Annotated in this window: 38 protein-coding genes (1 of these 38 running past the window's edge); 18 read left to right on the plus strand and 20 right to left on the minus strand. The window is 40.8% G+C overall.

Features of this window, described 5'->3' with window-relative positions; all coding sequences use genetic code 11:
* The 4 genes from Q0779_RS09660 to nadE form a co-directional block, all read right to left on the minus strand.
* Window positions 1–1,733: hypothetical protein (locus tag Q0779_RS09660; protein ID WP_298772047.1), on the minus strand; the 1,733-nt coding region annotated here is incomplete at its 3' end.
* Window positions 1,734–2,217: 484 nt separating this feature from the next.
* Window positions 2,218–2,853: an NTP transferase domain-containing protein gene (locus Q0779_RS09665; protein WP_298772051.1), complete on the minus strand. Its 636-nt coding sequence runs from the start codon at window positions 2,851–2,853 to the stop codon at window positions 2,218–2,220.
* Window positions 2,854–3,133: 280 nt separating this feature from the next.
* Entirely contained in the window at window positions 3,134–3,535 is a 402-nt protein-coding gene (locus tag Q0779_RS09670; protein ID WP_298772053.1) for a hypothetical protein, read from the minus strand.
* A 276-nt stretch (window positions 3,536–3,811) separates the two neighbouring features.
* Window positions 3,812–4,651, minus strand: coding sequence for an ammonia-dependent NAD(+) synthetase (gene nadE, locus Q0779_RS09675; protein ID WP_298772055.1), 840 nt, complete (start codon window positions 4,649–4,651; stop codon window positions 3,812–3,814).
* 249 nt (window positions 4,652–4,900) lie between these two features.
* Here nadE and Q0779_RS09680 point away from each other — a divergent pair, with 249 nt between their 5' ends.
* The 3 genes from Q0779_RS09680 to Q0779_RS09690 all read left to right on the plus strand — a co-directional run bounded on the left by Q0779_RS09680 (window position 4,901) and on the right by Q0779_RS09690 (window position 6,977).
* Entirely contained in the window at window positions 4,901–5,737 is an 837-nt protein-coding gene (locus Q0779_RS09680; RefSeq protein WP_298772059.1) for an AraC family transcriptional regulator, read from the plus strand.
* 120 nt (window positions 5,738–5,857) lie between these two features.
* Entirely contained in the window at window positions 5,858–6,514 is a 657-nt protein-coding gene (locus Q0779_RS09685; RefSeq protein ID WP_298772060.1) for a LysE family translocator, read from the plus strand.
* A gap of 235 nt (window positions 6,515–6,749) precedes the next feature.
* Window positions 6,750–6,977, plus strand: coding sequence for a hypothetical protein (locus Q0779_RS09690; protein WP_298772061.1), 228 nt, complete (start codon window positions 6,750–6,752; stop codon window positions 6,975–6,977).
* Between the two features lie 40 nt (window positions 6,978–7,017).
* On the opposite strand, the gene Q0779_RS09695 is transcribed toward Q0779_RS09690, so the two are convergent.
* The 5 genes from Q0779_RS09695 to Q0779_RS09715 all read right to left on the minus strand — a co-directional run bounded on the left by Q0779_RS09695 (window position 7,018) and on the right by Q0779_RS09715 (window position 27,421).
* The gene (locus tag Q0779_RS09695) at window positions 7,018–8,694 is read right to left on the minus strand and encodes a PfaD family polyunsaturated fatty acid/polyketide biosynthesis protein (RefSeq protein ID WP_298772062.1); all 1,677 of its coding nucleotides are present in this window, start codon (window positions 8,692–8,694) and stop codon (window positions 7,018–7,020) included.
* A 57-nt stretch (window positions 8,695–8,751) separates the two neighbouring features.
* Window positions 8,752–14,676, minus strand: coding sequence for a beta-ketoacyl synthase N-terminal-like domain-containing protein (locus Q0779_RS09700; RefSeq protein WP_298772064.1), 5,925 nt, complete (start codon window positions 14,674–14,676; stop codon window positions 8,752–8,754).
* A 44-nt stretch (window positions 14,677–14,720) separates the two neighbouring features.
* Entirely contained in the window at window positions 14,721–17,054 is a 2,334-nt protein-coding gene (locus tag Q0779_RS09705; protein WP_298772066.1) for a PfaB family protein, read from the minus strand.
* Window positions 17,055–26,129: a type I polyketide synthase gene (locus Q0779_RS09710; RefSeq protein WP_298772068.1), complete on the minus strand. Its 9,075-nt coding sequence runs from the start codon at window positions 26,127–26,129 to the stop codon at window positions 17,055–17,057.
* An 818-nt stretch (window positions 26,130–26,947) separates the two neighbouring features.
* Complete coding sequence (locus Q0779_RS09715; protein ID WP_298772071.1) at window positions 26,948–27,421, minus strand: glycine zipper 2TM domain-containing protein; 474 nt, start codon at window positions 27,419–27,421, stop codon at window positions 26,948–26,950.
* A 53-nt stretch (window positions 27,422–27,474) separates the two neighbouring features.
* Here Q0779_RS09715 and aat point away from each other — a divergent pair, with 53 nt between their 5' ends.
* From aat to infA, 3 genes are all read left to right on the plus strand, one after another.
* Window positions 27,475–28,185 carry a leucyl/phenylalanyl-tRNA--protein transferase gene (aat, locus tag Q0779_RS09720; protein WP_298772073.1) on the plus strand — a complete coding sequence of 237 codons (711 nt, stop codon included), beginning with the start codon at window positions 27,475–27,477 and terminating at the stop codon, window positions 28,183–28,185.
* Complete coding sequence (locus tag Q0779_RS09725; protein WP_298772232.1) at window positions 28,175–28,897, plus strand: arginyltransferase; 723 nt, start codon at window positions 28,175–28,177, stop codon at window positions 28,895–28,897. The genes aat and Q0779_RS09725 overlap by 11 nt, the downstream gene beginning before the upstream one ends.
* Window positions 28,898–29,016: 119 nt before the next feature.
* Entirely contained in the window at window positions 29,017–29,235 is a 219-nt protein-coding gene (infA, locus tag Q0779_RS09730) for a translation initiation factor IF-1 (protein ID WP_005500725.1), read from the plus strand.
* A gap of 79 nt (window positions 29,236–29,314) precedes the next feature.
* Here the strand turns inward: infA and clpA are convergent, their stop codons facing one another.
* Together clpA and clpS are read right to left on the minus strand one after the other, a co-directional pair.
* Window positions 29,315–31,576, minus strand: a complete 2,262-nt coding sequence (clpA, locus tag Q0779_RS09735; RefSeq protein WP_298772076.1) for an ATP-dependent Clp protease ATP-binding subunit ClpA — start codon at window positions 31,574–31,576, stop codon at window positions 29,315–29,317.
* 33 nt (window positions 31,577–31,609) lie between these two features.
* Complete coding sequence (gene clpS, locus Q0779_RS09740; RefSeq protein ID WP_298772078.1) at window positions 31,610–31,918, minus strand: ATP-dependent Clp protease adapter ClpS; 309 nt, start codon at window positions 31,916–31,918, stop codon at window positions 31,610–31,612.
* A gap of 245 nt (window positions 31,919–32,163) precedes the next feature.
* Here clpS and cspD point away from each other — a divergent pair, with 245 nt between their 5' ends.
* Window positions 32,164–32,370: a cold shock domain-containing protein CspD gene (gene cspD / locus Q0779_RS09745; RefSeq protein ID WP_248942196.1), complete on the plus strand. Its 207-nt coding sequence runs from the start codon at window positions 32,164–32,166 to the stop codon at window positions 32,368–32,370.
* A gap of 73 nt (window positions 32,371–32,443) precedes the next feature.
* On the opposite strand, the gene Q0779_RS09750 is transcribed toward cspD, so the two are convergent.
* Window positions 32,444–34,663, minus strand: coding sequence for an NADP-dependent isocitrate dehydrogenase (locus Q0779_RS09750; protein ID WP_298772085.1), 2,220 nt, complete (start codon window positions 34,661–34,663; stop codon window positions 32,444–32,446).
* Between the two features lie 363 nt (window positions 34,664–35,026).
* On the opposite strand from Q0779_RS09750, the gene rluE reads away from it, so the two are divergent.
* The 6 genes from rluE (at window position 35,027) to Q0779_RS09780 (ending at window position 41,157) form a co-directional block, all read left to right on the plus strand.
* Window positions 35,027–35,716 (plus strand): 23S rRNA pseudouridine(2457) synthase RluE, encoded by a 690-nt coding sequence (gene rluE, locus Q0779_RS09755; RefSeq protein WP_298772087.1) that lies wholly within the window; start codon window positions 35,027–35,029, stop codon window positions 35,714–35,716.
* 70 nt (window positions 35,717–35,786) lie between these two features.
* Window positions 35,787–36,245 carry an NUDIX hydrolase gene (locus tag Q0779_RS09760; protein WP_298772088.1) on the plus strand — a complete coding sequence of 153 codons (459 nt, stop codon included), beginning with the start codon at window positions 35,787–35,789 and terminating at the stop codon, window positions 36,243–36,245.
* A gap of 450 nt (window positions 36,246–36,695) precedes the next feature.
* Complete coding sequence (gene mnmA, locus Q0779_RS09765; RefSeq protein WP_298772090.1) at window positions 36,696–37,811, plus strand: tRNA 2-thiouridine(34) synthase MnmA; 1,116 nt, start codon at window positions 36,696–36,698, stop codon at window positions 37,809–37,811.
* Between the two features lie 4 nt (window positions 37,812–37,815).
* Window positions 37,816–38,436 (plus strand): high frequency lysogenization protein HflD, encoded by a 621-nt coding sequence (gene hflD / locus Q0779_RS09770; RefSeq protein ID WP_298772092.1) that lies wholly within the window; start codon window positions 37,816–37,818, stop codon window positions 38,434–38,436.
* Window positions 38,437–38,460: 24 nt separating this feature from the next.
* A complete protein-coding gene (gene purB, locus Q0779_RS09775) occupies window positions 38,461–39,831 on the plus strand; it encodes an adenylosuccinate lyase (RefSeq protein WP_298772094.1) in 1,371 nt (456 codons plus the stop codon).
* Window positions 39,832–40,014: 183 nt separating this feature from the next.
* A complete protein-coding gene (locus Q0779_RS09780; RefSeq protein ID WP_298772096.1) occupies window positions 40,015–41,157 on the plus strand; it encodes a cupin domain-containing protein in 1,143 nt (380 codons plus the stop codon).
* A 98-nt stretch (window positions 41,158–41,255) separates the two neighbouring features.
* Here the strand turns inward: Q0779_RS09780 and Q0779_RS09785 are convergent, their stop codons facing one another.
* Window positions 41,256–41,690, minus strand: a complete 435-nt coding sequence (locus tag Q0779_RS09785; protein ID WP_298772098.1) for a DUF4826 family protein — start codon at window positions 41,688–41,690, stop codon at window positions 41,256–41,258.
* A gap of 261 nt (window positions 41,691–41,951) precedes the next feature.
* Here Q0779_RS09785 and Q0779_RS09790 point away from each other — a divergent pair, with 261 nt between their 5' ends.
* Entirely contained in the window at window positions 41,952–42,995 is a 1,044-nt protein-coding gene (locus tag Q0779_RS09790; protein WP_298772100.1) for a Glu/Leu/Phe/Val dehydrogenase dimerization domain-containing protein, read from the plus strand.
* Window positions 42,996–43,275: 280 nt separating this feature from the next.
* Window positions 43,276–43,620 (plus strand): hypothetical protein, encoded by a 345-nt coding sequence (locus Q0779_RS09795; RefSeq protein ID WP_298772102.1) that lies wholly within the window; start codon window positions 43,276–43,278, stop codon window positions 43,618–43,620.
* A 55-nt stretch (window positions 43,621–43,675) separates the two neighbouring features.
* On the opposite strand, the gene Q0779_RS09800 is transcribed toward Q0779_RS09795, so the two are convergent.
* The 5 genes from Q0779_RS09800 to Q0779_RS09820 form a co-directional block, all read right to left on the minus strand.
* Entirely contained in the window at window positions 43,676–45,922 is a 2,247-nt protein-coding gene (locus Q0779_RS09800; RefSeq protein WP_298772104.1) for a molybdopterin cofactor-binding domain-containing protein, read from the minus strand.
* A complete protein-coding gene (locus Q0779_RS09805) occupies window positions 45,919–46,383 on the minus strand; it encodes a (2Fe-2S)-binding protein (protein ID WP_298772105.1) in 465 nt (154 codons plus the stop codon). Before Q0779_RS09805 ends, Q0779_RS09800 begins: the two co-directional genes overlap by 4 nt.
* 488 nt (window positions 46,384–46,871) lie before the next feature.
* Window positions 46,872–47,285 carry a MarR family transcriptional regulator gene (locus tag Q0779_RS09810; protein WP_298772107.1) on the minus strand — a complete coding sequence of 138 codons (414 nt, stop codon included), beginning with the start codon at window positions 47,283–47,285 and terminating at the stop codon, window positions 46,872–46,874.
* A 138-nt stretch (window positions 47,286–47,423) separates the two neighbouring features.
* Window positions 47,424–47,885: a DUF1285 domain-containing protein gene (locus Q0779_RS09815; RefSeq protein ID WP_298772109.1), complete on the minus strand. Its 462-nt coding sequence runs from the start codon at window positions 47,883–47,885 to the stop codon at window positions 47,424–47,426.
* On the minus strand, window positions 47,885–50,950 hold the full coding sequence (locus Q0779_RS09820) for an FAD-binding and (Fe-S)-binding domain-containing protein (protein WP_298772111.1): 3,066 nt from the start codon (window positions 50,948–50,950) through the stop codon (window positions 47,885–47,887). The genes Q0779_RS09815 and Q0779_RS09820 overlap by 1 nt, the downstream gene beginning before the upstream one ends.
* A gap of 184 nt (window positions 50,951–51,134) precedes the next feature.
* On the opposite strand from Q0779_RS09820, the gene Q0779_RS09825 reads away from it, so the two are divergent.
* Entirely contained in the window at window positions 51,135–52,847 is a 1,713-nt protein-coding gene (locus tag Q0779_RS09825; protein WP_298772113.1) for a thiamine pyrophosphate-requiring protein, read from the plus strand.
* Between the two features lie 24 nt (window positions 52,848–52,871).
* On the opposite strand, the gene Q0779_RS09830 is transcribed toward Q0779_RS09825, so the two are convergent.
* Window positions 52,872–53,603: a heme-binding protein gene (locus Q0779_RS09830; protein ID WP_298772115.1), complete on the minus strand. Its 732-nt coding sequence runs from the start codon at window positions 53,601–53,603 to the stop codon at window positions 52,872–52,874.
* A gap of 193 nt (window positions 53,604–53,796) precedes the next feature.
* On the minus strand, window positions 53,797–56,172 hold the full coding sequence (ppsA, locus tag Q0779_RS09835) for a phosphoenolpyruvate synthase (RefSeq protein ID WP_298772117.1): 2,376 nt from the start codon (window positions 56,170–56,172) through the stop codon (window positions 53,797–53,799).
* Window positions 56,173–56,301: 129 nt separating this feature from the next.
* Between ppsA and Q0779_RS09840 the strand changes: the two genes are divergently transcribed.
* A complete protein-coding gene (locus tag Q0779_RS09840; RefSeq protein WP_298772120.1) occupies window positions 56,302–57,111 on the plus strand; it encodes a pyruvate, water dikinase regulatory protein in 810 nt (269 codons plus the stop codon).
* Window positions 57,112–57,365: 254 nt separating this feature from the next.
* Window positions 57,366–57,671: the 5' portion of a hypothetical protein gene (locus Q0779_RS09845; RefSeq protein ID WP_298772122.1), read on the plus strand. 213 nt of this gene lie beyond the right edge of the window; only the first 306 of its 519 coding nucleotides appear in the window; the start codon lies at window positions 57,366–57,368; the stop codon falls past the right edge of the window.

The raw sequence follows: 57,671 nt of genomic DNA on the forward strand, positions 1-57,671 counted from the left end.
ACATCGCCACCAAAGGCCACTAATTCTGTCCCAGCTAATCCCAATCCTGCTACAACACTGGCTCCTGCCATCGCCGTCCCACCAACGACTACAGAACTCAAAGATTGCAAACTTCGTGAAGCAATAGAGCCAAGGTGACCAGCAACTTCAGCCAAAGAAACCAATCCATACTTATAAACAGATTTCAACGCAATTTCACCAGCCTGTTTCAAGCCTGATAATGCTAAGCTACATCCTTTTTTAAAATTGACCCAACCTTTATTAAGACTTGCTAACACAGATCCATTTTCTCTTTGAATAATATTATCCAAATGGGCCAAGGTTTCATTATATTCATTTTTGATTTGTGTTCTTTCATCTGCATATGACTGATTAATTGCTGATAAATTTAAACTATCACTGGATCTGTGCTCTGAGAAATAAGAGTGAATACGCCCCATATCCCCCTTTATATGAGAAACGCCTTTAATGCCATCGGCGACAGTTTTCCAACCTTGCCCTAAACCAGAGCCTAATGTTTGCCAAGCACCACCTTCACCATGAAAAGCCGTTTTTATTTGAGTAAAATCACTGCCCACATTTTTTAATTGCGTGATCCCACTACCAACCGCTGACCAGCCTTTTCCTAGGCTTGAGCCTAATGTTTGCCAAGCACCATCACTGTCTTTATCACCATGGAAAGCCGTTTTTATTTGAGTAAAGTCGCTACCAATATTTTGAACTTGTGTAATCCCACTACCTACCGCTGACCAGCCTTTTCCTAGACCTGAGCCTAATGTTTGCCAAGCACCATCATTTTCACCATCACCATGAAAAGCCGTTTTTATTTGAGTAAAATCACTGCCCACATTTTTTAATTGCGTGATCCCACTACCAACCGCTGACCAGCCTTTTCCTAGACCTGAGCCTAATATTTGCCAAGCACCATCATTTTCACCATCACCATGAAAAGCCGTTTTTATTTGAGTAAAATCACTGCCCACATTTTTAAACTGAGTGATCCCACTACCAACCGCAGACCAGCCTTTTCCTAGCCCTGAGCCTAATGTTTGCCAGGCACCATCACTGGTTTTATCACCATGAAAAGCCGTTTTTATTTGAGTAAAATCACTGCCCACATTTTTTAATTGCGTGATCCCACTACCAACCGCTGACCAGCCTTTTCCTAGCCCTGAGCCTAATGTTTGCCAAGCACCATCATTTTCACCATCACCATGAAAAGCCGTTTTTATTTGAGTAAAGTCACTACCAACATTTTTAAATTGCGTGATCCCACTACCGACCGCTGACCAACCTTGCCCTAAACCTGTGCCTAATTTTTGCCAAGCACCATCATTATCATTATCACCATGAAAGGCGGTTTTGATCGTGGAAAAGTCTTCAGGAATATGAGTCACACCAGCCATACCATTTTGTAAATGAGATAAGGCCTTCTTTGCAGTTTGATCAATATGTTGATGAGCCCCTCTAAACGCAGTACGTATGCCTGAATGCGTATCTTTCAATGAAGAAGATAATCTAGACTCTGTCGCTTCATCGCCAAAGTAAAAACGCTGAAAATTATCTGCATAAGTACCAAACCGAACTCGCTCATCATAAGCCTCAACTATTTTTTGAGCAGGTGTTGACTCAGGATGCAGCAGCTTAAAAGCTCTAACCTCATCCATGGTTTGAATTGATTTTGCGGCTAAGGGATCACTTAAAGCAGTTCTAATATCTGAAAACGTTGTCATTCTCAACACCCTTAAAATTTAGAGATAATTCGAAACGAAATGATAGTGGATCACTTGTCCACTATCAGTACATAGACTCATGATGAAGCATAAGACCTTTATCTAATACAAAGAAAAAGAGGGAATAACAAAATCTGGTCAAACCACGATTTAAAAAGAACCACTCACAAGCGCATTAACGGAAACTTAATCGATATAAATGTATAAACCAGAAGATAAATAAGGAATTTTGAGTTAAATATGATTTAATGTAAATAATCACTGAATACTTTAAATCATACGAAAATTTACAATGAAATTGTAATTGATAATACTGACTTAATATTTACAAGTCTCTGAATAAACCAAAGTCGCTAGCATATCTAAGTGCAATATTTAAAACTGAAGAAGTAACTTAGAGAATTAGCAAAAGCATTTTATCGTTCCAAAGAAATCAATAAAATATCAACAGATCCTAATGTACTTAATAATAACTGTTTTACTGTTATTTTTGATCCCAACGAGCCAGTTCCTCACGAGTATCAATATCCCATGCTGCGCAGTCCAATGGCAAAAGACTCAACCGATTTTGTGCTTGATGCGCCATTAACACTGGCTTGGCACCTCTATCACCATTGATCATAGAAAAATCAGCTAAATCGTCATCATTAAAAATGGCTGGCACCCCAGGTTCGTTTAAATACTTAGAGGCAACAGTTTGCTTATCTTGTAACCAAAGTAAAAGGAGCTGCTGATAATCTTCGACGTCAATAGCAACCTGATCCGCCAAAGTGATCATCAGACCCGATGCTTGCTGCTGTTGAGCATAATGGGCAGCACATTTCACTGAAGTGGATAATCCTTGGGCCCACTGGGTATTCACAAGATAATGTGCCGTATCTGGCAGTATAGATTGTAAAAGGGTGTGATGACCCCCCAGAATGACCAGTAGCTCTAGCTGAAGGTTAATCTTATCTTCAGCATTCACCCTATCGCTAAGCTGTTTGAGCTTTGCATAAGAGTCAAAAATAATGGCTTTTTGACTCGTTGGCAGTGTCGCTGCTAACTTGGCTCCCTTAAAACGGCGACTACCACCCGCAGCAAGCATAGCAATAATCAATTTTTTATGTTGTTTGGACACAGTCGTATTCACCTATACATTGCGACCAGCTAAAAAATGCATTTTAAACAACCTATATGTAAAAATAAATGACTATTTCTCACCACCTTATTTTTAATCAAGTTTAAGGACATCATTAAAAAATATCTAACAAATGACATGGCTTCAATAACTTATTTTATCAGCATTCTCATCCCACATGACGCCATCCCTTAACATAAAAAAACCGCATTTAAATCAATAATATGTAAATGCGGCTTTTATTATTTATCTTAAATTTGCTCAAATGGCTACTCGGTTATTAATAATTAACGCACAAACACATGAATAAATCAGAGCCTATTGTGTGTCCCCAAGAAGTGCCGGCGAAACAAGCTGCCACATCATCAAATTGAGAACCATAAATCCAATGTGAGCTAGGATCATTTTGTGGATCCATGATAATAGCAGGATCACGCGTGATCTTACACACATGGGCAACTTCATGTTTAGATACTATATCACTGGTTTTTTCATACTCGGCTCGAGTACCGACCCAAATCTCACATGCTCTAGGACAGGTCATTGCTTGTCCCTGATATACATTAGGATACCAACCCGCCTTATAAGCATTCATACTTAAATCTTGAATAGGATCGGCATGAGATGACACACTCAGCACAAGGGATAAGCTAATTAACAATGAATAAACGAATGTTTTCATGAGAAATATCCTTATTATTTACAATCCATTATTGAACGATATAATATTAGCCGATAAAAATAATTTCACCGAAGTGAAAAGTAAAAAACTTATAAAGCAAATAAATTATTTTTCAATAACTTATTTGTTTTTAACTGCTTATTCTTATTTATTTATAGCAAAAGAGTATGAGTGGAAAAACAGTATAAAAAAAGGAAATATTCTTAGTCATTAATTAATAACGCTCATTTAAGAGCGTTATTAATTAAATATCAATATGACATTTAAATATAATGACTAATCATATATCGTTGGAATAGCTTGACGTTTATGTTGCGTTGCTTTATAAATCGCAATCAGCTTATCACTGACAAAACTCGATACCTCTTTTCCTTCAAGAAAATCATCAATTTGATCATAGCTTAAACCTAATGCGACTTCATCTTCTAACTGTGGTTTATCACACTCTAGATCCGCTGTGGGTGCTTTAACCACTAATGTTTCAGGGGCATCTAAATAACGCGCAACTTGCCTCACTTGACGCTTATTGAGCCCAAATAATGGCGCTAAATCACAGGCGCCATCTCCCCATTTTGTATAAAAACCCGTTATGTTTTCAGCACTATGATCGGTTCCAACCACTAAACCACCTATCATGCCCGCGACCTGATATTGAGCAATCATACGCATTCTTGCTTTCACATTACCTTTCACGAAATCAGTATTGACACTGTCACAGGCAACATTCGCGTCTTCCATCCCTTTTAAAGCAGCCAAATGTAATTCATCAACGCCTTGGCCGATATTCACCGTCACTTGCTTTGATGGCTGAATAAATTGACAAGCGAGCTGCGCTTCACCCTCGTCGCGTTGAACTTTATAGGGCAAACGCACCGCAATAAACTGATATTCGCTTTGCTGACTCTCAGTATCAATTTCTTCATTCAGTTCATTAACCGCCAGTTGGCATAAACGCCCCGTTACTGATGAATCAACTCCACCACTGATCCCCAACACTAAAGAATAAAGGCTTGATTGCTTCAATTTAGCCTTAATAAAAGCGACACGCCTTTGTACTTCAAAAGCAGGATCAATAACCTTTAACACTTTCATTTCTCTTATGATCTGACCTTTCACTGAAGCTCCTATTGATACCAAGTATCTTTATTGTCAATAAATTTTAGCATTTAAAAAGTGATGAGATTATACCCTTGCAATCTAAAGATACCAATGATGAAACACAGGCACCTTTTTTGCTGCAATTATTTACTAGTCTGAAACTAGAACAAAGATTACTATAGTGCTATTCCTTCACGCCTTCTCGATATGTATCTTGGTAAACGATTACCAAAAAAATCAGATAAACGGGTCATCAAGAAACATCACATGCAACAAGATTATATTCATTATTGGCAGCATCCTAGCATTGCAGAAATGGCGGTCAGTCGAGCGCGATTCCAATATTTCACTTTTAACAAGCATGTACATTTGGACTATCACGTTGGACTCATCTCACAAGGTAGCCAACGTTACTCCCATAAAGGTCAAGAATATCATGTAGGCAATACAGTATTATCCACCCTTAATCCAGATGAAGTCCATGATGGTAAAAGCCATCAAGAGGAAGGTTATACCGCCAATGTCATGTCTTTTCCCATTCATTACATTCATCAAGTCGCACAAGAACTCAAACACAGCTCATGTTATTTTCAGCACCCCATATTACCTGATCCCCAATTATGCAACGCCTTTTTAAATTTACATCAATTATTAACGCAACAAGACCCCCATCATATTGACAGTCAGCTAATCAAAGAAACCACCACTATGGCATTTACGACGGAGTTAATCCAACGTCATTGTAAAAACAGTCAAGTCCGCTCAGAAAAGCAATTTGCCTTAAGTCCTAAGCAATTAAATGAGATTAAATCGCTCTTTCACAGCCAACTTTCTCACTCTTTTAAATTAGAAGAACTCGCCACTCAATTAAATTTAAGCCAATTTCAATTTCTCAGGCAATTTAAAACGGCAACGGGTATGACACCTCACGCCTATCTTAAATGCCTAAGACTAGAATATGCTAAAAAAGCCTTATTAAGAGGAGATAAATCCACTCACATCGCTCATGATATGGGATTTTTCGATCAAAGCCATTTCAATAAAACCTTTAAGGCCGCCTATTTAATAACGCCCAGTCATTTTCAACGCCACCTATATCCGTGAGAACGTACCGATAAAAACGAATGAATAATGACATCATTGCAATTTTTTACAATACCTTGATAGGGTTATGATTCAAAATTGGAGATATCAACAACTGCATAAAATGTAAAGAAGAACAATATGGATCTTGAATTACTCACGACATTGGCCATTATTCACAGCTTAGCATTAATGAGCCCTGGCCCGGATTTCGCCCTCACGGTCAAAATAGCCACTCAACAAACACGCCCTGTTGCACTGGCGACTTCATTTGGTATTTCAGCAGGAATTTTCATACTCACAAGTTTGAGTTTAACGGGAGTCAGTTTAGTCATACATAGCTCACTCGTGCTTTTTACTTTAGTACAGCTTATCGGTGCTGCCTATCTTGGCTGGATAGGCTCTCACGCATTAAAGGCCGCTTTTTCCAGTTTCTCAGCCCAGCGAGCCACTAAAAAGAATACAATATCGGGCCAAATTATCAGTCCGCTTCAAGGATTTCAACAAGGGTTGCTGACTAATTTACTTAACCCAAAAGCACTCATCTTTTTTATCACCATATTTTCGACTCTCATCACGCCAACCGTCAGTCTTAACACGCAACTTGCCAGTGTCATATTGCTTTTTGTCTTATCTCTTTTATGGTTTAGTCTTTTGAGTCTGTTTCTGTCTAAAGCCCATATTCAAACCAAACTTCAACGAATGACTCCTCTCATTAATCTCCTCACAGGCATGATTTTTATCGCTATTGCTTTAGGTATTATCTTTGAAGTGTTTCACTCCCTACTTTCGCGCTAAAGACGCGAAAAGACTGTCTCATTCTGGGTATATAATGCGATAAGCCATATCTAAAATTGTCCATTTCTATTTTAATTTCAAACAATTCAACTTATATACAGGCTGTAAAAGTTAATCTTGAAATGCAAAAGAGTGCATCAAAGGTTTTCACTTATTTTCTATTGAATAAGAAATAAGCGTCAATGGACCGATATTATCAGGCACTCTTTTTATAGACAATAAAGGAGCAACAGTAATGGATAATGCCCACACACATATCACTACGGATAAAGTCAATAATGTAGATCCCTCCGCAGCGAAGAAAACCACTATGAAACCCATAGTCAAAACACACATTGCCTTTTGGGTACCCCTTTATATTAATAGCCTACATTTTCTCTGCCATTTATTGGGTACTGAGCCCGATCCTGTCAAAAAACGCAAAATTATTGCAAAAGGGATCAGCTGGGAGCGAGTGCAATAACGCCCTCTTCACTTGAGGTCAAAGACCTCATTTATACTCTTTATGTCATCCTATTAATTGGTCGCCATCGTCTCAACTCCACAGGTAAGTTAATCCCTTGAGCAGTAATATGATTAATACGGTTCAAATACGCAGCCCCATAGAGTAAGTGTTTAGCGATATCAACCGCATGACGAGATTGGTAATCATCAAGATAACTGCCTTTAGCCCATTGGTTAAAGGCACCAAGAGCGGGGCCTGCCCAAATTTGATAATCCATTTCTCGGCCCGCCTCCCCGATATTGGACCATCGACTGGATAATCCCAAATACCAACGAAAAATAAGTGCCATTTTTCGTTTAGGTTGACTTCTCGCGCGTTCAAGGACTTTAGGATCACGTTCATTAAAAAAGTCAACCGTGCCCTTCCATACCTCATCTAAACTTCGCCTGAATATTTGCGTTTCTAACTTCTCTCGCTCCTCAGCAGGGATGGCTTCAATAGAATCATAGCGACTATATATATCGTATAATTTATTGGCCCTCATCGGGAAGAACGTCCCCCGTTTGACCACTTGTAATTTGACGCCCATTTCGAACATATCAGCAGCCGGAGCCATGGTCACGTCGGCCATTTCTGTCGTCGATAAAAGTGCTCGCGTATGTTGACTTGCCCCCGCTTCCACACAGGCTTGATTAATTGATCCTGTGACAATATAAGCCGCTCCCATATTAAACGCCGCGAGTGCCGCATCAGGCGTTCCAATTCCGCCACCAGCACCAACGCGTAATGGATTGCTATACTGAAATTCAGCTTGAATACTATCTCTAAGTGCCAGTAAAGTGGGCAACAAGGTGACCAATGGTCGGTTATCAGTATGGCCACCTGAATCCGCTTCTGCAGTAATATCATCAGCCATAGGCACTTTTTGAGCCAACATCATCTGCTGCTTGGTGATCAAACCTTCATTTACCAAATCTTGTAATAAGTTAACGGGAGCGGGCTGCATAAAATGCCGCGCCACTTCGGCGCGGCTTACTTTAGCTATCACTTTATTTTCAATACATATTTGTCCATCAGGTGTTTGACTTAATCCTGCCGCTCGATAATGCACAATTTGAGGCGTTAACCCTAAAAAAGCCGATGCTTCTACCGTCCGCACTTTATATTTTAAAAATAATCCAACACTGGCTTTTTCCATCGCAGGCTCACTTGGACTATGCAAGAGATTAAACGCATAAGGACCATTGGGTAAGGCTGCTTGTATTCGGATTATCGCCTGCTCCACACGTTCTTTTACCAATCCACCTGCGCCAAAAGAACATAAAATACCCGCTTCACCTAAGGCAATAACCAGTTCTTCTGATGAAATACCATTGGCCATAGAGCCTGCATAATAAGCATACTTCACACCATGGACACGTCTAAAATGACGATCCCCTAAACTTTGTGTCCCCAACGCAGGAGAGAATGCACTTGCAGGTAAATAGCTATGATGAGTAGAAACGGACTCATTATTCAACGCAGTATGCTTGTCAGGATCAAAATCATGGGGATCGATAACTGATGCTTTTTGACTTATGCCTAAGCCTTTATTGTTGTGATTAACCAAATAACATCCCAAAGTTAGATTTTTGAGCTGCTGAGACATTTCAGTCAAGTCAAAACTCACATCTGAGATATTTATTTGCCACGGCCATGGAGATAATGGTTGCTCACTGAGCTTCGTTTTTTCCATAGGTTAACACCTCATTTTATCAACATTTATCCACCGAATAGGCATAAAGTGATACGCTTATTCACTGGCTTCTTCAATACAAATGGCAATATTGTTGACCTCGTAGATCCGCAAACCATCTTTACTTAAATTCGCTTTACCAATGATCACTTTTTTCCCAAGTTCATGACGGATCTCAGTGATGTGAACATCTACTGACATATGCGTATTGAGCGGGTTTATTTGACCTCTGTATTTCCATTCAATTTCTGAGAGAATATGATTGATTTTAGGGTTGTTAAAATCTGCACCTAAGTTTTGATTAATCACATAAACTTGCATTAATTCAATAATGGCTTCGACGCCCAAAGATCCGGGCATAACAGGATCTTGATGAAAATGGCATTGAAAAAACCAATCACTAGGATCGATCGTTCGCTTTGCAAAAGCATAGCCCAAGCCATGACTTCCCCCCTGCTCGACGATGTCAACTTCATCAATAAAATGAAGTTGCCCGCCAGCCAACTTGAAATAAGGTTGTTCTTTGCTACCACAAAAATATCGACTGTTTTTATCGCCTAAATCAATATGGTGATCAGGCTGACGTTGCTGCTGATGATACCAAGATTGAGTGATCTGACCATTATCCAATCCCAATTGATGAGTTAATGCCCCTTGCGTAAAATAGCCAAAAGACGCTTCGCCCTCATAGAACACTTCATCATTACAACTCAATGAAAAAGTAAAACGCTGAATAATATTTTTTCCAGCCACCACCGTCGATAACAACACAGAGCGATTGACAATGGTTTTTCCCCGTAAATCCACTTCACGAAGCAAGCGCCCTTTACCATCAAGGTTACGAAAAAATAAATCCTCATCTGTGATCTGTAAAGTTGTGCCCATATAACCGGAAATAAAACCATTAGGCTGCAAGGATATTTCCATTAAAATCGAATAAGGTATTTTAGCCGGATGATTATTTTGTCTAAAAAACCATGCATCACTAGGCACTTCATATTCAGCAATACATGATGCCTCAGAATTAAAATCTCCCCGTATACCCTGTATATCAATAACTCTAGTCGTGAGTTGTAAATCACCACATGGGGTTCTAGGGGATATGCGATGGCGATACACTGCAAAGTCTTCTCCAAAACAATACTCTATATTGCCAGTTGCAAATTCAAACAAATGATAAGGCGTAAAAGGTAAGGTATCTGGTTCACGATTCGGATAATCAGGTATCACTGGTGCTGGTACATGTTTAAACGGAATAACACCTTTATTTTTATCCGCGCTTAAATCATTCACTTTCTGCATTAAAGGCGCATTATTATTAGATTCTTGTCGACCATTAGCTAATAACTGCAAATGCCCTTGATACCGCCTGCATTCTTCTTCTTCTTTTAGCACAACCCCCAAATCCCTAAAGTCCACCACGACTTTACCATTCAATAAAATATCAACATTCGCTTTCGCATAGGGCCTAGGACTCAACCCTAGTTCAGTAATTTCCATTTGATAAGTAAGTTGACCAAACTGTGGAATAACTTGACCTCGACACCTCACCTTTTGTGTGAGCTCAACCAAAGGTTGAAAACGGCCCGATTGTGTTAGCGTATGCATGCCTAAATACAGCATAAAAAACTGCAATAACTGACCACAACCTTCAGCCATAAGTGAACCTGCCATAACAGGATCATCTTTAAAATGACAAGGGAAATACCAATGATCTGGCGCTAAAGACTTATGGGCCTCAATAAACCCAAGCCCCCAAGCACCACCATTAATATCAACTCGACTAACAGATTCAATCATCAAAAACTGTCGAGATGTAAAACTCAATGACGTTTGCTTAAGCCCTTTAACAACATGACTTTCGCCAAAACACCCTGCTAAATTCGCTTCACTCAACTGAGACATATCATCCAAATTAAAAGACGTCTTTTCACAATGCAATAAAGGGGTAACCTTCTCTCGAACTTGCTTTAACGCTTGCTCTCTGGCAGCAATATCAGACTCTGTCTTAATCACACCTTTTCCATCAGCTAATTCCGCATCAGTAAAAAAGCCTGCACAACCATCATCCATTTTCAGGATCATGGTGTCATCGACAAAACACTCATAAGAAAAAAAGAACAACAAGGTGTCACCATTACGGGCAAAATGGTTAATTTTAATATCATAGCGTAAGGTGTCTCCAGCTCTGGGCAGATCGCCTAAAAAAGTCAAACTGCAATCCAACAATCGATAGACACGCTCACCTTTATTTTCAAAATCAATGCCTAAATAACTAATTAACATCAAATCACATTGACCCGATTCGACCGCAACAGCCCATAATATTTGCCCATCCAATAAGTAAGGTGCATCGATTGGAATATCATACTCAGTCGTCATCGAGCTAGGTTTAAATTCATGAATAGTGGCATCAAGTTTTGTTACCCTTGAGACAAGTAGATAATCTGTCGTAGGAAGGCGTACTCGGCGAGTATAAGTATCAATGATCGCATATTCAGGACCAAACACATTGGCAATATTGCCTTCTGCATATTCCTGTAAATCTTCAAAATTCCAAATACAGGCTTTTTCTGTTGATGACTCCTTCACTTGCAAAGAAGGCGCTTGTACAAACTGCTTATGCTCAACATTAATTTCCTCTAAATCATGCTCGCCCCCACAATATTTCAATTGCAACTCTTTGCCCCTTAGTAACAAAGCTTGCTCGCTAGTTGTCAAAAAAGCACTGTGCACATCTTGCATTGCATTACGTTGTGTTAAATAAGAGGGTAATACTGTCTGTAGATTGGTCCGCTGTTCTGTATTTAGAGTCGAAGTGCTGATCGTTTCTATCAAATCCATTTTTTCTCCCTCTTGCCTCATTGTGGCCATCTCATGTTCAGTGGCCACAATTCCCCTTTGATGTAACGCCATTAACTCAGAAAAACGAATAATCGACTTTTCCTGACAATTTTCTAATGACAGCTTTTCAGGTGGCACTATTGGGTGACAAGCAAACCATTCATTAAATTTCAATTGAATCGCCGCCTCTTCCTTAAGCTCATTATTTAAAAGAGTTTGAAAAATATCTTCCCCCCCTAATACCACTTCTTTTATTAATTTCACTACAGGTTTATTGGCGGTAGGGTGATCCTCTGACTTCAGCCCGGCTAAAACACGACTCTCAAGGGTTTGCTGCTGCTGTTTTGTTTGCCTGACTAACAGTAAGAACTGTTCATCTTCGCTAATCACATTCATTAACCCATTCACATAATCGCTATTTTGCTGCTCAACTGGAGTGGAACGAATATGCAACAATAAATGCAGTAGGCTTGCCATGCCAGCTGCCGCAAAGGTATGGCCCGCCCTATCACTCATTTTGGAGTATTGAGCCTGAGGAAATTGCAATTTTAAAGTCTCTAACTGGGCACTTAGTTGCTTAGCATTTAAACTTGGGGCTATACTCGATTCAACGCATGACACAGACACATCCTCTAACGTAACCGCATCAAAGTTAGGCTGCTTCTGTGCTTGTTGCTCATTAGCAACACACTCTGCTATTTCTGCATAAACTTGTTTCAACGCCGAATGATTTTGCGCTTGTAGTACAACCGCACCCGCTCCTTCTCCCACATTCCAATAAGAGGAAGTAGACGTTCCGACCGAGTCTTTAAACCCTTTAATAGCGTCATTAGGATCAATAGCCACAGGTTGAATATTACCCATGGTATACACTTTTTCGATACTGCCACTCAAATCAACGGCAGCAATAACCACCGCTTCGAGTGGGTCTTTATCATCGATTTGAGAAAGCCAGTTATGAGCAATATCAAGGCAACGTGAAACAGACTGCTCTGCGGCCGAAACGGTAAAAGCGGGGCCAGAAAAATTCCAAATTGAAGCCACACGAGAAGCCATTATGTTACCAATAAAACTCGTATACTGATTCAACTTAGCTGCGGGTAAAATACTGTCCATACTGATAGATTCTAATGCCTGATACTCTTCATTGGTCAGCGAAATGCCCTGGGCTTTTAAGCTTTGCTGCAATTGACTGTGAAGATTAACTCTTCCCCTAAACTGATGTAACTCTAATTCTGCTTCCATCGCGACCAATACAGCAACATGTTGGCCACTTTTAAGGCCTGCATCACGTATTGCTTCATCCGCCACTTTCATTAACAATAATTGCTGAGGGATCAACCTATCGTCTTCATTTGGGGGTAATTTAAAGTGTAAGAAATCTAATTGAAAGCGATCGATATAAGCACCTTTCGGCACCGCTTTAAGACCAAAGTCAGCCAAAATATCAGGATGCTTATCTATTCCTTTCCAGCGCTGTGTTGGTAAGGTAATAAAACCATCTTGTTTGTTTTGTATCGCACTATCAAGCGCATTAATATCGTCAAAAGGACCAAAATGAGCAGCGAGTCCTGTCACAACCAAAGGCTGTATTGAGCCTCTTTCACTAAGAGGCTTAACAGTTTGAACCTCCATTCCAGCTTGATTTGCTGAATCAATGGCAAACGGGTGACTTTCCTCTACTGGCACATGCTGAAATGAAGACAGAACCAAATGAGCATTACAGCCACCAAAGCCAAAAACAGACACCCCTGCATGTCTTCTATGCCCATTTTGTTTATCTTTTTTATCTGGCCAATCTATCACTTCATTAAAAAAGGAATGTTCAGCAAACAATCCACTAGGTGATGACATCACTTGTTCAATATTAATACTGGGAGGCAACTGACCCGTATTCATCGAATAAATCATTTTCATCATTCCAGGCATACCAGCAGCAGTGAGTAAATGGCCTAAATTTGACTTCACAGAACCGATTAACGGCGCAGGAGTGCCTTCTAACTTGTCACTGAAAAACTGCTCCATAGAAGTGAGTTCAACTTTATCCCCTAGAGGCGTACCCGTCGCGTGACACTCAACCACTTCCACTTCTTTTGGTTCAATACCACTCGTACAGTATGCACGCTCATAAGCTTTCACTTGCCCTTTACTATTTGGACTTAAAACAAACTGCCCTTTTCCATCATTAGATAATCCCACCCCGTCTACGACAGCATAAATGTGATCATGTGACTCAATGGCATCATTGAGCCTTTTCAAAACCAGCACACCTGCACCTTCTCCCGCAAATAATCCTTGGCTACGCTGATCGAAAGGCACTGATACATCATTATCTGGATAAGCATGAAAAATTGAAAAACCCATATTGATCACAAAGGGATCGGCCCCAGACACCGCCGCAGCAAGCATCACATCGGCTTTTTGTTGATTAAGATAATCACACGCCAACTTTAGGGAATAAACGGAACTGGCACAGGCCGCATCTAAGTTAAAATGCACGCCACCTAACCCTAAGGCTTTTGCCACTAGTTGAGCATAGTTACAGGGCGTTGAATATTGAAAGTCCTTAGGACCCATCTGAAAAGATTTAGCTAAGGCTAAACTTTGTTCTTTCGGTAATGTAAAGCGCGTCTTCAATGCTTTTTCAACGACACGATTGTATAAAGGCAAAAACAGTTTATTCGATTGTCTCGTTGGAAATGATAATGCGCCCATCACCACCCCAACTCTTGCTAATGTATCAGGGGATAGAACAATTCCGGCATCACTTAGCGCTTTGCGACTTGTATCCAAAACCCATTGAACACTGGTATCAACGTCTTGTAATTGCGCTTCAGACAGTTGATAACCACTAGGATCAAAATTAAATTGCCTAATATAACTCCCTTTGCTGCAATAAAAACGATCGCTTTGTCCTTGTTCTCCTTTGTAATCATCAACATTAGCACCCAGTTCCCGCTCAGAAATCGAAGAGCGTACATCTTTTCGATGCAATAAGTTTTGCCAAAATGTCTCTACATTGTGAGCTTCTGGGTACAAGGCCGCCAATCCCACGATCGCAATTTTATTGCCTTTATTCACATCACCTTGCAATGAAGTCTGTGATTGATATGCTGCTTTTTTATTGTGAAATGACATGAACGGCTCCCAATTTAGCAATAATTTATTGGCTAAAAATCGATTTACTGTTGTTTTACTAACGGTTTATCTATATCGGGTATCTCAAGTGACCTAATGGTTTTATTCTCAATTAACCCATTCAGCCCCTTTTGCAATACAGTCAAACTTAAAGGCACTCTATGACTAATCAGCTGAGCAATGACATCGAGTAGTCCCTTAACTTCATCCACCGAACGACTGTTAACAGCCATAGCATCACATTGACTATCAACCCTGTCTGCTTGGTTAATACGATTAATCAAAATGGTATTTTGTTTATCGGCACCCACTTCAAGAAATAAATTCGCCCCAAGTCGCCTAGCATTTTTAACATACTTTGGAAAGTCAAGAGGGTAACACAGGTTATCGGCAACCGACTTTGCAATTTTCTTACCACAAAAAGGACTGTGTTTGTAATGAATACCTTCCTCTAATTGTGAACTGATAAAGGTAATTTGAGTAGGATCAATGGCATTATTGACTGTCACAGTTAGTGCACGATCTGCATGCTCATTTAAGCGAGGTTTTTGGGAGAAGTCATTTAAAGGACGTAAATAAAAATCATAGGTTTCTTGGTGCACTAACATCGCAGGTCCAGTATGCATAGCAGACACGCCTGAACTGGTAATCGCTCTTGTTCCTAATGCGTTAATCAATGCCTTACAGCTTTGCTCACAACCAGAGATAATACAGGTTTCACCTTGATTAATTGCTAAGTACACACGAGGATAATCTCCAATCAATGCATTAATCTCTGTCGCGGGTTTTCTTAGTAAATAACTCCCCCAGCACACTTTATCGTCATGCAGATCATCCTTAATCATCACGCTTTCATGATTGGCAATATCGACCTCTACCGCTTGACTAAATTGTCCTTCATGTTTCAAGCCCCATGCTTTTCTAACCGCATGTAAACTGCCTGAAACCATTGATGAAAATAGCCCTGTCGTAAAAGTATCTTCAACCATATCATAAGGGTTTTTCCATACCCCTAAACACGCCCACATTGACACTTCTCCCATGGAATATCCCATGGCAAAGTTAGGCGTTAATTGAAACTCTTCCGTTAATAGCTTGGTCCATAAATAACTGCTTCCAACACCAGAGATGGCTTGCTCAGCTAAGCTCATCCCTTTCTCATCCGCACTGCTTTGACGAATACTGATGAGCTTGTCAAATGGGGTCTCTTTACTCTTTTCCTCAAACGAGAGATCGGTTAACTCTATATCTTGATAGATTTTTTCCGATTGTAATATATCTCTTAAATCCCCTTCATCTTCTAACTTTTTATATAAATTAGGAAAGTACTCATGTAACTGACTCAACATTTTGTCAAAAACAGTCCCTACTCCGGGGTAAACAAATGTTAAACCCGCTCCAGTTAATGGCGCAGCAAAAAAACAACTACCACTGGGTGTTCGATAGCGCTCTTTCGTCGCTATGATTTTAGGTATCGCATTAAATATATTATCGATTTCTTTCTTAAGCGCATTAATCGATGTGGCTTGCAATACCACAGAAAAAGTCGAAGTCAGTCCATTTTCAACATAATTGCGCAAACTTTTTGCCATTAAGGTTAATACGCACACATCAGCAACCGATAACGATTGCATTAATCTCACTAATGCTTGCTGTAATTCGCTGGGATTATTACCATTAAAAATAAAAAATAATTGCTCAGAATGGATTAAAGATCGCGCAGGGGCCTGATAGGTTCCTTGGGTTAAAATGAGGCAAGATTGATACAGCGCAGCAGAAGACGCATCTATGTGTCTCTTCGTTTCATTAAAGTTCATCGCCACCATTCTAGGTTTAAAAGGCGCTCTAAACCAAAAATGAGATTGGGTATCTGTGGCTAATGTTCTTCTCATTAAATTGATGACCCATCGACAGAAATAATCACATTTTCGTTCACTATTCAAATCATCATAAGACACACTTTTTATATCGCTGTGATTACTTTTCCCTCTTACTTGTGAAATGGCTTGCTTTTCTAAAGCCTGTTTATTCTCGCCATCGTGTATCATTTGCCATTGGAAAGCTGATAATAAAGCATGTGGATGCAACTTCAAATTCGCAGCTCTTAATGCAGGTAACATCACCAGCGTATAATTTGGCATAATGAGTTTAACATCATCACCTTGAGAAGCCGCTTGAATAGCAGAACTTAAATCTCTTTCAAAAACATTAACCCGCTGAGTTTGAAGGACTAAAGATTTCAGACCTGCCTCTTGTTGAGGCAGCCTCTCCCTCTGTGCATTTAAAGTTGAATTGGCTTGAATAAAAAGTGCAATACGCAATGCGCTTTGTGATGGTTTTAACCTTGCTTCATTCCTGTTCTTGACATCCATATCCATTCATCCTCTTTGAATTTGTGATGAAGGAGAGAATGTGGCCTCACTCGATTTTAAATAATTTTGCGTCTCTACAAGTGTCTCGTTCGTTATTAAGCGATTAGATAAGAAAGCCTCATTTAAACTCTCACTGATTGTCACTACAGCCCCTTTCATCACCGCACTTAAATCACCATTTTGATGGTACAGAGACACATTCGCTTTCAACTGGTTTGAACAATGCTCTACCACTTCAAGTTGTAAAATGCCTTTTTCACCTTGTAATAAAGGTTTATAAGTGCAAAATTCTCCAATACTGGTCGGTAAACTCGCCGCTTCATATTTAAACCTAGCCCAAACAAGCATGGCTTGTAATAACAAATCTTCAGCAAAAGGCTGGCAACCTCCCCATTGCTCACAAGGAACAAAGTAACCACAATCGCGAGAACTCACTTGCGGCAACTGGCATAGTGCTATTAACGATGTATCATCAATTTCCTGAATCGCCGTGATCCCTTGCAAACGAGGGCCATGGAATAACGCTCCCTGTTGATAAAGAGACATAACATCTTTCGTTTTATCCTTCTCCCCCCCTAATGCTAATCCGCTCTGCTCCATCAACGAAGAGACCTCTTCACCTACCTTTACAATCTTCACTATAAGGCGTGCACTCGATTGGGGTTTATCATTACAGTAGAGATCTGCTTTTAACGTTTGTTGATGAGATGTTCCTTCTCCCTCTGGCGTCAAGGTTAATTTCAATACCTGATCTTCAAATAAGTCAAAAATAACGCCTTTTAAAAGCTGATAATCCTCAACATTCACCTGTACATGATGGGCATCATCAAAGGCTAACCCACATGATAAAAGAGCGGCTTCACGCATCCATTGAATAGCAAAAACAGCGGGTAATACTGGATTTCCCCCAATACAATGGTCAAGCACAACCGGTAAGGATTCCAAATTAAGTCGACGTGTTAAAATCACTGACTTGCTAAGCGGTTTTATTGACACATTATGTTCAGTGTTTAGGTGAGCTTGTACTGTACTGGATTGAGACAGTTCAGCATTTTGATATTGATCATGACTTTGATTTTGAACTGAGTGCTCCTTAACTGCTGTCGGTTTAATTGTGGGTGTTTTCGGTTTTCCTTGCATGCTACTACCCACAACCAGCTGAACATGATTTGAACTGAAAAGCTGACGTGCAAAAAGCTCAGCCCCTGAATCAAGTGGAATAACATCGACACCTCTTTCAACAAACATTTTCCTTAAATCAGCATTGACCATACCGCCATCCCAAGGTCCCCAGTCAAAGCTCATCACTTTTGTTTGAGGAAGAGAAGTCGATAATTGCAATGCCATTTTATTTAAAATTTCATTTGCCACTGCATAATCACTTTGTCCCTGATTACCATAAAAAGCGGCTGCAGAGGAAAAGAGTGCTAATACCTTTAATTGATTAATATCAATGACATTAAAAATTGAGGCTAATCCTTTTACTTTAGTATCATAAACTCTATCGAATTCGTCTAAACTTTTATTCTGAATGTAATTATCCGCCAGCACCCCTGCACCGTGAATAACCCCTGTGATAATGCCATTAGTTTCAGGCGTTGAAGATTGATTCTCATCCACTAAGCTATGGTGAGATAATGTTGCTTTAACGGACTGAGGATCCGTAACATCCATGCTGACATACTCAGCACTGGCTCCAACATCCTTGAACGCCTGTAATGCTAAATCAATTTCTAGTCCATTTTGTATCGGCTCAATCAGATGGGTAATTTGTTTTGGCGTGATTTTTTCAGCTTGAGTTTTCATAAACGCAATCGCAGCGGATTGCAGCTCATCTAACCCTTTATTTTCTGACCAATGAGGCCTATCGGTTAAAGCCAGATATTCACTGCGTCCGGCGAGGATAAAATGTGCTTGTGTTTTCTTCGCCAGTGCTAATGCACAAGCTTTTGTCACACCTTTAGCACCACCAGTGACTAAAATAGTATCCTTTGAATCAATACCAATAGGTTGACTGGTCCGCTTCTCAACCTTAACCGCAGCATTTTTATCTAAAGATGAATTAAGTACCAAATTAAAACGACCTGATGTTGTCACTCCCACTTCATGACAACCTAAATCGTTATCGCATAGTTCAAGCAAAACTGCTTCAGCAACTCTATGAGCATCCATATTAGGTGCTATATCTACAGTACGACAAAAGACATTCGACCATTCATGGTTCAACGTTTTGGTTAATCCAGAAAGCCCGCCTTGGTTTAATTCTAAACACTGGCCCTCAGAATTACTTTTCAATCCAAACCCACCATCCATGCGACTCACTGTCACAAAGCAATGTCTAAAATCACCATGTTCCTTTGTTAATTCAGGCTGTAATAATTTTGCCCACAAAAAAACCTGCTTCAGTTGATACAAACTCTTTTGATCTAAGCTCGATAAACTGAATCCTAATAAGGATCCCATTTCATTTTCTGCATGCTGAACAGCAGGGTGTAAATAAATAAAACCAGCTATGTAATGATAAGAATGAGCAATATGAGCGAGCGTATCTTTAAATCCTATTTCATCTTGGCTTTTAGGTTGAAAGCTTTCAACTTCTGCACTCAGCGGCGATTGTGGCTCTCCTTCCGGTAAACGGATCACAGCAACTTGTCGATGCTGCAATCGCAACTTTTCAGCTAAAGCGCCTGCATTATGGCCATCATCAACAATGATTATGCAAGCATTTTGAGGATAATCATTCAGCTTTTGATTAACTAAAGATGGAAGCGCCGCTAATACAACCTCACTATGACTGGGTAACTCTATATCACTCATATCGTTTGATGATAAAGGCATAGTGCCTACCGACATCACTTGTGCTTCAATATTTAGAGGCTTGGCATTCACTTCACCCACCTCTAAATTCCCCTCCTGACATTGACAACTTTGTTGCACTCTCAAATAACTGACTATATCTCCTAACGTCCGGCACTCTGCCATTTCCTCGGGACTCAATTCTGGTAGCGATGTCGCTTGAGTTTGCACTGTCCCTAAGATTTCAACACGCTTAATGGAGTCAATGCCTAAATCCGCTTCCATGTCCATATCAAGGGCGAGCATTTCAGCGGGATAACCGGTCTTTTCTGCCACCACTTGCAGCATCAATACCTGTAAGTCCTGCTCAACAGTCTCATCCTTAGGTGCATCTGTACTGACCGCCACAGGATCCGTGTCAAGAGTACTTTGCTTCGCATCATGAATAGCCTCTACAGCCGATGCCATTGAAACTGTATCAGTCACAGTATCATCTTGAGTTGAGCGCTGTTCATGACTGCCTTGCTCAGATACTTGTTCTGATACTTGTTCTGATACTTGTTCTGATAGCTGGGCATTAAGATAACTGACAATATCCCCTAAAGTCCGGCACTCTGCCATTTCCTCGGGACTTAGTTCTGGTAGCGATGTCGCTTGGGTTTGCACTGTCCCTAAGATTTCAACACGCTTGATGGAGTCAATGCCTAAATCCGCTTCCATGTCCATATCAAGGGCGAGCATTTCAGCGGGATAACCGGTCTTTTCTGCCACCACTTGCAGCATCAATACCTGTAAGTCCTGCTCAACAGTCTCATCCTTAGGTGCATCTGTACTGACCGCCACAGGATCCGTGTCAAGAGTACTTTGCTTCGCATCATGAATAGCCTCTACAGCCGATGCCATTGAAACTGTATCAGTCACAGTATCAATCACGGTATTAATCACAGTATCATCTTGAGTTGAGCGCTGTTCATGACTGCCTTGCTCAGATACTTGTTCTGATAGCTGGGCATTAAGATAACTGACAATATCCCCTAAAGTCCGGCACTCTGCCATTTCCTCGGGGCTTAGTTCTGGTAGCGATGTCGCTTGGGTTTGCACTGTCCCTAAGATTTCAACACGCTTAATGGAGTCAATGCCTAAATCCGCTTCCATGTCCATATCAAGGGCGAGCATTTCAGCGGGATAACCGGTCTTTTCTGCCACCACTTGCAACATCAAGCCCTGTAAGTCCTGCTCAACAGTCTCAGCCTTTGGTGCATCAGTACTGACTGCCACAGGATCCGTGTCAAGAGTGCTTTGCTTCGCATCATTGATAGCCTCTACAGCCGATGCCATTGAAACAGTATCAGTCACAGTATCAATCACGGTATTAATCACAGTATCATCTTGAATTGAGCGCTGTTCATGACTGCTTGGCTCAAGTACTTGCTCAGATACTTGTTCTGATACTTGTTCAGAGACTTGTTCTGATAGCTGAGCATTGAGATAACTGACTATATCTCCTAACGTCCGGCACTCTGCCATTTCCTCGGGACTCAATTCTGGTAGCGATGTCGCTTGAGTTTGCACTGTCCCTAAGATTTCAACACGCTTGATGGAGTCAATGCCTAAATCCGCTTCCATGTCCATATCAAGGGCGAGCATTTCAGCGGGATAACCGGTCTTTTCTGCCACCACTTGCAGCATCAAGGCCTGCAAGTCCTGCTCAACAGTCTCATCCTTAGGTGCAGCTGTACTGACAGCTACAGGATCCGTGTCAAGAGTGCTTTGCTTCTCATCATTAATAGCCTCAACAACCGATTCCATTGAAACAGTATCAGTCACAGTATTAATCACAGTATCATCTTGAGTGGAGCGCTGTTCATGACTGCCTGGCTCAGGTACTTGTTCAGATATTTGTTCTGATACTTGTTCTGATAGCTGGGCATTGAGATAGCTGACAATATCCCCTAAAGTACGGCACTCAGCCATTTCCTCAGGACTCAGCTCTGGTAGCGATGTCGCTTGGGTTTGCACTGTCCCTAAGATTTCAACACGCTTGATGGAGTCAATGCCTAAATCCGCTTCCATGTCCATATCAAGGGCGAGCATTTCAGCAGGATAACCGGTCTTTTCTGCCACCACTTGCAGCATCAAGGCCTGTAAGTCCTGCTCAACCGCCTCAGCCTTAGGTGCATCTGTACTGACCGCTACAGGATCCGCTTTTGAAGTGCATTGCTTCGCATCATTAATAGCCTCAACAGCCGATGCCATTGAAACAGTATCAGTCACAGTATCGTCTTGGGTTGAGCACTGTTCATGACTGTCTGGCTCAGGTACTTGTTCAGAGACTTGTTCTGATACTTGTTCTGATAGCTGAGCATTGAGATAACTGACAATATCCCCTAAGGTGCGGCACTCAGCCATTTCCTCAGGACTCAGCTCTGGTAGCGATGTCGCTTGGGTTTGCACTGTCCCTAAGATTTCAACACGCTTAATGGAGTCAATGCCTAAATCCGCTTCCATGTCCATATCAAGGGCGAGCATTTCAGTCGGATAACCGGTTTTTTCTGCCACCACTTGCAACATCAACACTTCAAGCTCATTACTCATATTAACGTTAACCGCTTGCTCTTGAAGATGTTCGGTGTTGGCCTCCGCTATAATTTGGTTATCAACTTCACCATCCACTTTATTTAATTCTATTTTTTCTGTTACCTCTGACGATATACCTTCTTGTACTAACATCGAAGGTTGGAGTAATTGACGATGTGTTTGTTCTTGAAGAGGCTCAGTGTTATTCGCTGATATAATTTGGTTGTCAACTTCACCACCCACTTTATTTAAGTCTATTTTTTCTGTTACCTCTGACGATATACCTTCTTGTACTAACATCGAAGGTTGGTGTAATTGACGATGTGTTTGTTCTTGTAATGCTAAATATTGCTCATGCTGTTTCAAGGTATTGGCATGTTCTTGATGGTAATTGTCTAAGCTTTTTTGTAATTCTGGTGAGATCTTCTCCCCTTTTTCACTTAACGCATTCTGCTCCGCCATTAACTGAGTGACCGTCTCATTATATTGTTTAGGTATGGTAATAAAGGCCTTATGGATCGCTAACATTTGCTCCTGAGCTAATAATAACGCCTCAATATTTTGTGTATCTTGAGCCTGTGACTCAGGTTCTATACTGGCTTCAATATTGTGTTCGCTAACAGTGCTCGATGACGACTGAGCTAACTCTTTTTCCGCATTGGGCTTAGGCACATTTTCAACATCAGCAGCAACATTATTATCAGAAACATCTTCTTTAATTTCACTAGGATCCACTGAAAAAGAGACTTTTCCTGTCTGTAAAGATTGCATCATCTTTTCTTGGGTCGCTTGACTAATATGATTTGTTGCCGTTAATTTGATGTGCATAGGGGTCAATTTCTCTGCCGTTCGTTTGGGCAGCTGATAAGGATCTAATTCGATGATTGGCAGACCTGCAACAGCCATATTCACCGCCGCAGATCTTAATTGAGTATCACTGTTTCCCTTAGGATCCCCGTTCATACTAATAAAGCAAACATCTTCAGCTTTATCGGCTAATGTTTCTTTGACTAATTTTTGAAGAATGTTTTTAGGGCCGAACTCAACAAATATACGCGCACCAGCCTCATACATGTTCGATATTTGTTGACTAAAATGAACCGGTTGAAGCATATGCATCTTAAAGCTATTTTTAATATGCTCTCCCTCGTTAACATATTGCTCACCCGAAACATTACTGTAAATGGGTTTTTCAGGAGATGAAAAGGCAACTTTATCAATAGCCCGACCAAATGGCTCCTGAGCATGACTCACTAATTGAGTATGAAAAGCCGCTGAAACAGGCAAGCTGATAATACTAAAACCTAATGCCTTTAGAGCCTGACTGGCTTTTTCAACACCATCACTTGACCCGGCGATCACAACTTGAGTGGGAGAATTATAATTGGCAATACTGACACCCTCAAAATCGGCTAAGCAGGATTCAAGTTGCGCTAAAGACAACCCCGCTTTGACAACCACAGCCCTCATCACACCTTTATCTTCAAGACCTTCAGTATCACGAGCTTTACTTGCCATTGCCTCGCCACGAGCATAAGTTAACTGATAATAATCTGTTTGATTAATCACTCCTGCCGCACACAATGCCGTCAACTCACCAAAACTATGACCAGCAAACATATCAGCTTCAAAACCTGCAGCTTGCATCAATTCATATTGACCTAAAGAAAGTGCACCAATTGCACTTTGTGCATTGAGTGTATTGGTTAAACTCTTTTCTTGCTGTTTCACTTCTGATAGCTCAAAAACAGGCTTAGGGTAGACTTGCTCAGATAAAAGAGGTTTTCCCTGTTGATGAAACACCTTATCGGCATGAGAGAAATGCGTTCTGATCTCTGGAAAGTGGCAAGCCAATTCACGTCCCATATTTAAATACTGACTCCCTTGTCCCGCAAATAAAGCAGCAACCTTCTTCCTGTTATCGCCTGCGTTGACTAAAGCATGAGAGCGATACTGCATCCCTCCCATCCCTTGCCAATTATCCGCTTCATTATTCTTAAACATGCTTAAGGCTTGAGTCATCGCGGAGTTAAGTTCAGCGCTATTTTTTGCCACAAATCCCAAACGCGGTAAGCTATTATCTAATTCCCTTAAACCATGAGTCACAGCGATATCATCAAAAGCTTGGCTGTTTTCCTGACAAACTTGTTGAGTTTCTTCTAACAACTGAATGAGCTTTTCTTTTGTTGTTTGACTAAATAAGAAAGTCGCAGAAACATGACGACAACGGTATTGAGTGTGTGATTGTTGGCGTTGATGTTCAGCAGAATATTCCTCTAAAACAAAATGGAAATTTGTACCACCAAACCCAAAAGAACTAATACCCGCTCGACGTGGAATAGTCTCATCTTTACGAAACCAAGGACGCGTTTCTGTATTCAGGTAAAAAGGGGATGCAGAAATATTCAGTTTTGGATTAGGTTGAGAAACATTGATAGTGGCAGGCAAGACTTTATGATGTAAAGCTAATGCGGCTTTCATCAACCCCGCCGTTCCCGCCGTTGATTTTGTATGCCCAATCTGAGATTTGACCGATCCGAGAGCAATATGCTGTGACTCTTCAGAATATTCTTCAAAAACACTTTTTAATCCTTCAAACTCAGCAACATCACCAGCAGCCGTCCCCGTGCCATGTGCTTCGACCAATCCCACGCTATGAGGAGGAATACCAGCATCATCATAAGCACGCTTTAACGCCAGAGCTTGTCCTTCTGAACGAGGAGCATAGATACTTTTGAATTTTCCATCTGATGAAGACCCCATGCCCTTTATCACTGCGTATATTCGATTATCATCCCTTTGTGCATCCTTGAGGCGTTTCAAGGCAACCATACCAATACCTTCGCCTATCATCATGCCTTTAGATTCAATATCAAAAGGCTGGATCACCTCCTGAGTCGTAAAGGCAGGTGTTTTAGAAAAACTCATATACATAGAAGGCGAATTATCAGTACACACTCCACCTGTTATCATCATTTCACTTCTGCCATCGACCAATTCACTGATTGCCATTCTCATCGCGGCTAACGAACCAGCGCAGGCAGCATCAACAACGCAGTTCATTCCACCTAAATTAAACCGATTAGCAATGCGGCCCGCAATAACATTCCCTAATGACCCCGGAAAGGAATTTTCTTCCCAATGAATATACTGATCTTGAAACTTCTTGATCAGCATCTCACTGTCATTATCACTTATCCCACTGTGTTTAAACACTTTTCTAAGAAGAGGATATTGCAAACGCGCTGTTAAACTATGAACAATTTTTTGTCCTCCACCGACACCAAGCGCAATACCGATATGCTCCCGACTATCTTCATCATGAATTTGAGCATCCGCTAGTAATTCTTTCGCAACGAGTAAAGAAAGAAGTTGAGACGTATCGGTTAATTCTAAAATATTAGGGGGTAAGCCAAACTCCATGGGATTAAAATCAACTTCAGGTAAAAAACCCCCTCGCTTGCAATAACTTTTATCAGGTCTTTTTTGGTTTAAATCAAAGTAATCATCAACATTCCAATGAGTATTAGGGACATCAGTAATAGCATTAACTTTGTCACTGATCAGGTCCCAAAACTCTTCTAAATAACGAGCATGTGGGAATAAATTAGCCATTCCCACAATGGCGATAGGCGAATCTTTTAAACGTTTATTTAATCGAGGGTCATCCAAATCAAGAGATTGCTTTATATCATTATTCAATTTCATTACTACTCTCCAATCATCACTGACAACTTAATAGTTAGATGGGCTAACCAAATGAATTAAAACACATTTTTAAACTTCGCCTAACGTTAAAATACATGGATATAAGAAGCAAAATGCTTTCTATATCTTTATCGATTAAACAATCCGAGCGAGGAGACAGAGATAACTATACGTCAACACAAATTAATAACTACTGTGAAACCTTTCTTTAATACTTAAAATCATACTTAGCTAATACTTTCACTAATACTAGTGAAGAAAAACAGCCATTAATTGAATAGCAAGTAATACTAAATAACTAGTATTGATAATTATTCTATTGATTGATAATGAAAATAATATGATGAGATAGATAAAGAAAAAACAATGATGTTAAGACGTAACAAAACAAAACCTTGGAGAAAGGAAGAAAAGAGTATGTATACACCTATTACTTTACACTTTAGATCTCAGTTTTATTGATTCTTATTATGAAAGATCGCATTCATAATTATCATTTATATACATACCAATGAATCGCAAACTGACACAAGACTCTGGCTTCGAGTAATGAGAGCTTAAGGTTTTTCTTCCCTGTTAGTATTTACTTATTATTTTTTGACATCAAACAAACACATTTGCAGACATCAATAAAAGAATAGCAGTGAAAAAGAAGAACTTTTACTCTTATTTTATAGAGTGTTAACTCTTATTGTTATAAAAAACAAAAAGGACATTGTTATATCAAGATAATTCAATGCTATTTTTATGTTAACAATAACATTGGAGAGCTCGGCTATCATGTCCACCTTATCCTACATGGATCCAAGCAGAAATGGTTACATCGCCATATCCACTCTCACGAATCCTTGTAAGTAAACCACTCTCACTTCATCATTCACATTAAAAATCATGTTCGGATCTCTGTCTTGCAAAATCATAATTTCTTGGCCATCTTCTTGTTTTATCATCAACTCAACTAAAGCCGTTTGTTGATAGTAACTGCTATTGCCTACATTATTTCCGACCCCTGCTCCGACCAGAGCACCTAAGATAGTGGCAACCGTCCGACCACTCCCACCACCAAATTGATTACCAATCACCCCACCGATGAGGGCACCACCAAAGGTTTTCCACCCGCGATTTTGATCTTCAATCAATTGTTTTTGAGTGATATTTCTAACAGAAATAACTTGTCCATATTCTACCTTTTCGACAGGAACAGCTTGATTACGATCATAAGCTGCCAACACAGGAAAAGTGACCGTTAACAATAAAAGAATACATGCCCAGCTAAGATTAGGTTTCAACATATCGATTTTTCCGCTAACTTAATAGATAATCAGTAGCATTAATGATACCCAATTTGAACACTCTGTCCTACTTAAAAAATGAACAGCAAGCCTTTCCTCCAGCAGAGCAGGCACTAACAGAGCCTAATGGCTTACTGGCCGTCGGAGGAGACTTAAAACCTCAGCGCTTACTCAACGCCTATTACAATGGCATTTTTCCTTGGTTTAATGATAATGACCCCATTCTATGGTGGTCACCGGATCCTCGCGCTGTTATCCCCGTTGGCCAACTCAATATTAGCCGAAGCCTGCATAAATATCTCAAAAAACAAGATTGGCATTACAGCATTAATCGTGCATTTGAGCGTGTCATTCACGCTTGCGCCATGCCAAGAAAAACACAAGAAGGCACTTGGATCACACATGATATTCAAGCTGCTTACTTGGCTTTACACCAACAAAAAAAGGCACATTCTATTGAAGTATGGCATGGAAACAGGCTTATCGGTGGCTTATATGGCATTGCAGTGGGTCAAGTTTTTTGTGGAGAATCCATGTTTCATATCGAAACCAATGCATCAAAAGCCGCCATGGTTTGTCTGCAGCAACACTTATTAAACGCTAATTTCAGCCTTATTGATACGCAATTGGTTAATCCACATTTAACCTCTATGGGCGCTCAAGCCGTTTCACGCAGCCAATTTATGTGCCAGTTAGTACAATTAAGAGATAAAGATGTCGCAACTCATTGTTGGGAGTCTAAAGAGGTGTCAGTTGAGCTCTAAAGCACAGAAATTTACCGTGGGAAAAACCCAAACTTTCAATTGCAGCTATCTCAGTGAAGAAATGGAACAGTTGCTCGTGATCCAAGAGCAAGGACTCACGCCAAGCTTATTTGAACAGCTGTTATCTTTAGGCTTTAGGCGCAGTGGCAGCACCATTTACAGGCCTGATTGCCCACATTGCCATGCCTGTTTACCGATCCGCATTCCTGTCAATTACTTTACTCCCTCAAAAAGGCAAAAGCGAACACTCAATCATAATAAAGACGTCACTTGGGAAATTGTAGATCATCATACTGAGGAGCACTATGCCTTGTATGAGCGATATATCAATGAACGCCATCGAGATGGCGGCATGTATCCGCCTTCAACAGAACAATATCATAATTTTATTTCTGCGAATTGGTTATCACCGATGTTAATCGAATTAACCTTAGAGGATCGGCTCATTGGTGTTGCCGTCACAGACATTTTACCGAATAGTTTTTCTGCCATTTACAGTTTTTTTGAACCCAATGAGCATAAACGTTCACTAGGTAGCTTTCTCATTTTATTACAATGCCGCATTGCTAAAATGATGCAAAAAGAATTTTTATATCTGGGTTATCAAATTGATGAATCAAGAAAAATGGCTTACAAACGCAACTATAATCCACACCAAATCCTCACCTCATCAGGCTGGCTTCCTAACGTCCCAGCCGATCCAAAGCCATAAATTATTTCCCTTTAACGAGAGATTCTATGCTTTCGAGGGAACTTTTCTTTACAGGAGCACTGAATTCCGGCATCATGCTTGCGTTTTTATCATTTGAAGGCTAACAGGATAACTGATTAATGGCGAAAGAAGACAACATTGAGATGCAAGGGACGATCCTTGAAACCTTACCAAATACAATGTTTCGAGTAGAACTAGAAAATGGTCATGTCGTGACTGCACACATCTCAGGTAAAATGCGTAAGAACTACATCCGTATTCTGACGGGTGATAAAGTTACCGTTCAACTGACCCCATATGATTTGAGCAAAGGACGCATCGTCTTCCGTTCACGCTAAAGTTAGTCCTAAACGATATATTGCATACAAAAAAGCCGGGATATCCCGGCTTTTTTATTCGTTTTATTGCTAAGTCGTGTTAATTAGTCACTTTTTCAAGTGATTCGGTATGTATCACAATGTCTCCCTCTTTCACATCGACATGTGCAGTCCCACCTTTTTCTAACTTACCAAATAAAATCTCGTCTGCCAGCGGTCTTTTAATGGACTCAGTGACAACACGGGACATTGGCCTTGCCCCCATGCTTTTATCATAGCCTTTTTCAGCTAACCAAGTTAAGGCTTCATCACTCACTTCTAAGCTCACCCCTTTCTCATCAAGTTGGGCTTGCAACTCCACAAGGAATTTATCAACCACTTTGGCAATCACTGTCATATCTAAATGATTAAACCAAATAATGGAATCTAAACGATTACGAAATTCAGGTGAGAAAAGTTTATTGATTTCAGACATGGCGTCTTCACTGTGATCTTGCTGTTTAAAGCCCACAGACTTACGGATCGTTTCCCTCACGCCCGCATTAGTGGTCATGACTAAGGTCACATGCCTAAAGTCAGCCTTACGGCCATTGTTATCGGTTAAGGTACCATGATCCATGACTTGCAAAAGGAGGTTATACACATCCGAATGCGCTTTTTCAATCTCATCGAGTAGCACCACACTGTGGGGATGTTTAATAACGGCATCCGTTAATAAGCCACCTTGATCATATCCCACATAACCTGGTGGTGCCCCTATCAAACGAGAAACAGTGTGGCTTTCCATGTATTCAGACATATCAAAACGAATAAACTTCAAGCCCAAACATGACGCTAATTGGCTCGTGACCTCTGTTTTACCCACACCTGTCGGTCCAGCGAATAAAAAACTACCAACGGGCTTTGTTTCAACATTTAATCCACTTCGAGAGAGTCTAATTGCAGCACTTAAGCTCTCAATCGCTGTATCCTGTCCAAACACCACCATCTTAAGGTTACGCTCTAGGTTTTTCAATAAATCCTTATCAGATGTGGATACGGACTTCTCAGGGATCCTCGCCATTTTGGCAATAATGGCCTCGATTTCATTCTGACCAATGGTTTTTTTACGTTTACTCTGAGGTTGCATGGCCATTTTAGCGCCCGCTTCATCAATCACATCAATAGCCTTATCGGGAAGCTGTCTATCATTAATGTGCTTATCCGACAATTTAGCTGCTATGCTAAGCGCCGCTAAGGTATAACGCACCCCGTGATGTTCCTCATATTTTGATTTAAGTCCTTTGAGGATTTTTGTGGTTTCAGCGACAGAAGGCTCAGTAATATCAATTTTTTGAAAACGACGTGCCAACGCATGGTCTTTCTCAAAAATACTTTGGTATTCTTGGTAGGTTGTCGATCCCATACACCTTAAATGGCCGCTAGACAATAAAGGTTTCAATAGATTAGACGCATCCATAACACCACCAGAAGCCGCTCCAGCTCCAATAATAGTATGAATTTCATCAATAAATAAAATGGCATCGTTATCATTTTTAAGCTCTTTGAGTAAGCCTTTAAAACGCTTTTCAAAATCACCACGATATTTAGTACCAGCCAACAATGCTCCTAAATCAAGAGAATAAACCGTCACTTGACTCATAATATCAGGCACTTCTTCTTTCACAATCCGATAAGCAAGTCCTTCGGCAATCGCGGTTTTTCCAACACCCGCTTCACCGACTAATAAGGGATTATTTTTACGTCGACGACACAAAATTTGTATAGAACGTTCAATTTCGTCACTACGGCCAATTAAAGGATCAATATGTCCCTGCTCGACGGCGTGATTCAAATTAAGCGTAAACTGCGACAGCATGCTGCGATCTTCTTCCTCACTTTGATCCTCAAGACGGTCCATACCTGGTGCTTGTTCTTGCGCGTCTTCTTTTTTAGAAAAACCATGAGAAATAAAATTAACCACATCAAGACGCGTAATCGCACTATTGCGAAGTAAATAAACCGCTTGAGACTCTTGTTCACTAAAAATGGCTACTAATACATTAGCGCCAGTGACTTCATTACGCCCTGAAGATTGCACATGAAAAACAGCACGCTGCAGCACCCGTTGAAACCCTAATGTGGGCTGTGTCTCTTTTTCTTCTTCTAAATCGGCAATGATTGGCGTGGTTTGTTGTATAAAGCTAGATACTTCTTCCCGTAGCTTATCGAGATCTGCACCACAAGAAACTAACGCTTCCTGTGCTGAGGGATTATCAATTAACGCTAACAAGAGATGTTCTACCGTCATGTATTCATGACGTGCGTCTCTGGCTTGTTGAAAAGCCAGATTCAAGGTGATTTCAAGATCTTTGTTTAGCATAAGCCCCCCTAAAAATTAACGGTGATGAACTGACTAGGCTTCTTCTAAAGAACACAATAATGGATGTTGGTTTTCTCTAGCAAACTGATTAACTTGAGCAACCTTTGTTTCAGCAATACCAAAAGGGAAAACCCCACAGACTCCTTTCCCTTCATGATGAATAGCCAGCATTATCTCTGTTGCTTGCTGCTCATTCTTACTAAAAAATTGCTTCAGTACATCAATCACAAAATCCATCGGCGTGTAATCGTCATTATTCAAAATGACTAAATACATAGAAGGGCGCTTAAATTCAGTCTGTTCACTTTCTTCTATGTGTTCGATATGTTCTGTTCTACTCATGCTTCAATCTTAGCCCTTAGTTATCGCATATACCAATCTATTTCGATCTGTTCGTTGCTTTTTCAATCGATACTTAGGTAAACACTTTAAAGATTAAATTTTAAATAAATGTATACATTTTGTTAATTTTGTCTTGACATTCTCTTTTTTTACTTTCATTCTGTTACCTAAGCGCTGGATTTTTCATCGCTTTAATTTGGTTTTACTATCTTACTGGTAAGTAAACAACAGAAGGAAGTGAACGTATGGCAAGCGGAACTGTAAAATGGTTCAACAACGCCAAAGGATTTGGGTTTATTTGCCCTGATGCCGGTGGTGAGGACGTTTTTGCGCATTATTCTACCATTGAAATGGAGGGCTATCGAACGTTAAAAGCGGGCCAACCTGTTACATTTGAGGTAGAAGCGGGCCCGAAAGGAATGCACGCATCTGCAATATCACCGTCTAATTAGTCAATAAAACGCAAAAAAAGCAGGGCTTGTCCCTGCTTTTTTATTGCCTTAAAAACACCAAATGGCTAACAAACTAGCCAAAAATAGCATTTAACGTCGCACTTGGGCGCATCGCTTTAGTCGCCTTAACCGTATCTAAACGATAGTAACCACCAAGATCGACAGCTTCACCTTGAGCATCATTTAACTCTTTCACTATGACCATTTCGTTATCTGCAAGCGTTTTCGCAATACCTGAAAAGCGAGCTTGTAATTCAATATCTTGATTCTGAGCAGCAAGGGCTTGTGCCCAATAAAGCCCCAAATAAAAATGACTGCCTCTGTTATCCAACTCACCCACACGGCGAGAAGGAGATTTATTGCTATCTAAGAATTGACCTATCGCTTCATCAAGGCTATCAGCTAGCACTTGAGCTTTGGCATTTTGTGTACTTTGGCTTAGATGCTCTAAAGACGCCCCTAAGGCTAAAAACTCCCCTAGAGAATCCCAGCGTAAATGCCCCTCTTTCTCAACTTGCTGTACATGCTTAGGGGCACTGCCGCCGGCTCCCGTTTCAAATAAGCCGCCGCCATTCATTAGCGGGACAATTGAAAGCATTTTAGCACTGGTCCCAAGTTCTAGAATAGGAAACAGATCCGTTAAATAATCCCGTAATACATTCCCAGTAACAGAAATAGTATCAAGGCCTTCCTTTACTCGCTCCAAGGTAAAGCGCGTCGCGGCAACTGGCGACATAATATGCAGTTCTAATCCTGTAGTATCATGCTCTTTCAAATACGCTTCTACTTTTTGGATCATTTGTACGTCATGGGCGCGTTCAGGGTTTAACCAAAATACCGCTGGCGTATTTGACAAGCGAGCACGGTTAACGGCAAGCTTAACCCAATCACGAATTGGTGCATCTTTCACTTGGCACATTCTGTAAATATCACCGGCTTCTACAGCATGGGACATTAACACATCACCGTTGTTATCAATCACATTGACTGTACCTGCAACCGGTATTTCAAACGTTTTGTCGTGACTGCCGTATTCTTCCGCTTTCTGTGCCATGAGGCCCACATTAGGCACACTGCCCATAGTCGTTGGATCAAATGCACCGTGGACTTTACAAAATGCAATCGTTTCTTGGTAAACCCCCGCATAACAACGATCTGGGATCATGGCTTTCATGTCTTTTAACTTGCCATCAGGTCCCCACATTTGCCCCGAACTACGAATCGCTGCGGGCATAGACGCATCAATAATCACATCACTAGGAACATGTAAATTAGTAATGCCTCTGTCAGAATCAACCATAGCGAGTTGCGCTTGCTTTGCATAAACCGCCGCGATATCCGCTTCAATTTCTGCTTTTTTCGCATCAGGCAATGTGGCTATTTTCGCATACACATCACCCACACCATTATTGACATCCACACCTAACTCATTGAACAGTTCACCGTGTTTAGCAAACACATCGGCATAATACACTTTAACCGCATGACCAAATAAAATAGGATCTGACACTTTCATCATCGTGGCTTTTAAATGCAGAGAAAGTAGAACATCTTCTTGCTTAGCATTGGCCGTTTCACGGCGATAAAAATCCACTAATGCTGCTTGACTCATCACAGCACCATCAACAATCTCACCAGCCTTTAATGACAAAGACTCACGTAACACCTTTTCTGAACCATCTTTTTTCGTCAGAACAATATTCACATTTGCCGCTTGAGTCACTGTCACTGATTGCTCACTGCCAAAAAAGTCACCTTCGCTCATATGTGCAACATGTGACTTAGACTCACTTGACCAAGCTCCCATAGAATGAGGGTGCTTCTTCGCATATTTTTTCACCGCACCAGGGGCGCGACGATCAGAATTACCTTCACGTAATACAGGGTTTACTGCACTGCCTTTAATTTTATCGTAGCGCTTCTTGATCGCCTCTTCTGCAGCATTTTTTGGCTCATCAGGATAATCAGGTAAGTCATAACCTTTGGCTTGTAACTCTGCAATACAGGCTTTAAGTTGAGGAATAGAAGCACTAATATTAGGTAGTTTAATGATATTTGCTTCAGGTTTCGTGGCTAATTCACCTAACTCAGCAAGCGCATCCCCAATCCTTAACTCCGGTGTTAAATGATTAGGAAAGTTAGCTATAATGCGTCCAGAAAGAGAAATATCTCGAATTTCAACATTGACACCAGCAGCTTGCGTAAAAGTATTAATAATAGGTAATAAAGAGAGAGTCGCTAATGCAGGCGCTTCATCTGTTTCTGTGTAAATGATCGTTGACTTGTCGTTCATATCTTATCCTACTTTGAATAATAAAACTTAAAAAAGGTAATGCAAATCAATCTGTAAAATGATTTATTTAAAATGCAAAAGAAGCGGCTTAGGCATATGCCGTAATGCAGAATACTGCTGGAATTATTAAAATAACGGCTCATAGCGCCCATCTCCTTTTATCCATAATATGACTAAAGTGAACCACGATGATATCATTCAATCACATCAGGTTATCTCACTCATTAATGCAATAAATTAAAAAAGACCATGACATTTTAGACGCCCATCATAGAGCATTCCCTGTAAGATTCAAATTTCACTTCATTGTAATGGCAACTAAGCTGTACAATTAAGACTTTTCATTAATCTGAGATTCTCGGCGTGGCACAATCGCATACAAACAAACCCGTCCCCACTTCATTAAAACCTACAAAGCGAAAACCTCGTCAAACCACGGGCGTCAGTGCCAACAAGTATCAGCGCCCCATTAAAAAACCAGTCGTTGCTCCTAAAATCATCTTGTTTAATAAGCCTTTTGACGTGTTATGCCAGTTTACCGACGGATCAGGTCGTCAAACATTAAAAGATTTTATCCCCATTCCAGATGTCTACGCTGCAGGTCGCCTCGACAGAGACAGTGAAGGTTTGTTGTTATTGACAAATGATGGAAAATTGCAAGCTAAAATAACACAACCCAATAAGAAAACGACTAAAGTCTACTGGGCTCAAGTTGAAGGCATTCCCAGTGATGAGCAATTAGACGCTCTCAGGCAAGGCGTCACACTTAAAGATGGCCCGACTTTACCTGCAACAATAAAACGTATTAATGAGCCCGCAATATGGCCAAGAACGCCTCCCATCAGAGAGCGGAAGGCTCATCCCACCTCTTGGCTTGAAATCAGCATCATAGAAGGAAGAAATCGTCAAGTTAGGCGCATGACCGCCCATATTGGTTTCCCTACACTCAGATTAATCCGTTATAAAATAGGTCAATGGAGTCTAGATAACCTTGCTTTGGGTGAATATCGCTCAATGCCGATGAACGATAAAAATGGCCCTAAAACATCATAACGCGTTAATCCAACCTCATTAAACGAGTAAAGCAATACTGGCTATAAGATATAAAATAAGGCAAAAAAGCATGACTGAACGTTATAAACCTAACACGACCGTCGCCTGTATTATTCATTTCGATGATCAGTTTTTGATGGTGGAAGAGTGCATTAACGGCCAAAATCAATACAATCAGCCCGCTGGACACCTTGAAGCAAACGAAAGTTTAATCATGGCCTGTCAACGGGAAGTGTGGGAGGAAACAGGGTTAAAAATCTTACCCGATGCATTAGTAGGTATTTATCAATTTAGCGCAAACCCAGAACTCGCCTTTGTACGGTATACGTTTTGTGTCGACCTTAATAAAAAAATCACGCCCACACCGCAAGATCATGCCATTTTAAATGCCATTTGGCTCAGTTTCGATGAAATTTTGACACTAAAAAGTCAACTTCGCAGTCCACTGGTACTGCAATCTATTCGAGATTATCAAACCCAAGCTCACTACCCACTTGATCTTTTTAATGATAAATATTTGTCAGTTTGATCCTTTCATTTCAATTTTATTTTCATGGGCACTAATTACCCGTGAGACTTCAAGCTGCAGGATTCAGCTGAAATGAAAAGCCTTTTAGACAAGGCATTGAACATCGAGCCTAGTCATTCTAAGCCGATGTTTTAATAACACAGTATAAAAGGCTTTTAAACCAGCCCCTTGGGAGTGTGTAAAAGCACCGACTTCTACGTTGTATCACCTTAAAAGGCAATAAGCATTTTGGCAATAATACGCCTTGAATTAGGCACTTTTAGGCACTCTGTAACAGGCATCTTGAAGTCTCACGGGTAAAGATAGCTCCACACGTTAAGGCATGCTAGAATAATGCGCCACAAAATACTGTGGCGTTAATAAGATGTTATGAAGAAAACGGCAATATTTTATGTTAAAGGTAACATCGTCACTCATTTATAGAGCTCACTTTTACGGTTTTTAGGATTTATGACAGCTATCGAACCCTCGCATCTTGGTAAAAAAGTCATTGTCGGCATGTCTGGCGGTGTCGATTCATCAGTTTCAGCTTATTTATTACTTCAACAAGGCTATCAAGTTGAAGGCTTATTTATGAAAAACTGGGAAGAAGACGATACCGATGAATATTGCGCGGCGGCTGAAGACTTAAAAGATGCACAAGCGGTTTGTGACAAACTGGGGATCACCTTACACACAGTCAATTTTGCTGCTGAATATTGGGATAATGTGTTTGAATATTTTTTAGCAGAATATAAGGCGGGTCGCACACCCAATCCCGATATTATGTGCAATAAAGAAATTAAGTTTAAAGCCTTTTTAGACTTTGCCGATGATATCCTTGATGCTGATTTTATTGCTATGGGGCATTATGTACGCCGTAGAGATCTTGAAAATAAAAGCCAAATGTTACGCGGCGCCGATAACAATAAAGATCAAAGTTATTTTCTTTACACGTTAAGCCATGAGCAAATTGCTCGTTCTTTATTTCCCGTTGGAGAATTGGAAAAAAGCGAAGTCAGAGACATTGCCAAGAAGATGGGCTTAATCACACATGATAAAAAAGACAGCACAGGTATTTGTTTTATTGGCGAACGTAAATTCACTGATTTTTTAGCCACCTTTTTACCTGCCCAACCTGGTAACATTGAAACCAGTGAAGGCGAAATTATCGGAACACACCAAGGCTTGATGTATCACACTTTAGGTCAACGCAAAGGTTTAGGCATTGGTGGCATGAAAGACAGTAATGACGACCCTTGGTATGTGGTCGAAAAAGATCTTAAACGTAATGTGTTGATTGTGGGTCAAGGTGGTCATCATCCTCGCTTAATGTCTCAAGGTTTAATTGCTAACCAATTACATTGGGTTGACAGAAAAGGACCAAAACAAGGCAGTCAATTAACGGTTAAAACGCGTTATCGTCAGCAGGATGTTCCCTGTACTATCACTTATGATGATGACAAGCACATTCGTGTTATCTTTGATGAAGCCGTGGCCGCTGTTACACCTGGCCAATCTGCCGTTTTTTATGATAATGAAATCTGTTTAGGCGGCGGCATTATCGACTCACTGATAAGGGAGTAATCACTTGAGCGATCAACTCACTGAAAGAACAATGGCCTTAGCCGGTATTTTACAAGCCATTAGTCAAGTACAAGAGCTCACTAGACAAAGCAATGCAAATATGGACGCCATTGCCGCAAGCTTAAATGCGATTTTAGTGACTAACCCTGAAACCACTAGCGACGTCTACAAGGATAAAATAGCCTTAAATAAAGGCTACCAACTCATTGTCAGTCAGCTCAGTGATAGTAAAAACAAAGACATGGAAATCACCCGCTATTTAGTCGGAATATTAGCCTTAGAGCGCAAACTTGCCCGCTCTCCAAATACTCTTGGCATGCTCTCGGAACGGATTAATCAAGTGCACAGACAGCTGAGTCATTTTGAACTCACAAGCGATCAAGTTATTGCTAACTTTGCAGGCATCTACAGTGATATTATTAGCCCATTAGGACCTAAGCTGCAGATATCTGGCAATCCAGAATTTTTAAAACGCCCACAAACTCAAGAAAAGATCCGCGCATTATTACTCTCTGCTATGCGCAGTGCAGTGCTTTGGCGTCAATTGGGTGGAAAACGTCGTTACTTAATCTTTAATCGAAAATCAATCATAGATATTGCTAAAAAAAACCTCACCCTATCATAAGTCAAGTTCATCAAGGAGCTTACAATGGAATTTTCCGCACTAACTGCTATCTCTCCAATAGACGGTCGTTATGCTAGTAAAACCGCCTCATTAAAAGGGATTTTCAGTGAGTACGGCCTGACCAAGTACCGTGTTCAAGTCGAAATAAACTGGTTAAAAATGCTGTCTAACTGTCCAGAAATCAAAGAAGTGCCAGCTTTTAGTGATGATGCTTTAAGTGTACTGGATAAGATTAACGATCAATTTAATGAAGCTGATGCCCAGCAAGTCAAAACCATTGAAGCCACCACAAATCACGACGTCAAAGCCGTTGAATATTTCATCAAAGAAAAAATTGCCCATCATGCTGAGCTCAATGCTATAAATGAGTTTGTTCATTTTGCTTGCACATCAGAAGACATCAACAACCTGTCTCATGGTTTAATGCTCACCGAGGCACGTCAACAAGTCCTTGTTCCCTATTGCCAACAAGTTATCGATGCCATAAAGCAGCTCGCTCAAGATCACCGCTTTACGCCTCTGATGTCCCGTACCCACGGTCAACCCGCTTCTCCTTCTACACTCGGTAAAGAGATGGCGAACGTGGTTGTACGCCTACAACGTCAATTAAAACAAATTGAAGCTGTTGAAATTATGGGTAAAATCAATGGTGCTGTGGGTAACTATAATGCACACATCTCAGCCTACCCTGAAGTCAATTGGCATCAAGTTTCCGAAAACTTCGTGACCAGCTTAGGCCTCACTTGGAACGCTTACACCACTCAAATCGAACCTCATGATTACATTGCAGAGCTCTTTGATGCCATTGCCAGATTCAATACCATTTTAATTGACTTTGACCGCGATATTTGGGGCTATATTGCACTCGGTCACTTTAAGCAACGTACGATAGCAGGTGAAATTGGTTCTTCAACCATGCCTCATAAAGTCAACCCCATTGATTTTGAAAACTCTGAAGGCAACCTAGGTATCGCGAATGCATTAATGCAACATTTAGCCGCTAAGCTCCCCATATCGCGCTGGCAACGTGATTTAACCGATTCTACCGTATTACGTAATTTAGGTGTCGGTATGGCTCACGCAGTTATTGCTTATCAAGCCACCTTAAAAGGGATCAGTAAACTGCAAGTCAACGAAGAACAATTACTTGCAGAGCTAGACAGTAATTGGGAAGTCCTTGCAGAACCTGTACAAACGGTCATGCGACGTTATGGCATCGAAAAGCCTTATGAGAAATTAAAAGAACTGACTCGAGGTAAACGCATCAATGGTGAGCAACTTGCTCATTTCATTAATGGCTTGGACTTACCCGAAGCGGTCAAGATCGAGCTGAAAAAATTAACGCCAGCCAATTATATTGGCCGTGCTGAAGCTTTTATTGACGAGCTTGATTAACGGTATCCCTTTGAGTTAATAATTGTCCCTCCTTTAACTCAACAGATCATTCAGGCAGTCATATGACTGCCTTATTTATCGCTTCCTTTGACAAAATATATTCAACATCTTTGATTGCTGACTATTGATTATTAATTGTATTTTGTTTTTATTGTCATCATTTCGACCTCGTATGGAACTCAAATGTACACTTTGGACCTGAATACCCAAGACTTTTTAACGCATTATTGGCAAAAGAAACCCTTAGTCATTAAACAGGCTTTTCCACATTTTGAAGATATTATTACTTCGAATGAGCTGGCAGGCCTTGCCTGTGAAGAAGAGATCAGCTCTCGTATCGTTGTCACCACTGAAAATGATTGGGAAATTCACCAAGGTCCCTTTAAAGATTATACTCAGTTTGGCGATGAGAACTGGCAATTACTCGTCCAAGCGCTCAATCATTGGTACCCTGATGCAACCGCTTTTATTGATGCTTTTCGCTTTATTCCCGATTGGCGATTTGATGATTTAATGGTGTCATTTGCCACGAAAGGAGGCGGTGTTGGCGCACACATTGATAATTATGATGTCTTTATCATACAAGGTGAAGGAAAGCGTCAATGGACCGTGGGTAACAAGGGCCATTATGCCAATAAAAATAACAGCACAACAACGCCATTGATTGAAGGATTTGACCCCATTATTGATGTGGTGCTTGAAAAAGGTGACATGCTCTACATTCCTCCAGGTTTCCCCCATCAAGGTCAAACACTCACCACAGCCATGAGTTACTCCATCGGATTTCGCGCCCCTAGCCAACAAGAGTTATTCAGCGAAATTGCAGATAACCTAATAGACAATAACACTGGCCTGACACGCTTTACATCCCAAAATGAACCCGCTTCAGCAGGTGTTATCAGTCAAGCACATCAACAAGGCATGATAGATTTATTACAAGACTTGTTACAAGATCCTAACCATTATCAAGCACTTTTAGGTAAGGTACTGAGCCAAAATCGTTTTGACTTGGATATTTGTGAGCCAGAAGAAGCCTATACTCAGCAAGATTTACTCGATGCTTTAGCACAAGGTGCCAGTTTACATCGAATAGGGGGTCTTAAAGTCTTACGAGTTGAGAACGATCTTAGCCCGCGTTTATTTATTAATGGTGAGCAAATCGATTGCAGCAATATAGGCGAAGACCATCTTGATACTGTAATGTCAACATTGATCCAGACCTTGCAATTTGATAATAAAACCAGCAAAACATTAAGCGAAACACCCAATATCTCGCCAATTATCTTAGTCTTATTGAATAAAGGTTATTATTATTTGGCAGAGTAATATTTTAAATAATGAGTCACTTAACTTAAAATAAGTGACTCAACATCACAACAGAGCCCGTTATTGACTAACTTAACCCCATGAAAAGCGTATACAGATCATTGCCACAACTTTTCATCATTGTGAATTTGGTACAAACTTTCTGCCCGAGACACCAAGAGTTGGGCAAATTTAACTTGGGTAGGATCATTAGCCAGTGAAGACTGACGAATATTTTCCGCTTTCATTTGCCACATCATAGAAAAATGACGCAAAGCCTCTCTCGCTGTTGAGGCCACATTAATATCGACGAAATCTGCAGGTAAATCCCCAGACATCACCCAAAATGTTTGTTTAACAGGTTTCTTAGATTCGATTTTCCAGATAGCCACAAAAGGCGCAAGATAACGGCTTGATTCAGGATGTACTTTAGAGGGTAAAATCCCTTTCTCGGCAAGAAATTGATTTGCTTTTTGAAATTGTGTTTGGATCCATTCTTGACGCAATTTATCTTGCGCTTCAGGTGAAACGGGCTCAATGACTTCTTCTGCCATCATCTACTCCTTTCTTTCTTATTATGTGAAACTCAACTATATTTAAAGATCATTGAGATTAAAAGATTATTGAGAGGAAAATCATTCATTTTCTTACGTTAACGTAAAGTGGAAAGCAAAAGTTCCAGCTCTCATAAAAAAAAACCATTTCTTTACTTGGATGAGGGTATCTCTAAATGCTATCGTTCTGCAAATAAATATAACAAGCTTGCCACACTGAAAAGTGGGTTAGCCCTTTAAAGCTTAAACGGAGATCAGCACGTGGCTGTATTCAATCATATCTCTATTGACGAACATGAGCAGGTATTAACTTGCCATGATGAAGAAAGTGGCCTAAAGGCTATCGTCGCCGTTCATAATACCAAATTAGGGCCTGCTGTTGGTGGTTGCAGAATGTGGAATTATGCCTCTGAAGCTGAAGCCTTAGACGATGTTTTACGCTTATCTCGTGGTATGACTTATAAAAATGCCTTAGCTGGCCTCAAAATGGGTGGCGGCAAATCAGTTATTATTGCCGATCCTAAAACCAAAAATAGAGAAGCTTTATTTCGCGCCTTCGGCCGTTTCATTCACACACTAGAAGGCCGTTACTATTCCGCTGAAGATGTCGGTACTACAACGGCAGATATTATGATCGCCCACCAAGAAACACCTTATATGGCAGGTCTTGAAGGAAAGAGTGGCGATCCGTCTCCTTATACCGCACTAGGCACTTATTTAGGCATAAAAGCCGCGGTTAAACACCAACGCGGCCTAGAATCATTAAAAGGTTTAACCATCTCAGTGCAAGGCGTAGGACATGTCGGTTACTATTTATGCCGACATTTACATGAAGATGGTGCAAAACTTGTCATAACAGACATTCATCAAGCAAATATTGATAGAGTCGTTAAAGAGTTCGGTGCACTAGCAGTCAAACCCAATGATATTTATCATCAAGATGTTGATATTTACGCGCCTTGTGCATTAGGCGCAACCATTAATGATCAAACCATCCCTCAACTAAAAGCGACTATCGTCGCAGGATGTGCCAATAACCAATTGAGTGAGCCACGTCATGGCGAACAACTTAAATCATTGGGGATCCTCTATGCCCCAGATTACGTGATTAACGCAGGTGGGATCATTAATGTTTCTTTTGAAAAAGATTATGATGCTAAACTTGCCACTCAAAAAGTAGAAGAAATTTACCACACTTTATTGAGTATTTTTCAACAAGCGGATGCCGAAAACAAAACAACAGCTGAAATTGCAGATGATATGGCACAATCTATTATCGCTGCAGCCAATCAAGATTTAGTTTAAGTCAAAACTGATATACCCAAGTAACTTAACTATATAAAGCCATTCACCTCATAGGTGTCTGGTTTTATACCTTTCTGAAAATCATATCATTTACAATACAAACATATTTAGAAACAAAATATTCATTATTCTTTACTAGAAAAACCCATGAAAAACTGATTAAATATTACTCAAAACTTTATTAGTAAGACTATACTTAAGTACTATTTTACTGAGAAAACGTAATACTATCGACGCATTATGCTATCTAATATCAACTTAAGTAATATTGGGAGGGAGTATGGTAAAGTTTCAGTATGACGTTAATCAACAATCAATTGAAATTAATGCCAGTAATTGGTGCGGATTAGAGAAAATTTACCTTGATGGTAAGTGTGTCTCACGAAAAATCAATTTTACTCAACAAAGCGAACATAATATTCAACTCAAAAATGGCGAAGCAGCCAATTTTCAACTTTTTCTCGATCCCACCACAAAAGCCTTAAACTGCCGTATTTATAGCCGAGATCATTTAATCACCTGTTTACAACAGACTAAGAGCGAAGTTGTCCGTTGCAGGCGATTCATCCAAGATTTCATTCTCGTTAGCGCATTATTATGTGCTTTTTTACTCTATCTAAACTAAGTTGCATTAGCGTATTAATACATCCTACGCTAATACAAATACCATCCCAATCCGGCTAAACTTGTAAATGCTGATTAATTGGTAAATCTCTAATGCGTTTTCCAGATAAAGCAAAAATAGCATTCGTCACACTCGGTGTAACGGGAGGAACACCAGGCTCACCCACTCCGGCAGGTGCTGCATTTGAAGGCAGTAAAATCACCTCGATAGAAGGGCATTTCAACATGCGAAGCACAGAATAGTCATGAAAATTAGACTGTTGAACTTGCCCATTTTCAAAACTGATTTTTCCCGTAAGCGCAATACTTAACCCGTAAATAACCGCGCCTTCCATTTGAGATTTAACCCTATCAGGGTTAATCACTGTACCAACATCGGCGGCAATAATTGTGTTTATGACTTTCACTTCATCAGGCTTAGGCATTTCAATTAGACTTGCCACAGCAACATAACTGACAAAACTACGATGAACAGCAAAACCCCATGCTTGATTTTTCTTGACTTTAGGCGTCGAATTTACCGCTTTTTCTACAGCATCCATTACCAACAAATATCGATTAATATCCACAGGGTACGCTGATAATGTTTCACCGTAGTTGCTGTACTCAAAATTTTGATCAACAAAGGCTTCCTCTCTCTTTGGCCCCAATAACAAGCGCCACATATCAAAACAAGTCATGCCCGCATTCTGAGCCAGTTCATCAACAAAACTGCCCACGCCAAATCCATGTTGAATATTACAGACTGAACGCATCCAACCAATGCGGGTATGAGAAGTCGCTTTAACGGCTTCATAGCGCATATTTTTTAACGCAAAAGGCACATCAACAAAACCTAAATCTAATTCACCAGCTGAAGGATATTCAATGCCTTCTGCAAAGGTTGAACTAATTGAAGGGAATCCGGTTCTGGCCAATAAAGCTAACGGCTTTTTTGCCTCATCGAGTTGTGCTTGATAAAACTGTGCACTCGTCGCATGATAATACCCATATTGCACATCATCTTCACGACTCCAACACACTTTCACAGGACGTTTTACCGCTTTAGCTAAAATAGCGGCTTCGACACTAAAATCAGGTTTAGATTTGCGACCAAAGCCTCCCCCAAGCAAAGTCACATTCACTGTCACTTGATTATCTTTAAGCCCTATTGCCATTGCTACGTTTTTTTGAGTACTTTGCGGCGTTTGAGTCGATGCCCAAATTTCACAACCCATTTCTGTCACTCGAGCCGTAGCCACAGGCGGCTCCATTGGCGCCTGTGCTAAATATGGAACGGTATAAATGGCACTCAATTTATCTACTTTATTCCACGCAATATTCTCATTACCAACTTGGCGTACCACTTTCCCTGGCTTTTGTACTTTATCAATAAGTGTTTTGGTGTCTTCTGCTGAATCATATGCACTATTACTCACCTGAGTCCAACTGACTTCAAGCGCTTGCCGGCCTTGCATGGCACTCCATAAATTCGTCGCAATAACCGCAACGCCCCCCAAAGGTTGAAACTTAGGCGCGCCTTGTAATATTGGCATGCGGATCACATCAATCACTCCCTCAATCTTTTTTGCCTTCGTCTCATTTAACATTTTTATATCACTACCCAGCACAGGTGGTCTTAAAATACTGGCATACAACATCCCTTCTAACCTAACATCATATCCATATTGCGCACGACCGTTAAGCATGGCTTGCATATCAACGATGGGCTGAGACTGGCCAATTAAGTTAAAATCACGACTGGGTTTTAGTTTAATGCTGTCGAGATCCGGAAGGGGTAATTGAGAGGCCGCAACAGCTAATTCTCCATAGCTCAACTGCTTAGAAGTATTAATATGGTAAACATTATGCGCTTTAGCAAAAACATCAGTAATAGGCACATTCCACAATTTCGCTGCAGCCTGCTCTAATAAAGTTCTTGCCATGGCTCCCATTTGTCTCATGGTATGATAATGCTTGCGAATACTCCGACTTCCGTCGGTGTTCTGACTGCCCAATCGTTCATCCGCTGGCGCCTGCACCACCACGACGTGTTCCCAATCAGCAGCGAGCTCCTCTGCCAGAATTTGAGGGATCCCAGTTCGAATGCCTTGACCCATCTCTGAGCGATGGCAAGTCAAATACACTTTATTATCACTACCTATCGCAACAAAAAGGTTTAACATCGCGTCTTTTTCTTGTGCCATCAACATAGGGCTCCACCCCATGGCACTGGAGCCTAGCACTAAGCCTCCACCGATTGCACCGAACATTTTTAGCACATTCCGACGATGAATATTCTCAACGGCTGTGAAAGTGGTCATTTCTGAGACTCCTTATCACTGTAACTCATCATGGCTGCTTTAATTCGCGTATAAGTCCCACAGCGGCAAATATTGCCTGACATAGCCTCATCAATTTGATTTGAAGTTGGGCGAGCATTCTGCATTAATAGTGCCGCCGCGGACATTAATTGGCCAGATTGGCAATACCCGCATTGAGGCACATTATACTCAGCCCATTTAGTAATAAGTTGAGGATTATTTAATCCTTCTATTGTCGTAATGGCTTTCCCTTTCACCTGCTGCAGGCTCGTTAAACACGAGCGTATCGGTTTTCCCTCCAAATGCACGGTACAAGCACCACATAACCCTGCCCCGCAACCAAATTTAGTGCCTGTTAACCCTAATATATCTCTCAATGCCCACAATACAGGCATATTAGGATCCGCATCTAAGGTAAAAGAACGCCCATTTATCGTAACTTCTTGTGCTGATTTTGACATAAAACTCCCTGTTGAGCCTATCACAGCTTAAGATTGGCAAGATAATAGTGATGAAGCATTGATTAAAAAACCGACACCAAAGAATAATATTTAACCAAATGAAATTAAAAGAAATAACGTTCTCAGAAGAAAGTTGGAAAGTAAGTTTGTTAACTCTATACCCGTGATACTTGAAGATGCATGTTTTCAGAGCCTGAAAAAGTGCCTAATTCAAGACGTATTATTGCAAGAATGCTTATTGCCTTTTAAGGTAATACAACGCGGAAGTAGGTGATTTTACAAACTCCCAAAGGGCTGGCCTCTTTATATGTAAAAGCAAGGCCTTTTATGCTGCGTTACTGAATATCAGCTTAGAATCACTAGGCATGCAGTTCAAAGCCTTGCCTAAAAGGCTTTTAACTCCAGCTGAATCCTGCATCTTCAAGCATCACGGGTATATATAGCAAGCCTATTTTGATTCAAGCCGCTAACGGATCATTGCTCGGCGATCAAAATCGATTAATTCTATTTAAAATAGACACTAATACCTCTCGTTCTTCCTCTGCTAATTCACTTAAAAAATGCTCATTGACACGCTCAGCTTCTCTAATTAAATCATGTTCGAGTGCTTTGGCAATATCAGTCAAGAAGATTTGAAAAGTGCGACGATTATCCGCCTCTTGATGGCGAATGATCAAGCCTTGTGACTGCAACTGATCCAAAAGCCGTGTCATCGTATAGTGTGCAACATCACATCGCTTAGATAGCACCGTTTGAGACACGCCTTCCTCTTCCCACAAAGAAAAGAGAACGGGCCAAAGCTTAATATCTAATTGATAACGTTTTAGCCGTTGGTCTAATGCATTTTGCAGCTCCACATTCAAGTGAGCAACTAAATAGCCTAAGCTTTGATTGCGATCCACTCAGTCACTCCTTTATGCAAGCCAACACATTCCTTAAATATAACCCATATTTTAAAAAAAATTCTAGACTTTAATCGGCTAAAAATAGAACAACATGTTCGATTGTCTTCTAAGGTTCTAATTAGAAAGACAATGAATTCATATAAAATCATTAATAAAGCGGTAATAACAGGCTCTATTTAATGTGGCAATTAAGCCTCTATCAAGACCAACAGTTATCGACTCCTCACCACAAATAAAATGAGATAATGATTGTACTTCATAATGTGTATTCAAACTGGTCGTCACGGTAAAAGCACTATTATGCTCAATATCCTGGATTGTTTCTCCCTTGTCATAATCAAGATGACAAGTGTAATCAACAATACTTATTGGCACCTTAGCAACGGATACTCTTAACTTTTCTGCAGGCGTAATCAAAAAATGTTCATTGTCGATACAATACAGAATCGTAGAGAATAATCGGCTAAATTTTTGAGGTAACGGACTCTTTAAATAAAACCATTCTCCATAAACATCGATATGAAAAAAGGCATCGTCACTGCATAGTGCAGTTTGTTTAACCAGTGCATTAATCGCTTCTTGTGCTGCTTGACTCATTATGACCCCTTTGACAGTAACTGCAACAAAGCTTCGACAGGATGTAAAGGTTTAAAACCACTAAAGCGTTTCACCTGACTTCGGCAAGAATAACCCGACACAAGCACTTGCGATTGCGGTGTGTCGTCTAATCTTTGTTGCCACGACAAATCAAACAACTGACGAGAGCGAACTTGATTGTCAGCTTCATGCCCATAAGTTCCTGCCATACCACAACATCCTACGTTAGCAATAGTAAGCTTAGCGCCAAAATGAGCAAAAATCCGTAACCATTCTTTACCCGCATTGGGCATGGCTGTCGATTCAGTACAATGACTAAATAAAGTAAATGCTATATTCGCATCTCCCCTATTATGTTCAGATGAAACAAATTGATCTAACTGTGTCACTAACCATTCGTTGGCTAATAATACGTTAAAATCCCCCCTAGCCTCCCCCAGAGCCTCCTTATACTCGTCTCGATAACACAATACCAGAGCAGGATCGAGCCCAACCATCGGCATCCCTAAGGCAAAGACTTGATTAAAAAAGTCAGCCGCATCTTTTGCCGTTTGCGCAAATTGCCCTAAAAAGCCTTTAATGTGCTCAGGCTTTCCATTGGGTTTAAAAGGAAGCAAAATAGGCTTTAAGCCTAAACGCTCAATAAGCTGTATAAAATGGTGTACTGTACTGGCTTCATAAAAACTATTAAAAGGATCTTGCACCACCAGCACATATTGTTCTCGCTCTGACTCAGTAATAACTTGTAACGCCTCAAGATCATAGCCTCGACTGCTATGACCATCGAGCCGCTGTTTAAGTGTGGGTACAGATAAAGCGGGGGAATCAACATAACCAATTGTTTTTTCAATCACCCAACGACTTAAGGCATTTTGTGACATCGCATTCACCAATCTTGGCATTTGTGCCATCATAGGCAATGACGCTTCAATTCCTCCCACTAAATGATCTTTTGCTGGCCGTAAATAACGTTGATAATAAATATTAAAAAATTGCGAACGAAACTTAGGCACATCAACCTTTACAGGACATTGGCTCGAACACGACTTACATGCTAGGCATCCCTGCAATGACTCCATTACCTCATGAGAATAATCATACCCTTTATTAAAAAAAGTATTTTTTACTCTCATCACAATATTACTGGGTTTTGCCTTGGCTAGTGCATTCACATCAACCCCTTCTGACTCCAGTAAACGTAACCATTCCCGCATTAATCCAGCTCGTCCTTTTGGCGAATGAATTCTATCTCCCGTGACTTTAAACGAAGGGCACATTGGAGAGACACTGCTGTAATTAAAACAAAGTCCATTACCATTACAATTCATCACATCAGGAAAAGCATCACGCACCGCCACGGGGATTTGACGGTCAAAATGCCCTCTTTTTTGGCTATCCACCTGATAAAAGAGTGGTTGTTTTCTCTTGGGAGTTACCAGCTTCCCAGGATTTAATTTATTACAAGGGTCGAATAAATGCTTTATTTCACCCAGTAAACCATAGAGATGCTCACCGAATACGGCCGGCGCATATTCTCCTCGCACCCCTTTACCATGCTCTCCCCACATTAATCCGCCATACTTGAGCGTTAAACGGGCCACTTCATCTGAAATCACCTTAAGCAGTTTTTCATCTTGCACATCACACATATCCAGCGCAGGCCTCACGTGCAATACTCCTGCATCGACGTGACCAAACATACCATACTGTAATTTGTGTCCATCAAGCAGTGCTCGAAACTCCATAATAAAATCGGCCAGTTTTTCTGGAGGGACAGCGGTATCTTCAGCAAAGGCTAATGGCTTTCTTCTGCCTTTCGTGGCACCAAGTAACCCAACTGCTTTTTTTCGCATGGCATAAATGGTATTGATACTGTCTCTATCAGACACCACTTGGTAGCCTAATAAGCCTGCTTTTTCTTGTTGAAGTTGGCCGGTTAACATCTGCTCAAGTGCAGCAAGTTTTTGCTTAACCTCGGCCTCATCACCTGCAAACTCAACCATATTAAGCCCTTCTATTTCATGATCGGGCACAGCTTTAATGAGATTCGAAACGGAATGCCAAATAATATCTTTCTTAGCCAAATTAAGGACTTTAGAATCTATCGTTTCCACCACCGTTGCCTTCGCTTTCACAAGATCTGGCGCATGTCTTAACGCCGCTTCAAACGAATCATACTTAATATTCAGCATTATGCGACACTGAGGTAAAGACGTGAGGTTGAGCTTAGCTTCAGTGATCACCGCCAGCGTGCCTTCTGAGCCCGTCAATATTCTAGAAATATCACACTGATTAAGCTCATTATTCCAAACATGCTTTAAATCATACCCCGTTAAAAATCGATTCAAATTCGGGAATTTATCGTTAATTTCATCTCGGTTATCAAGACAGAGCTTAGCCACTTCGGTGGTAATACGTTGACTTAACGATTGGGGTAAGACTTCATCAACCACTTTCATGTTATCTAAAGCCGTTTTATCGATAGGGTGAGAGTCCATCACACTGCCATCGAATAACACACTGCTTAAACCAAGGACATGATCGGATGTTTTTCCATAGACAAGTGAACCCGCACCCGATGCATCGGTATTAATCATGCCGCCGACCGTTGCACGATTCGATGTTGATAAATCGGGACTAAAAAAGAACCCATGAGGACGCAACGCATCATTAAACGCGTCTTTGACTACGCCGGCTTCAACTCTCGCCCAACCTTCTTCGACGTTGATCTCTAATACCCGATTCATATGGCGAGATAAATCGAGGATAATCCCATGTGTTAATGATTGACCATTGGTCCCCGTTCCGCCGCCACGGGCACTGAATACCACCTCAGAAAACAATGGTTGAGACGCTAAATTCAACGCTGTTTGCACATCTTGTTGGTTTCTTGGGTAAATGACCGCTTGTGGGAGAAATTGATACACAGAGTTATCGGTTGCTTGAACCATACGTGCGCTGTAACGGGTATCAATATCGCCCGCAAATTCGCTTCGACTTAATGCCTCAATAAAAGACAAATAAATGGGCTCAAGTGTTTGTTTATGCGATAACTGAGGTAACATGAAAAGCTCTATCAGAGTAATTAATTTGATAAAATCTATTATACTCAAGCTTACTGGAATAGCGAGGAACACACTTAACAAATCGCCTCATGAAAACTGAATAAGTTATTCAAAACATTCCTTTCATCATCGTTAACTAAACTTAACTACACCTAATGAAAAACACCTACAAGGCTCATCCGTGATGGAGAATCGTCGCAAACAAATAACGTTGAATGCAACTCAGGTTGGTGAAGCACTGCTAGAACTCCTAGCCCTTCGAGACGTTGAGTATTTTTTTGCTGTAGGAAGTGGCACAGATTTTCCAGCCATCATAGAAGCCTATACAGAAAAACAAAGTCACTACCCTAAAGCCATAATAGCCGTGCATGAGTTGCCCGGAATAGCCATGGCTCATGGTTATGCTATGGTTGCGGAAAAAACGCCCTGTATTATGTTACATACCATTGTTGGCGGTGCGTTAGGTGTCATGGGGATCATTAATGCAGCCAGAGCTAAAATTCCTCTCTATGTGATCGCAGGGCGTACAGCCATCACTGAAAAGGGACAAAAAGGATCCCGCTCGCATATTGTGCACTGGGGGCAAGAGTCTTTTGATCAAGGCACAATGTTTAGAGAATTTGTCAAATGGGATTATGAACTAAGAAGCCCTGACCAACTAGAAACACTGATCGATAGAGGGCTGGCTATCAGCCAAAGTCAACCGCAAGGTCCTATTTATCTTGCTTTACCCGTCGAGATAAGTGGAGCTCCTCTTATTGATCGCAAGGTGTATGGATCTCCTCAATTAACGCCGGTAACTGCTGGTATTCCAGATGAATCAACCATCAAAAAAGCAATGGATCTATTATCAAAAGCAAGCAATCCTATTATTGTGGTCAGTATGCTCGGTAAAGGATCTGCAGCCGTCACCGCATTAGTTAACTTTGCTGAAGCCATGTCTATTGGTGTCATTGAATCTAACCCCAGTTACATGAACTTTCCTCAAAACCATCCACTGCATTTAGGCTTTGATGTCAGTTCTTATCTTGATAACGCCGATGTTATTCTGCTCATTGAAACCCCTGTTCCATGGTTACCTAGCAACCAAACACTCTCAGATAACGCCGTTGTGATCTCCCTCGGAGACGATCCACTTTACAGCCAATATCCCTATCGCAGTTTTCCTAACGATTTAAGTTTATTAGGCGATCCTAGTAAAACATTAACCGCACTATTACAACACTGTCCCATTAAACAAAATAACAAAAAAAGATTAGCGCAATACAAGAAATATCAACAAGTTAATCAAAAGCTAAAGCAAGTGAACATTGAACATAGCAAAGATCTTATTCCCATTAGCCCAATTTGGGTCTCTCATTGCCTCTCCCAAGTCTTACACCCCTTAGATATTGTGATCACAGAGTTTATTCTCGATCTCACACAAACCTGTTTTACACAAGCAGGCACTTATTTCAATCATGCCAGTTCCGGAGGCTTGGGTTGGTCATTAGGCGCCGCTTTAGGGGCTAAACTAGCGAAACCTGACAGACGAGTGATCTGTGTGATTGGCGATGGCACCTATACCTTTGGTGTACCTGTCGCGACACACCATATGTCAGCGCTGCATGATCTTCCAATCCTTTTTATTGTGTTAAATAATGGAGCTTGGGATAGAACGCGCATGGCCAGCCGTGCTTTTTCAAACCGTAATACAGCCGATAACAAGAATAATATTCCTTTATGTGAGCTCTCTCCCACGCCTGCTTATGAAGACATCTGTAAAGCCGCTGGAGGATACGGTGAAAAGGTGGACACTCCAAGCGACTTACCTGAAGCTTTAACACGTGCATTGAGCATAATGGAGCAAGAAAACAAACAAGTCCTCCTCAATGTTATAACCAGTAAAAGTCAATAAAATACTGATTTATCTACAAACAAATTATAATTGCGTTCCTTTCCAATTTTCATTAGGTTCGAGTGGCTCTGGATAATAACCAGCGGCTTTAATTGCATTAATCGCGGCATATTCATCTTTATCTGAGGTATCCCCGCTAATACCTACCGAGCCTATGACCTGTGCTTTTTCATTACGAATAAGCACGCCACCGGGTACATCTACCCACTTGCCTTTTGAGACGCCCGTTAGCGCACCCGCAAAAACAGGCCTGTTTTGCAAACGCTCACCAAGTACACGTGTTGACACCCCCATACCCAATGCGCCATATGCTTTTGCATTTGCTAATTCAACTCGAAATATACCCGCCCCATCTTGCCGTTTTAATGCCACAATATGGCCTCCCGCATCAAGAATGACCACTGTAATAGGCAGCATGCTCTCAGTTTTAGCTATACTTAGCGCTGTCTCTAAAATAGTACTGGCTTTATCCAATGATAGGGTCACCATGATATTAGCAACAGCCGGACTATCAACAATCGCTTGCGGTAAAGACGTTTGTGAAATAGCATTTTTCGATATGCTTTGTGACACAATACCACTGGTAACAGTGTCAGCTGTGGCCATTGTAGGAGGTTCAGCTTTAAGCGCCGTAGGAAATAATAACAAGCCTCCCATGTAAAGCGCTCGACACTGGAAAAACTTGTTATAATAATAAAAAATTTGATTAAAGAATAACGAAGACGAAGAAAATCGCCCTTCCAGCATACTCATCATAAGTCGTCCCTTTATCTTGATATGATCAATCGCTACCTCAACGTTAGACTACAAACCCCTTTCTCACCATTTATACCAATCACTCTATAGCCATTATCTTTAAGTAAGCAAAAGTCGCATGCATATAAAATAAAAAAGCCGCGTATTGCGGCTTTATAAAACGATTGAAAAATCGGCAAACTAGAGAATAATCTTACCCTTTAGCATGTTCCTTACCTAAATAAAGCCAAGTATCAATGACTGTATCAGGGTTAAGTGATACGGTATCGATGCCTTGTTCAACCAGCCAAGCCGCAAAATCAGCGTGATCAGATGGACCTTGACCACATATTCCCACATAAGCGCCTTTTGCTTTAGCCGCTTTTATCGCCAGGGATAATAGTGCTTTAACTGCATCATTTCGCTCATCAAATAAATGGCTAATAATGCCAGAATCTCTGTCTAACCCTAAAGTTAACTGAGTCAAATCATTTGAACCAATAGAGAAACCATCGAAATGCTCTAGGAATTGCTCAGCCAATAACGCATTTGAAGGTAGCTCGCACATCATGATGACACGTAATCCATCCTTCCCACGCTCTAAGCCTTGCTCTTTAAGCAGTTCTATGACTTGCGCCGCTTCATCGACAGTCCGCACGAAGGGGATCATGATCTCAACATTGGTTAAGCCCATTTCATTGCGAACGCGTTTAATCGCTTCACATTCTAATGCAAAACAATCACGGAACGACTCAGAAATATAACGGCTGGCGCCACGGAAACCCAACATCGGATTTTCTTCTTCAGGCTCATAACGATCGCCGCCCACAAGATTTGCATATTCGTTAGACTTAAAGTCAGACATGCGCACAATCACTTTCTTAGGATGGAAAGCCGAAGCGATAGTCGCAATGCCTTCCACAAGGCGTGCTACATAAAATTCGACCGGTGATGAATAACCCGCTATCATCTCATGAATCTCAGCCTGAAGTTCTGCATCCTGCTGATTAAACTCCAGTAGAGCTTTAGGATGAATACCAATCATGCGATTGATAATAAACTCGAGACGGGCAAGACCCACACCTTCATTAGGCAAGCGAGCAAAGTCGAACGCTCTATCAGGGTTACCGACATTCATCATAATTTTCATCGGTAAGTCAGGCATCGCATCGACACGAGATGAAATCACATCAAATTCTTGAATACCGTCGTAGATAAAACCGGTATCGCCCTCGGCACAAGAAACCGTCACAGCTTGACCGTTTTTAATTTGCTCAGTCACATCACCGCAACCGACCACCGCAGGCACACCCAGCTCACGTGCAATAATGGCTGCATGACACGTTCGGCCACCACGATTGGTCACAATTGCACTGGCGCGCTTCATAATCGGCTCCCAATCAGGATCCGTCATGTCTGTCACCAATACATCACCTGGCTGAATTTGATCCATGTCATCAATCGATGCCAATACCTTGGCCACACCACTACCAATCTTATGGCCAATAGCTCGCCCTTCAGATACCACCTCACCTTTAGTTTTCAGATGATAACGCTCAATAAGTTGGACATCTTCACGAGAACGAACGGTTTCAGGACGTGCCTGTACAATATAAAGTTTGCCATCATTACCGTCTTTCGCCCATTCAATATCCATGGCGCGGCCATAATGCTTTTCGATGATCATGGCTTGTTTCGCCAATTCCATCACTTCATCATCGTTAATTGAAAATTCGCGACGCATTTGCGCATCAACGTCTTCTATTTTAACTTGTTGACCATGCTCCTTGGAATCTGCATAAACCATTTGAATCAATTTACTGCCAATATTACGTCGAACAACAGATTGATGTCCGGCGGTTAAACTGGGCTTATGCACATAAAACTCATCAGGGTTGACTGCCCCTTGTACCACCATCTCACCTAAACCGAAAGATGATGTAATAAAGACAACATCATCATTACCAGACTCAGTGTCCATAGTGAACATCACACCCGATGCCGCTTTATCAGAACGGACCATGAGCTGCACACCCGCCGACAAAGCAACACCTTTGTGATCATAACCTTGATGAACACGGTATGAAATCGCGCGATCGTTAAACAATGACGCAAAAACATGTTTAATCGCAATGAGCACAGACTCATAGCCTTTAACGTTTAAAAATGTTTCTTGTTGTCCGGCAAATGACGCATCAGGCATATCTTCTGCTGTTGCACTCGATCGCACAGCAAACGATGCTTCACTGGTTTGTGCTGACAATTTATCATATGACTCATGAACAACCTGTTCAAATGCAGCATGAAAAGGTGTATCGATTATCCATTGTCTGATCTGTGCACCAGCTGTAGCGAGTGCATTCACATCATCTACATCAAGTGTTTCTAGTACATCATAAATTTTTTGGTTGAGTCCGCTTTGCTCGAGAAATTCATTAAACGCAAAGGAAGTCGTAGCAAAACCGCCTGGAACTTGAACGCCAGCGTTTGCTAAGTTACTGATCATTTCACCTAGTGACGCGTTTTTACCGCCAACCTTGTTGACGTCACCCATACCTAATTCTTGATACCAGAGTACGTATTGCTGCACAGTTCTATCTCCGCAAGTTTATTTCAGTGTGGCCCCTTCACATAAGGGCTGGAGCATTTTACACTCCACGGCAAGCAGCGTAAATCTATAATTTTATTTGTAATTTTATTACTACAAGAGGCCAACAAATTGAGAAAAGTATTCTACATTTCAGACGGGACAGCCATCACAGCAGAGGTGTTTGGGCACGCAGTATTATCTCAATTTCCAGTTGAGTTTGATGCACTTACCATTCCTTTTGTGGGGACAGAAAAAAAAGCAGCTGAAGTCAAGCAACAAATAAATGATTGTTTTATTACAACAGGTGAAAGACCAATTGTGTTCCATTCCATCGTAAAACCGGAAATTCGCGACATCATTTACAGCAGTGAAGGGCTAGATTATGATTTTTTAAACACCTTTGTTGCGCCATTAGAACAACAATTAGGCATGTGCGCCGTCCCCGCCCTTCACCGAACCCATGGTAAAGCCAATGAAAGTTACGAGACGCGAATTGAAGCCATTAACTACGCAATGGATAACGATGATGGCCAAACCATGAAACACATGGATGAAGCCGACTTAATCCTTTTAGGGGTCTCTCGCTGTGGAAAAACCCCCTCCAGTCTTTATCTTTCTATGCAATTTGGAATAAAAGCCGCCAATTACCCGTTTACTGAAGATGATATGGATAACCTAAAACTGCATGCAGCCTTAAAGCGCAATAAAGAAAAGCTCTTTGGATTAACTATTAACCCTGACAGACTCCATGAAATACGCCAAAGTCGTATGCGAGACAGCCGTTACTCATCGCTCAGACAGTGCCGCATGGAAGTCAAAGAAGTCGAGATGATGTATCGTAAAGAACGTATTCCATTCGTGGATACCACTAACCACTCAGTAGAAGAAATCGCCACGAAAATCTTAGAAGTGACAGGTCTTAAACGGCATATGTTTTAATCATCAAGGATAATCCTAGCCACAAACAAGGTAGATAAATGATCACAGAAATATTGAATGTAACAGGCCATAAACAATATAAGTTGTAATTGCCTAGAATAAGCCTGCCAAAAGACATATTGCTGCAGGCTTATTACTCACATAACACAATGTAAATTTTACTTTTTCTGATAAGTCATTATTTTTTTGATAGCCACATTCACGTTATAAACATAATAATCACCAGCAAGATTAACTTTTATTAATGGTAAATTATGTCAGGTATACCTCTTAGCGCACACTCTAGTTACTTCAACCATACTCTCAGTCCTAATATTAATGATGAAACCATCATTAATATTCAAGAGACTGGATATAATGATTACCGTTTTGGCAGCACGTTAGATAAAATCACTACTGTTATTGAATATTTAAACGATAAATTGAAAGACTGGTTTTTCGGTACTGACATAGTACAAGTTAAAGAAGCATTGCATGTATTGCTTCATGAGCCTTTCTCCACGATTAAAGACTGCGAAGAAGCTATTGGGATCTTAAATCGGTTAACTAAAGCAGAGAGC

The organism is uncultured Shewanella sp. (genome assembly GCF_947491715.1).
Classification (GTDB): Bacteria; Pseudomonadota; Gammaproteobacteria; order Enterobacterales; family Shewanellaceae; genus Shewanella.

Coding starts and splice junctions, on each gene's coding strand:
- Q0779_RS09785 (WP_298772098.1), bottom strand. CDS start 41,690: ATGGCAGAAGAAGTCATTGAGCCCGTTTCACCTGAAGCGCAAGATAAA.
- Q0779_RS09700 (WP_298772064.1), bottom strand. CDS start 14,676: ATGTCATTTCACAATAAAAAAGCAGCATATCAATCACAGACTTCATTG.
- Q0779_RS09670 (WP_298772053.1), bottom strand. CDS start 3,535: ATGAAAACATTCGTTTATTCATTGTTAATTAGCTTATCCCTTGTGCTG.
- Q0779_RS09685 (WP_298772060.1), top strand. CDS start 5,858: ATGGATCTTGAATTACTCACGACATTGGCCATTATTCACAGCTTAGCA.
- Q0779_RS09750 (WP_298772085.1), bottom strand. CDS start 34,663: ATGAACGACAAGTCAACGATCATTTACACAGAAACAGATGAAGCGCCT.
- Q0779_RS09760 (WP_298772088.1), top strand. CDS start 35,787: ATGACTGAACGTTATAAACCTAACACGACCGTCGCCTGTATTATTCAT.
- purB (WP_298772094.1), top strand. CDS start 38,461: ATGGAATTTTCCGCACTAACTGCTATCTCTCCAATAGACGGTCGTTAT.
- Q0779_RS09795 (WP_298772102.1), top strand. CDS start 43,276: ATGGTAAAGTTTCAGTATGACGTTAATCAACAATCAATTGAAATTAAT.
- Q0779_RS09820 (WP_298772111.1), bottom strand. CDS start 50,950: ATGTTACCTCAGTTATCGCATAAACAAACACTTGAGCCCATTTATTTG.
- Q0779_RS09780 (WP_298772096.1), top strand. CDS start 40,015: ATGTACACTTTGGACCTGAATACCCAAGACTTTTTAACGCATTATTGG.
- clpS (WP_298772078.1), bottom strand. CDS start 31,918: ATGAGTAGAACAGAACATATCGAACACATAGAAGAAAGTGAACAGACT.
- Q0779_RS09680 (WP_298772059.1), top strand. CDS start 4,901: ATGCAACAAGATTATATTCATTATTGGCAGCATCCTAGCATTGCAGAA.
- infA (WP_005500725.1), top strand. CDS start 29,017: ATGGCGAAAGAAGACAACATTGAGATGCAAGGGACGATCCTTGAAACC.
- clpA (WP_298772076.1), bottom strand. CDS start 31,576: ATGCTAAACAAAGATCTTGAAATCACCTTGAATCTGGCTTTTCAACAA.
- Q0779_RS09705 (WP_298772066.1), bottom strand. CDS start 17,054: ATGGATATGGATGTCAAGAACAGGAATGAAGCAAGGTTAAAACCATCA.
- Q0779_RS09830 (WP_298772115.1), bottom strand. CDS start 53,603: ATGATGAGTATGCTGGAAGGGCGATTTTCTTCGTCTTCGTTATTCTTT.
- Q0779_RS09715 (WP_298772071.1), bottom strand. CDS start 27,421: ATGTTGAAACCTAATCTTAGCTGGGCATGTATTCTTTTATTGTTAACG.
- Q0779_RS09815 (WP_298772109.1), bottom strand. CDS start 47,885: ATGAGTCAAGCAGCACAAGAAGCGATTAATGCACTGGTTAAACAAACT.
- Q0779_RS09695 (WP_298772062.1), bottom strand. CDS start 8,694: ATGGAAAAAACGAAGCTCAGTGAGCAACCATTATCTCCATGGCCGTGG.
- Q0779_RS09805 (WP_298772105.1), bottom strand. CDS start 46,383: ATGTCAAAATCAGCACAAGAAGTTACGATAAATGGGCGTTCTTTTACC.
- Q0779_RS09690 (WP_298772061.1), top strand. CDS start 6,750: ATGGATAATGCCCACACACATATCACTACGGATAAAGTCAATAATGTA.
- Q0779_RS09825 (WP_298772113.1), top strand. CDS start 51,135: ATGGAGAATCGTCGCAAACAAATAACGTTGAATGCAACTCAGGTTGGT.
- cspD (WP_248942196.1), top strand. CDS start 32,164: ATGGCAAGCGGAACTGTAAAATGGTTCAACAACGCCAAAGGATTTGGG.
- Q0779_RS09800 (WP_298772104.1), bottom strand. CDS start 45,922: ATGACCACTTTCACAGCCGTTGAGAATATTCATCGTCGGAATGTGCTA.
- Q0779_RS09710 (WP_298772068.1), bottom strand. CDS start 26,129: ATGAAATTGAATAATGATATAAAGCAATCTCTTGATTTGGATGACCCT.
- mnmA (WP_298772090.1), top strand. CDS start 36,696: ATGACAGCTATCGAACCCTCGCATCTTGGTAAAAAAGTCATTGTCGGC.